The sequence below is a fragment of the Hamadaea tsunoensis DSM 44101 genome (genome assembly GCF_000428945.1).
Lineage (GTDB): Bacteria > Actinomycetota > Actinomycetes > Mycobacteriales > Micromonosporaceae > Hamadaea > Hamadaea tsunoensis.
Genome location: NZ_AUAX01000004.1, coordinates 57,672 through 114,469, shown reverse-complemented (window position 1 = coordinate 114,469; position 56,798 = coordinate 57,672). Strand labels below are relative to the sequence as shown.

Genomic DNA, 56,798 nt, shown 5'->3' with positions numbered 1-56,798 from the left:
GTCTACTACTCGCTCGTCTCGCCGCAGGTGGCCGAGCTGCTCGCGGTCGCCCGGCGGATCCTCACCGAGGTCCTCGCCACGCAGGTCGGCCTGCTGGACGACCTGCGCGCCGACGCCCCCGCCGCCCGCCGCTGACCTACAGCTGGCCGGAGTAGAACCCGAACCGCGCGAGCGGCTCCGTGATCTCCCTTTCCTCGTACGCGAGATGCGACAGCAACGCGTCCGTCAGCGTATCCAGGGCGTCCTGGACGGGACCGAAGTCGTCCGGATGCCCGACGAGGTTCACCAGAGCGCGGTCGACCTCGCCGACGATGCTGTGGATGACGTGGTGCTCCTGTTCGAGCCGGTCGACCACGGGCGCCAGGCCCGGGTCGGCCCGGCGCAGGTGCGGGAAGATCGAGGCGTCCTCGATGCCGTGGTGCTGCGTCAGCATGCCGCAGTACGCCGCGCAGTACGCCCCGAGCGTCCAGTTGTTCTGCCGGATCGCCATCTCGTTGACGGCCTGCCGGGCGCGGCCGACGTCGACGGCGCCGTCGCGTACCTGCTGGAGGAGGTCGCGCAGCTGGGCAAGCTCGGCTCGCAGGTGATCATGCACCTCCACGAGGTGGGCACCGGCGGCCTTGGCCCGGTCCGAGTAGACCTGGCCCTCGGGAGCGGCCGGTGCTGTCGGGCGGTCCGACTCGTCCCACGGTTGCCGGGAGCTCAGCCGCTCGGTCGGCGGCGCCGTCACCGCCACGATCTCCGGTCGCGACTCGGGTTCCGAGGTGGGCGGCGCGGGCTTCTGCTCGGCGGCGACCAGTTCACGGACGGCCGGGGCGACCTCTTCGGCGTACCGCTGGATGGTGGTGGGGTCGTCGCCCATCATGATGAAGCCGCTGATGCCGTAGTCCAGCGCGATGCCGGCGAGGTCCTCGGCCCAGCTGTCGGGCGGCCCGGCGAGCAGGCCGGTGGCCCGCTGGGTGAACTGGCCGCCGATGTTGAGCAGCCGCCGGATGTTCGCCGGGTCGCGGCCGGCCGTCTGCGCGGCGTCGTCGATGTGCTTGTTCATCTCGGCGAGGTCGGCCGGGCCGCCGGACAGGTAGGGCAGGCTGGGCAGCCAGCCGTCGGCCGCGGCCCCGATCAGGCGCAGCATCCGCGGCTTGTACGCGCCGACCCAGATGCCCATGTCGTGGGCGGGCGCCGGACCGCGCTTGGCTCCGGTCGCACGATGGTACCGGCCGTCGACGCGTACGCCGCCGCGCTGGTCGGCCGCCCAGATCTCGCGGATGATCGTGATCGCCTCGGCGAGCGCGTCGACGGACTGGCCCGGGGTGAGCCGCCGGCCGCCGGCGGCCTCGATCGCGTCCCAGAAGCCGCCCGCGCCGATCCCCAGCTCGACCCGGCCGCCGCTGAGCAGGTCGAGGCTGGCGGCGCTGCGCGCGATGACGACGGGCTGGCGCAGCGGCAGGTTGAGCACGTTGGCGGACAGGGTGATCCGCTCGGTGACGGCCGCCACGTAGGACATCAGGGTCCAGGTGTCGAGGAACGCCGGCTGGTAGGGATGATCCTGGAAGGTGACGAGGTCCAGGCCGGCCTGTTCGGCCAGCTGCGCGAGCCGGACCACGGTACGCGGCTGCTGCGCGGACGGCGTGACGAAGCTTCCGAAGATCAGGTCCATGCGGTCGAGCATAGCTCAAAGTTGAACGTTCAACTTCACCGGGGCGCCACGAGCGGGATGGCGATCGTGGTGATCCACGCCGGCGGCGTCGGCCCCGCCCCCAGCAGCCCCGCCACCACCCGCGTACGCCCCGGCGCCCGGTCCGGCCACGGCGTGTAGCCGTCGGTCAGCACGACGACGATGTCGGGTACGGCCGGGACCTCGATCGCCGCCGCGATCCCGACCCGCATGTCGGTGCCGCCGCCACCGGCGAGGACGACTTCGCCGAGGGTGGCGACCCGGCGTACCACGTGCACGGCCGCGTCGCAGGACAGGACGGTGACGCGGTTGCCGCCGATGCCGACCGCGCGCAGCACGCCGCCGATCTCCGCGAGGGCGACGCCGAGTTCGTCCTCGCCCATCGAGCCGGACGTGTCGACGACGACGGCGACCCGCGGGATGGGCTGGCGCAGCCGGGGCAGGACGGTGCCGGGCAGCGCCACCGAGCGGCGCGAGGGACGCTGGTAGGTGTAGTCGACCGCGCCGCTGGCCCACGCGACCGCCTCGCGGATCGCACCGGTGAACGCGCGCCGCCAGTCCACCACCGGCTCCAGCACCGTCTGCGCCCACCGCTCCCAGCCGGCCGGCAGGTCGCCACGGCTCTTCGCGGCCTGGCGGATCGCTGCGGCGGTGGCGCGCCGGATGCTGGCGGCCTCCGGGTCGCTGACGGCGGGCGCGTCGGCGTTGCCCGCGTGGAGATCCCACGGCCGGGGCAGGCCGTGCGCGCCCGAGCCGCAGTCGTAGTGGTGCTCGGTGGGCGGCACCATCGGCAGGTACGCCTCGAACAGCAGTCCGGTCGGCAGCCCGAGGCCGGCCGGGTCGACCCGGTCGGCGGGCAGCGGCAGGCCGTCCGCCAGCAGGTCGTCGTTGATCTCCAGGTCCTGGGCGACGTTGAGCCGGCGGCGGTCGTGCCGGTCCACCTCGGGCAGCCGGTCGGCCCGGCCGTGGTGGTCGCGCAGCAGGTGCGCCGCCTCGTGGATCCACACCGCGGCCAGCTCGTCGACGGGCGTGCGGTCGACGAACGCCGGCGACACGTAGCAGCGCCAGTGCCGGTCGACGCCCATCGTCGGGATCCGGTGGTCCTCGACGACGGTCAGGCTGTAGAGGGCCGTGGCGAAATACGGCCGGTCGCCGGCCGCCCGGAACCGCGCCGCGAGCAGCTTGGTCCGGTCGAGCGCCGGCAGCCGCACGGGCTCCTCGTCCGGCGAAGGCGGCTCGGGAGATTCGGTCACCGCAGCCGGCCGGACAGGCGCAGCACGTCGACGAAAGCGTCCACTGTGGGCGGAACCGTCCAGTCGGGCTGGCGCATGGCGGCGAGGTCCATCGCCGCCCGCGCCGCCACGTCCGGTACGCCGGCCTTGGCGGCTTGCGCCAGCACCACCCACGCGGCCTCCCAGCGCTGCCGGGTGGTGCGGCTCTGCACGGCCGACACGATGGCGGTCAGGCAGGCCAGCTGGCGGTCGCCGCGCTTGGGCAGCTGGAAGTCGTCCGGCCGGGCGAGGACGCGTTCCGGGTCGGGCAGGTCCAGCTGGTCGATGTACGTGAGGAACTCCAGTCCCGCGCCGTCGCCGACCGCGCCGACGACCGTCAGCGCGAGCGCCTCCTGGGACGCGCCGGCGGCGTACTGGACGGCGACCAGGCGCAGCACCATCTCCCAGGTACGCGGCGACGGCCACGCCCCGCCCCGGCCCTCGGCGTCGGTGGGCAGGTGGTGCGCCAGACCCGGCCGGGCGGTGAGGAAACCGGCGATGATGCCGCGCGCCCGGGCCGTCGCGTTCGCCACCCGGCCCGGATCGACCACGGGCACCTGTACGCCGGGCCACGTCCCCGCGAGCCCGCGCGCCACCACGGCCGGGTCGTGCGTCCACTGCAGATGGACGAAACGGTTGGCCAGCGGCGGGCTCAGGTGCCAGCCGTCGGCGGCACTCGCGGGCGGGTTCGCGGCGGCCACGATGCGTACCGTGTCGGGCAGCTGGAGACTGCCGACGTGCCGTTCGAGGACCACCCGCAGCAGGGCGGCCTGCACGGCCGGCGGCGCCGAGGACAGCTCGTCGAAGAACACCAGCCCGGTGCCGCGCTTCGCGAGGCGTACGGCCCAGTCGGGCGGGGCCATCGGGATGCCGTTCGCGGCCGGGTCCTCGCCGACGATCGGCAGCCCGGCGAAGTCGCTCGGCTCGTGCACACTGGCGATGACGGTCTCCAGCGGTTCGCCGAGACCGTCCGCGAGCTGCCGCAGCGTCGCCGACTTGCCGATGCCGGGCTCGCCCCACAGCAGCACCGGCAGGTTCGCGCCGACCGCCAGCGCGAGTGCCTCGACCTTCGGATCGGGCACCGGCTCGGTACGCCACGCGCGTACCGCCGCCAGCAGGGTGTCGGCCGCCGCCAGCGGAGAGGTCATCGGTACACGCTCGCAATCGCCTGGATGTCGCCGGGAACTTCGAGGGCGGGCCGGGTACGCGTCCCGGCGTAGATCACGCGGCGCATCCGGCGCGGCACTCCCCCACGCAGGCCCAGGTACGCCAGGGTCGGGTGGTCCTCGGCGGCTTCCATGAGCAGCCGCGTACCCCAGCCCCGGATGCCGGTCGTGCGCAGGTCCAGTTTGCGCAGCCGGGAGCCGGGCAGGGCGGCCGCGAGGTGGCCCGCGCCCTCGTCGCCGACGACGTTGCCGGTCGCGCCGAGCGCCCGCTCCGACGGCGGCCGGGCCAGGTCCAGGGCCGTCCACGCGCCCAGGTGCCGGGCGAGCGCGGCCACGCCGGCGGGGCCGATCCCGTTGCCGCCCAACCCGAACGTCATCGGTACGCCGTCCGCCGCCGCCGCGAGCGCGGCCACGCCCTCGTCGCCGAGATGGTTGCAGGCCAGGTACAGCTCCCGGATTCCCGCGTCGTGCACCAGCCTCGCGAGCGCGGGCACCGCGCCGGGCCCGAAGCCGTTGCCGCCGAGGAACAGCCGCTGCAGGCGTACCGGCCGGGCGGCGAGGGTGTCGGCCAGCCGGTTCAGCCCCGCGGTGCTGAGGCCGACGTTGACCAGATCCAGCGTACGCAGGGTGGTGTTGGCCAGCAGGGCGACGCAGAGCCGCGCCACGCCCTCGTCGCCGACCGGATTGCGCTTGAGCCACAGTGCCCGGACGGTGCCGTCGGTCGCGAGCCGCTCGGCCAGCGAGCGGACGCCGTCGGCGTCGATCCGGTTGCAGCCCAGGTAGAGCGTCTCCAGATGGTGTCCGGGGGTGAGCGCGTCGGCGACCGCCTGGGCCCCGGTCGCGCCGAGGTTGTTGGTGCCCAGCAGCAGATGCCGGACGAGCGGAGAAGCGGCGGCGGTGCTCGCCAGCCGGGCCGCCATCACCGGGCCGACGCCCTGCTTGCACAGGTCGAGGCGGCCGTCGGGCTGGATCGTCCCGCGCGGGAACTCCTCCGGCCCGACCGCTCCGTCCGCTGTGGACGGAGCTGCGCCGCCGGTGGCGGTCAGCCGGTCGAGCAGCGCGTCGAAGTCCGCGGGGTCGGCCAGGGCACGCTCCGGATCGGTGATGACCGGGCAGCGTACGGGGGTCGGAATGGGGTTCTCGGTCACAGCCTCAGCATCTCCAGCATCGCCTGGGGCAGGCGCTCGTCGGTCTTGCCGGCCCAGCGCTCGCCCGGCCGTCGCCCGGACAGGTCGCGTACCAGTGGATCCGCGCCCGCGGCGAGGAGCGCGGCGACCGCGGGCAGGGACACGGCCAGCGCGGCGCGGTGCAGCGGCGCCTCGCCCTGCTTGTTGCGCCGGTGGACGCCGAGGCCGGCGGCGAGCAGCCGGGGCAGCACGGCGTCGACGTCCAGCGTGCCCAGGTAGTGCAGCAGGGTGCTGCCGCCCGGCCCGGCGGCCGCGACGTCGAAGCCCGCGTCGAGCTGCCGCAGCACCTCGCCGGTCCGGCCCTCGTCGGCCAGCCGGAAGAACGCGTTGCGTTGCAGCTTCAGGTGCTTGGGCAGCCGCCCGTCGGCGGTACGCCACCGCCAGACGGTCTCCGCGCACCCTGGGAGCAGGGGCCCGCCCAGTCCGCGCAGCACGTGCTCCCGCTCGATCTCGGCGTCGGAGTGCCGGGGCGTCAGCAGCCGTCCGTCGCCGATGCGGACCTCGTGCCAGGCCGCGCCGAGGCAGCGTACGCGTATCCACGGCCACTGCTCCACGGCGCGCACCCTCCTTCGTCGGCGAGAGCGGGGCCGGCCGGATTCGCACCGGCGTCCTCACGGTTGTATGCCGGGCGCGACGACTTCTGCGCTACGGCCCCGCTCGAACCGGCATTCTATGGGTGCGGCCCGACATTCGCGGGGGTGGGACCGCGGGGGGTGGGGTCGGCCGGATTCGCACCGGCGTCCTCGAGGATTATGAGTCCCCGCGCGACGACTTCTGCGCTACGACCCCACCGGACGAAAGCCTAGGCCCTTTGCACGACGGCAACGGCCAACCGCCCGGCTGGTCGGTCGAAATGGCAGCCGTATGACATCGCCATCCACGTCGTCAGGCACACGCTGACGTCCCACGAACTAGGGAGTGACCGTGCACTCCCTGCGACAGTACGACCTACTGATCAGGCCCGGAGTCACCCGTCTCGTCCGAGGGCGGCGATGCCTCCGCTGCCGAAGGCTGCCAACGCCGAGCATCTTCTGTACGCCCTTGGGACACGAGCAGCCTGATCAGTTCACGTTGTGCTATCGGTTCTCCACCTTGTGTCGCCTTCGTCAGCCACGCTTCCGCCTCGGCTGCGTTTCCGGCGCGGAGGAGAAGCAGCCCGAGGTTGGTCGTCGCCGCTAGGTGTTCCTGCTCAGCCGCCTGGCGGTACAGCCTTTCCGCCGCTTCGTGGTCGCCGGTGGCGTTGAGCAAGACGCCCAGCTTGTTCATGGCCCCGGGCTGCCCCTGATCCGCTGCTCGGCGCAGCCATTGCCCGGCTTCTCCTTCGCGCCCTCCCTTTTCGAGGGCCTGAGCCAAGGCGAACATCGCGTCGGCATCCCCACCGATGGCATCGCGGAGCAGGCTGCTCAACTCCGCCTGGGACGGGAGGCCAACCTTGTCGCCGGTCGGAGGCGGACCGTAGTAGGCGTTGTCGGGCGGCAATGACAGCACGACCGGCACATTCCACGAGCGCTCGTCGGCGTAGCACATGATGGTCAGCCGAACCCGGACGACCGGTTCGCGACCCGGCATGAGATGCCGCTGCGCGTTCACTTGGAACTGATACGTCCGGCCGGCAATGGTGACGAGCCGGTCCTGATGGCGCTTCCAGCCATCCTGAAAAGTGAGGATGTGAGTACGCCGTTCCGGGTTCAGCGGCTGTCCGTCGTTGTCGGTGTAGGAGAATTGGTCGTCGTCGAGGCGGACAGCTACCAGCGACAGCTCCTGCTGCGGACCTTTGAAGACGATTCGTCCCTCGAACAGGCCCATCAGGCTGCCCCAGTTCGCTTCCTTTGTCGGCCTGACTCGATACCAGTCCTGGAACTCGAAGACCGGCTCGGCTTCGGTCTCGCGGCGGTCCAGCTCGATCTGCAACGCGCGTTTGTTGAGCCTAGTCTGGGACACGGAGATCACAGTGCTGGCCAACGCCATGATCAATGCTACGAGGGCGATCCAGTCAGAAGGAGCCACGAGACATTATGTGCTCCTGCCGACTTCGCGTATCAATGTTCCTGAGTGCCAGCGACGAATGTCGAGTATGGATCAAGTTGGTGGAGCCGGCCGGATTCGCACCGGCGTTCTCCCGCTGTGCAGGCGGGCGCGTCGACTGCTGCGCTACAGCTCCGTGGACGGCATACTATCGCCGTTCCTCCGCCGGCGCGTACCCGATAAAGCCGCTCTATCCCCGTTCCTTGGCCAGTGTGCGGATGAGTTGCTCCGCCCACGGCTCGCCCCGGTAGGCGGCCGTGTAGACCGACGCCTCGTGGACCGTCTCCTTCTCCGGATCCGCTCCCCAGGCCATCAGCTGCCGGATCACCGACTCGGGCGCGCCTGCCATCAGCGCCTGGTAGAGCGGCGTACGCCCGATCCGGTCGGGGGTGTCCACGTCGAGCCCGGCCGCCAGCAGCGCCGGGGCGAGCCAGTCGAAGTCGCCGCACATCGCGCCGTGCAGCAGGCTGCCGCCGGTCGAGTCGCGCATCAGGGGATCGATGACGCCGGACGCCAGCCCCGCGAGAATCCAGTCCGTGTCGCCCGCCATCAGCCGGTCGCGGATCTCCCGGCACCGCACGGCGAGCGCGCGCGGCAGCCGCCCCTTGCCCGTGTACCACGTCTCGCGGACGGCGAAGCAGCCGGAAGGCTTGCCGCCCAACGACTTCAGCACGTCCTCGCGGCCGATCTCCGTCGCGTCGTGCGCCGTCAGCTGGAGCGCGTTGTCCGCCACGCGCACCTCGTGCCACTGGCCGCGGCAGCGCACGCGTACCGGTTCGGCGACCGGTGGCTGCGGTGGCGGCGGCGGGGCGGTCGCGACGCCGGGATAGAGGGCTTCGCGTACGAGGGGGTGCAGGTCCGCCCGCTTCATCAGGCCCGCCTCCAGCAGGGCCAGGTCCACGGGCACCGGCTGGGCCAGGATCCGCGGCGTCACCTCGTACCAGTCCGACCGGTCGCTCTGCTCGACCGTGAGCGTCTCCCCCACCCCGATTTCGAGGTACGCGTTGTGCATCGTCGCGACCGAGTCGGCCCCGAACGCCCTGGCCGCCTCGCGGGCGAATTCGCGCAGCCCGTACGGGAACGTCGGCTGCGACGGTCGCAGGTCGAGCGAGACGGCGTCCCCGGCGGGCAGCTCGAAACCGCACACCCGCCACGCGTCCGCCGATCGTCCGTCCGCCAGCAGTCGGCACGCCTCCCTCGCGTATGGACTGTCGAAGCCCCACGCCCGGGCCACCTTGCCCGCCTCGCGCACGTCCCACGCGTACCGGGGCAGGGCGAACCAGCGCTCCTCCTCCATCCGCGACACCGGCTCGGCGGTGATCCGCAGCCGCTGCGGGCTGAACGGCGCGATCGGCAGGCGTACGCGGATCACCGGCTCGGTCGCGGCGTTCTCGCGCGGGAAGAGCACGGCCGAGACCCGGGGCAGCACGGTGTTCATGCCCGCGAGGTTGCGCGGCAGGTGCCACCAGAGCAGGTCGACGGAGAGGTGCCGCAGATCATCCTCGATCCGCTCGGCGCTCGCGGCACCGTACGTGCGCGCGATGGCGTCGAGGTCGATCGCGATGTCGGTGTGCTGTTCCCGCGCCGCGCGGCGCCAGTCCCCCGCCCGCCGGTACGCGTCGGCCTCGGCGATCGCCCGGTGGTCGGTGGTCAGCCGCCGGATGCGGGCCCATTGCGTCAGATCGTCGCGGAGCGCGGCGTACACGAAAGGCACCTCCAGGCGGGACGGCTCCGGGCGGGACACCTGCGGAGGGGTGAGCGACAGACCGGCCGGATTCGAACCGGCGTCCTCCATTTCCGCAAAGTGGCGCGACGACCTCTGCGCTACGGTCTGCCGCGCGGCACTCTACCGCATCCCATCGGTTCGCCGGTTCACGGCCGTGACATGGGCGGAAAGGTTTTGGTAAGGCGGGCGCCCTAGCGTGCGTTCCGCAAGCCGATGCACCTCACGGGGAATCGCACTTCACGGGGAAAGGGAATCACATGAACGTCAAGCGCACGCTCGTCCGCAGCGCCGCGGCTCTGGCGGCCGTCGGGCTGGGCGCGGTCGCCGCGGCCCAGCCCGCCGCCGCGGCCGGGTATGCCAGCTGCACCAAGGGCAAGTCCTGCTACTACACCTCGCAGGGTGGCGGCGGGTCGAAGTGGGAGGCGCCCTCGCCCGGCAACTGGGTCTTCGCCAACACGGTCTGGTACGAGAACATCTCCTCCTTCGACAACATGACCGCCGGCGGCGACGTGTACTTCTACGACCGCAACAACTACCAGATCTTCCACATCAGCACCGGCGTCTACGGCGGGATGCCGTACAACGCCGACAACAAGACCTCGTGGATCCACATCAACTGGTAGCCACGAGCTCGCCGCGGGGGGTCCACATGAGAATCATCCAACGCCTCGGGATGGCCGGCGTACTGCTGCTGGCCGCCTGCGCGGGACCCCCCGCGGGGCCGCACGGCGACGACGCGGCGGCCCGCGCCGCCCTCGCCGACGTCGTCGACCTCTACGCCCGCGTCGACGCAGTCGACGGCCGGCTCATCGACCAGTGTATGGAGCGCAAGGGATTCCACGTGCATCCCCCGCATCCTGCCGTCGTCCTGTTCACCCCGCTGCAGGACCCGCTGGGCCGCTCGCCGCGGCTGGACGCCGCGCGTACACAGGGCTACGCCTTCACCGCCGCGGAGTCCGCCGAGGCACCGCGCAACGCCGCGTTCGACGCGCTGTCCACGGCAGACAAAGACCGCTACTTCGGCGCGCAGTACGGCTACCGGCCCGGCGCGGCGACACCCGACGCGCCCGGCACGTGCACGCGTACGGCCATGGACGCGCTCTACGGACCGGGCATCGCCCCGCCCGCGGCGCCGCTGGCCGAACTGTTCCACGCCGCCGCCGACCGCTACCAACAGGACAACGGCGTACGCGCGGCCGTCGCCGCCTGGTCGAGCTGCCTGTCCGACCGGGGCTTTCCGCGATTCGCCACGCCGGCCGACGCTCGCCGGCATGCGTTGCCCCAGGGCGGTCCGGGCGGAACCGGTCCGACCCCACGGGAGATCGACCAGGCTGTCGCCGACGCCACGTGCGCCGACTCGACCGGCGTACGCGCGCGCCAGGAAGAAGTCTGGGCACCGTCAGCGACCGAGGCCCTGCTCGCTTACGCGCAACGCATCGAGACCTACCGTCAGCAGCTACGCGATCAGCTCGAACGGGGCCTGCGGGCGCTGACGCCGCCGGACCGGACCGGCTGACGCGCACCTCGATGCTCCCTCGGCTGAACGCTCAGTCCGGCACGGCCTCCCGCATCAGTTCGGCGCCCTCGCGCCGCCGCCGGAGGAACGCCAGCAGCAGCATGACCGCTCCGGCCGCGAACGCGTACACCATGATCTCCCGCAACGCGACCTCCACCGAGACCGCACAGCACGCGTCGTTGCCGTTGGGCGGGCCGAGCATGGCGGCACTGAGCGGGCCCGGCACAATCTCGTTGACCACCGCGATGGCGATGAGCGCCCATCCGGCGGCCGCCGGACCCTGCCAGGGAACGCGCGGCAGGAGCAGGCAGGCCAACGCCAGTGCGGCCAGCGCGAGCGCCACCGCGATCAGCACCGTCAGCGCGGTATCGAACGGCCCGTCGATCCACAGGTATATCGGGCCGAGCCCGGCGACACCGCAGACCGTGGCGAACAGTGCCGCGACGAGACCGGCCAGCGGGCTCCACAAACGACCAACCATGCCGCAGGCTATCGCGTACCCAACATGATCATGTGCCCGACCGCATTGCGACCCCGCACCGTACGGTGCCATCCTGGGCCATATGCACGTTGTATCGATCTACACCTATCCCGTGAAGGGCTGCCATCGGATGGATCGCGACACCGCCCGGGTCGAGCCGTGGGGCCTGGACGGCGACCGGCGCTGGCTGATCGTGGACGAGGACGGCATCGGCCTGACCCAGCGCCGGCACAGCGAGCTGGTGACGATGCGAGCGACCTCCCGCCCCGGCGGCCTCACCCTGAGCGCGCCCGGCCTGCCCGCACTCGACCTCACCGAACCCAGCCACGGCCAACTGCTTCAGGTCCGCGTGTTCCGCGACCGACCGCTTTCCCGCGTACGCGCGGCCGGCCCCGAAGCCGACGCGTGGCTGCACCGGCTCCTGGGGCGGGCCGCGCGGCTGGTCTGGCTCGGCGATCCCGCGGCCAACCACGTTCCCTGGCAGGTGCCCGTCGGCAGCGGTGCCGAGGTGAGTTTCGCCGACGGTACGCCGCTGCTGCTGACCAACACGGCGTCGCTGGACGAGTTCAACCGGTGGCTACGCGAGGCGGACAGCGCCGAAGGACCGCTCCCGATGACGCAGTTCCGCCCCAACGTGGTCGTCGACGGCGCCGCGCCCTGGGCCGAGGCGGGGTGGGTCGGCCGCCACATCCGCATCGGCGGGTCCGTGTTCCACGGTGTCGGCGAATGCGGTCGCTGCCAGGTCGCTCTGATCGACCAGGACACCGGCCGGCGCGGGCGGGAGCCGCTCCGGATGCTCGCCGCCCATCGCAACATCGACCGGAAACTGCGCTTCGGCCTGCAGATGACCGTGCGGTCCGGCGACCGTACGCTCAGCGTCGGCGACACCGTGGCCGTGCTGGACTGACCGCCTCACAGCGGCGCGAACAGGAACCCGCTGAACTCCCCCGTCGAAGAATCAGACCTCGATGTGCGAGCCCATGATGACGGTGCGGTCGCGGGGCAGCCCGAACTGCTCCGCCGCGTCCGCGGTGATGTAGGACGTGGCGATGAACAGCCGCTTGCGCCACCCCGCCATCGTCTTCTCGTCCCCGCGGATCAGCTCGATCTTGGACAGGAAGTACGACGCGTCGGCCAGGCTGAGCTCGCCCTCGGTCGCCTCGGCCGGGATCGCGGCGAGCGCGGCCGGCACGTCCGGCGTCTCCATGTAGCCGTAGCGGGCGACGACGTGGAAGATGCCGTCGTCATGACCGAGGTCGTCGACCGTGATGCGCTGGTCCGCCGGTACGCGCGGCACCGGCTCGGTCTCGATCGCCAGGATGACGATGTGCGCGTGCCGGATGTGGTTGTGCTCGACGTTCGCCCGCAAAGCGAGCGGGGCGGTCTGCTTGCCGCGGTTGAGGAAGACCGCGGTGCCCGGGACCTCCAGCGGCGGCGGCTGGTTGTCGTGCAGTTCGTCGACGAACTCGTACAGTGAGCCCTCGGCACCTTCGCGCCGGGCGGTGACGACCTGCCGGCCCTTCTGCCACGTCGTCATGATCGTGAACGCGGTCAGCGCGATGGCCAGCGGCAGCCACGCGCCGTGGATCAGCTTCGTCAGGTTCGCCGCGACGAACAGCAGGTCCACCGAGAGCAGCACGGTCGCGCCGCCGATGATCAGCCACAGCGGTTTGCCCCAGCGCATGCGGGCCACGTAGAAGTAGAGCAGCGTCATGATCGTGATCGTGCCGGTGACCGTCATGCCGTACGCGTACGCGAGCGCCGCGGAGCTGCGGAACGCGAGGACGAGGGTCAGCACCGAGACCATGAGCAGCCAGTTGATCCACGGAACGTAGATCTGGCCCATCTCCGACTCGGACGTGTGGGCGATCCGCAGCCGGGGCAGGTACCCGAGCCGGGCGGCCTGCGCCGTGACCGAGTACGCGCCGGTGATGACGGCCTGCGCCGCGATGACGGTGGCGGCGGTGGCCAGCAGCACCATGGCGAACTGGCCCCAGCTGGGCACGAGCAGGAAGAACGGGCTGGAGATGTGCTCGGGGTTCTCCAGGATCAGCGCGCCCTGCCCGAGATAGCTCAGTACGCAGGCCGGGAACACGAGCAGGATCCAGGCCCAGGTGATCGCCCGGCGGCCGAAGTGGCCCATGTCGGCGTAGAGCGCCTCGGCGCCGGTGATGGCCAGCACGACGGCCGCGAGCGCGAAGAACGCGATGCCGAAGTGGTGGAAGAGGAACCCGAGCGCGTACGTGGGCAGCAGTGCCTTGAGGATCTCGGGGCGATGGGTGATGCCGACGATGCCCGTGATCGAGATCGACGTGAACCACAGGATCATGACCGGCCCGAACAGCTTGCCGACGGCCGCCGTGCCGCGCCGCTGGACCAGGAAGAGGATCACGATGATCACAGCGGTGATCGGGACGACCGCCGGTTCCAGGGAGGGCGTCGAGACCTTCAGGCCCTCGACGGCCGAGAGCACGGAGATCGCGGGGGTGATCATGCCGTCGCCGAAGAACAGCGCGGCGCCGAAGATCCCGACCACGGCCAGGGTCCCGGCGGCCTTGCGGCCCGGCGTGTGCCACCGGCGCAGCTGGGTGATGAGGGCCATGATGCCGCCCTCGCCGTCGTTGTCGGCGCGCAGGGCGAGCAGCACGTAGGTGACCATCACGACGATCACGACCGACCAGAAGATCAGCGAGATCACGCCGAACAGGTTCTCGGTGCTGACCGGGACCGGGTGCGGGTCGTCGGGGTTGAAGACAGTCTGCAGGGTGTAGATCGGGCTGGTGCCGATGTCGCCGAACACCACGCCCAGCGCGCCCAGCACCAAAGCAGGGCGTAGCGCCTTCGCATCGTGTCCTGTCACGTGATCCTCCCCGTCCCCCGCGTACGCGTGTCTGCCGGAAAGATACCGGCCGCGCGGGTGCAGTAGATCACGGCCCGCCGCGCGGCGCTCAGCCGCGCGTGTACCGCAGCTCGAACACGTGGGCCTCGTCGATGTACGAGTCCCCGAGCGTGCTCATGCGCGGGTGCCGGTACGCCGCCAGGTGGTCGAGCCCGTGTTCGGGGAGGTGGCCGCGGCCGGGGTCGCCGATGAGGACCCGCCCGCCCGCCGCCAGTACGCGGTCCAGATAGGGCAGGACGTGCTCGGCGATCTCGTCGTTGTAGAAGGCGTCGCCGACCAGGACGACCTGCGCCTCGCGGCCGGTCCCGCCGAGCAGGTCGCCCAGGTGGGTCTCGACCACGGCGTGGTTCACCTCGGCGTTCAGGGCGATCGCGGCGGTGGCCAGCGGATCGATGTCGTTGGCCACGGCATGGCCGCCGGCGCGGGCGGCGGCGATGGCGGCGAGCCCCGAGCCGGAGCCGATGTCGAGGACCGACCGGCCGCGCACGAGCTGCGGATGATCCAGGATGTGCCGGGCGACGGCCTGCCCGCCGGCCCAGGCCGAGGCCCAGAAGGGCGCCGCGAGCGGCGCTTTGGCGTCCGCTTCGAGCCGCGCCCACAGCAGGATGGCGTCGGTCGCGAGGTGGAGCCGGATCTCGGGTACCAGCGGCACCGCCGTCAGCAGCAGCTGGTCGCCGGCACGGGCGTCCGCCGCGCCGTCGGCGACCAGGCCGCTGAGGTACTGCACGGCGGTCGCCGGGCTCGCCGGACCCGCGGGTACGAATATGTCGGTCACAAGGCTTCTCTCGGGTCAGTCTAGTACTACGGTGGGTTTGTGCGGATTCGTCAGAGTGATGTGGCCTTCGTTTTTTCTCGCAGGTCTCCATTCCGCACCCGAACGGGAGACGGCACATGGCAACAGGAACCGTGAAGTGGTTCAACGCCGAAAAGGGATTCGGCTTCATCGAGCAGGACGGCGGCGGCCCTGACGTGTTCGTCCACTACTCCGCCATCGCCAGCGGTGGCTTCCGCCAGCTGGACGAGGGCCAGAAGGTCCAGTTCGAGGTCAAGCAGGGCCAGAAGGGCCCGCAGGCGGACAACGTCACCGTCGTCTAATCCGTTTGTCCTTCCGGGGCCGGCCGGACGCCGGCTCCGGAAGCGTAGCTCATCAACGACCCGACACTCGGATGACTGGCCACGGCGCACCGGCGTGATCCGCCCACGAGGTGCGCCGAAAACAGCTGGACGCCTGTTCGCGGCCGGCCCGATACTGTGCGGCTGGCCTGCCGTGGCCGGCCTCGGGCGGCCACCACCGCCGCACCGGGCGGGACGGGTGGAGGCGGGTAAGACCACATGCCGCACGAGGGCTCGGACGAACAGATCCTGCGCCGGCTGCACCGCGGGCTGCGGGAGCGGCGCCCACCGCAGGACGTGGTGATCGACCTGGTGGCGCTGCGGGCGGACCGCTGGCTCAGCGCCGTCGGTACGCGTGACCTGTACGCGATGTTCCGCCACGAACGCTCCCGGCGGGACACCGCCGCGGTGCAGGTGTACGCGACCGGTTCGTCGATGCCGAAGGTGTGGCGGCACCATCCCGGCCTGGCGCGCGCGTACGCGGCCGCCGAGAGCGCGGTGGCCGTGGTGACCTGCGCGGCCGGGCGGACCGCGCCGGTGGCCGCCGACCCGGCCGACCCGGAGTCGCTGGGCGCCTGGCTGGCTGCGGCCCTCGCCCTGCTGGGACTGTCCACGCAGGAACCCTGGCCGGCCCGGTCGACGATGCCCCGCAAGACCGTCCTGGTGACGTGGCGCACGTGGTCCTACCACCGGCTGCCGAAGCCGAAGGGCGCCCGGGGCGAGCACGGCGGGCACGCCGACGCGCGGGACCGGATGGACGCCGCGACCCGCCGTGAACTCCTGCCCGGCGTCTCCGTACGCGCGTACCGGCGGGCGGTCCGGTCGGTGCTCCACCTTCAGCAGCGCACCGCCGTCCTGGCCGCGGAGCGCGACCGCGAGGCGTCGGTGGCGTTCGGCAAGTCCCGGCTGGCGTACCTGATCGAGGAGGACGAGTTCCTCGCGTGCCCGGCGACCGCCGCGTTCACGGCGTACTACGTCGCGCGGCTGAACATGCGTACCGTGTTCACGTCGGGCAGCCAGTCCCGGCCGATGGACGCCCTGGCCGGGGAGTTGCTGACGGTCGCGCTGGCCGCGCCGACCTGCCGGCCCTGGGTGCTGGCGTCGGTGCTGACCCAGTGGCGTATCCTTGACCAGCTCGACGACGCACAGTGCGGCGTGCTCATGGGTCGCTACTACGAGCACCTGGCCGCGTCGGCTCGGGCGCTGCGCCGCGGTTTCGACCCGCTCCGCGACCGGACCCAGATGATCACCCGGATGGGCGACGACTCGTCCACGTGGAACACCGCGTCGCGGGCGTTCAACCAGGCGCGTACCGGATGGTTGAACCTGCTGCGCGGGCTCGGCTACGACGACGTGCTGGAGGCGAGCTGCCCGGGCAAGGTGCCCGCGCTGGTGGCGGCGGACGTGGCGGCGTGGCACCGGCTGGAGGGCCGCGAGCAGCACGTCGACGTACGCGTCTGGGCCGACCTCCCGCTGCCCTGGGACGTGGTGCTCGGTGGCGACGACTGCCCCGCCGACCTCGTACGCCGAACCTGCGCGCGCCGCGGCGTCGACCCGGAGGCCGACGGCTGGACGCAGCCCTACCGGCAGGGATTCCTGGAGCTGCCGGCGCCGGCGCCGGACCTGGTGCACGGCGTCGCCGTGGCGTCGCCGCTGCTGGCCGGGGTCCTTCGCCGCCACGGTGTCTTCTCCGGACAGTCGTAGCGGATATTCGGTTGCCGCCGCAGGGGTTCGGCGGGCATGCTCGGCCGGCACGGCGGTAGCTCAGAGAGCCGGAGGAGGCTCCGGCCCGGCAGAGCGGGCGGCTCACGACCTTCCGCCCCGTCCCCGTTTCGACCACGGGACGCCGTGCGCCTCTGGCCGGGAGTCCGGATTCGCTCCGGACCCCGGCCGGCACAGCTGCTACCGCGCATTCCCTCGGGCCACGCCGACCGCGAACACACCGAGGCAGGTGGCCCCGCCCGCGAGCGCCACCGCCCAGCCCGCCCCGGTGCCCAGCGCGATCCCGCCGAAGACCGCCGGCCCCAGGCCCTGCGCCGTCATGAGGCCCGCCGTCAGCAAGCCGAACGCCTGCCCTCGCAGCTCCTGCGGGACGGCCGCGAGGAACTCCCGCTGCAGCCCGAGCTTGTAGGAGAAGCCGGCGCCCGAGCACAGCAGGGCGGCGGCCGCCACCACCGGCGATCCCGTCAGCCCCACCCCGATCAGCGGTACGCCGAGCAGCGCCACCAGCGGCGCGGACAGCCGTTCCCGGCGGGCGGGCGCGACGAACCGGCCGACCAGGAAGTCGCCGAGGAACATACCGACCGGCAGGCACCCGAGCAGGTAACCGGCCGTGGCCGTCCCCCATCCGCGCTGGGCGGCGTACGCGACCAGCAGCCCTTCGGCTCCGACCGCGAAACCGGGCGGCAGCCACTGCGCGACAAGCAGCCGGCGTACGGCCCGGTCGGCGAGCAGTGCCCGGTTGCCGTGCCAGCTGTGCCGCACGACTGAGCCGGCGGCGGTCGGGGCCGGGTCGAGGTCGGGCAGCCGGGTACGCACGGCCACCGCGGCGATCGCGTGCAGGGCCGCGCTGACGAGCAGGGCGTGCTGCGGCCGGCCGAGTGCCGCGAGGACGGCTCCGCCGCCGGCCAGCCCGGCGAGTTGCGCGGCCGACGAGGACATCGTGGACAGCGACCGCCCCAGCACGTACGCGTCCCCGCGCAGGCGTTCGGCGGTCACCCGGGCGGCGGCGCCACCGAAGACGGGCACGAGGCAGGCGACGGCCGCCACGACCGCGAGGTTCGCCGCCGCGGGCAGCCCGGCCGTCGCGAGGAGCACGGCGGTGAGGGCTTCCAGCGCGTACCCGAGGGTGATCACGCGGCGCGGCCGGACGCGGTCGGCGACGGCCCCGAGCAGCGTGGTGCCGAGCAGTTGGGGCAGGAAGCCCGCGCCGAAGGCGAGCGCGCCGAGCAGCGCGGAGGAGGTGGCCGCGTAGATCAGGGTCGACAGGGCGAGGATGCGCAGCGAGTCGGCGGCGATCGCGAGCGCGCGCGTGCCGAACAGCAGGCGGTAGACCGGGTCGGCGAGCACCTCGCGGTAGGTCGCCGGGCGGTCGGCGGTGATGGTCATGCGGGCAGCCTGGCCGCCGCGGCGGCGGGCGGCGAATGATACGTCCCCCGGCGTAAGGTCAGGTGGTGATCCGCTTCGAGGTGGGCGCCGACGACCTGCTGCACAGCCGGTTCGCGGTGTCCCCGGCCATGGAGCTGAACAACATCCTGCGCCGGCTGTCCGGTCGCGACCGGCACCGCCCGCCCTCCCCCTGGCTCGACCGGCTGCGGCCCGCCTTCGCCCGCCTGCGCCGCGAGACCGAGCTCGACGCCGCCCTCGCGCTGCAACGCCCGCACGGCGGCGCCGACTTCATCGCCCGGCCGCCCGCCGGCATGGCCCAGACCTGGGCCGACGACCTCGCCGCCCTGCGCTCCACGCCGCTGCGCGAGGCCCGCGCGGAGATCGCCTCCTATCTGGACGTACGCCCACCGCCCAGCCCGCGGACGGTGGCCGTCCTGCGCGACCGGCAGGTCGTGCGGCGGATCGGCGACGCGATGGACATCGCGTGGCGGGAACTGGTCGCGCCGGACTGGCCGCAGCTGCGGGCGATCTGCGAGCGGGACGTCGTGCACCGGGCGGGACTGCTCGGCCGGGGCGGCTGGGCGGCGGCCCTGGACGGCCTGCACCCGTCGGTCGCCTGGCACGCCGGCGGCATCGAGGTACGCGGCCTGTCCGCCCGCCGCACGGTCGACCTGAACGGCGAGGGGCTGCTGCTCGTCCCGGGCGGGACGATCTGGCCGGGCGTGGCCGTGCACCACGACGACAGCTGGCCGCGGGCGCTGATCTACCCGGCCCGCGGCAGCGCCGCCCTGTGGGAGCCCGACCGGGCCGACGACTCCGCGGCGCTCGCGGACCTGCTCGGCCGCTCGCGCGCCCGGCTCCTGCTCAGCCTGGCCGACCCGGCCAGCACGACGCAGCTCGCCCGCAGCCTGACGATGGCACCCGGCGCGGTCGGCGACCACCTCGCGGTGCTGCGCCGGGCCGGTCTCGTCCGCGGCGCCCGGGACGGCCGGTCGGTGCTCTACGAGCGGACCGCGCTCGGCGACGCCGTGGCCGGCGGATCATCCGCCATGGACTGAGCCGGCGAATATCCGATTGCCGGGAAATCGCGGATCCGCCAGCATCTGCGACCATGCAAGGATCCTCATGGGAGCTGTTCGATCGCGTCGCGGCCGACTATGACGAAGTCGTTCCCTTCTTCGCCTCCTTCGGCACGGCGATCATCGCCGCCATCGATCCGCCGCCCGGCTGCGCCTTCCTGGACCTCGGCGCCGGACGGGGCGCGCTGACGGCCCCCGCGCTCGCCCGCGGCTGCCGCGTCACCGCCGTCGACGCCGCCCCCGGCATGGTGCGGGAGCTTTCCGCCGCGTTCCCGGCCGCCGAGGCGTACACCATGGACGCGCAGGCGCTCACGTTCGCGGACGGCACCTTCGACGTGGTCGCGTCCTCCTTCGCCATCCACATCCTCGACGATCCCGCGGCCGGGGTGGCCGAGGCGTACCGGGTCCTCAGACCTGGCGGGCGGTTCGCGTTCACCGGCGGCAGCTCCCGCAGCCGGGGCGGTCCGGCGGTGTCGGGCGAAGACGAACTGGGCGTACGCCTCAACGAGCTGTTCGGGGAGTTCACCGCCTACCTGCCGCCCAACGGCAGCATGGGTACGCCGGTCGACGCGGCGGACCTGCTGGACGAGGCGGGCTTCGTCGACCTGCGCGAGGACTTCGCCGAGGTCGCCATCCCGTTTCCGGACACCGGGGCGCTGTGGCGGTGGTCGCTGACGCACGGGTACCGGGCCTTCATCGAAGACCTGCCGGACGACCGGCGCGCCGAATTCCACGAGCGGGTGCTGGCGCTGGCGGCGAGGGATCTCGTCCTGCGCCGGGTCAGCGGCGTCTGGTCAGGCCGCAAACCGTCGCCGGCCCAGATCCTGTCCTGTCAATCTTGAATCGCGGCGTCGTTCACCGTGGATGTGATGAGCCGGGGAGAGTCGACCGGCAGTCTTCATCGCAACTCTGACGCGGCTCACGATCGAGAAGACAGGCCCCAGGCGGGATGTTCGTTGATCGCCATCATCGCCTCCGTCAGATCGACCTACTCTACGGGCGCCCCGCGGCAGATTGAGCTGACAAGCAGCTAAAGATGTTCGGAGGATGGCCGCTCAGCTCCTTGACAACTAGCCTGAGGCTCCTTAATGGAGCAAGGCCAAGGCGCTGGCTGCAAGCAGCTAGTTCGGGCGAGAGGACGGAGACGTATGGCTGTCGCCATGACTGCCGGTACGACGGTCTCAGTGGCAGTGCTGGGTTTTCTCTTTACATATTTCCATACTCGCCGTCTTCAGGGCAGGTCGGACCGCCTGTCGCGAGTCAACCGCCAGTTGACCGAGCTCTATGGCCCCGCGTTTTCCCTGTCAGACTCAACCAGGATCTCATTCGAGTCGTTTTGCGCGAAATACGACGACGTGCGGCAGTTGAAAGATGATCAGGAACAGCTCACCGTCGAACAAAGGTCGGCTTGGCAGGCGTGGATGACCATCGTGTTCCAGCCATCCAACAAGCGGATATACGAGATCCTCATGACAAAAGCGGATCTGCTGGTTGACGAGACGATGCCTGCATGCATTTCGGAGTTCTGTTCTCATGTCACCAGCTACGACGTTGTCATGGCCGGCTGGGAGAACGGATCTCAAGAGCTATTTGCCGCAATCGACTATCCACCCGACTTCACGACGTACGTTCGCAATACCTATACGAGCTTAAAGCGTCGTCAGGCAGCGCTTCTCGACGAGTAGTAGACACGGCTGCGGAAGAGGCGGCGTGCCTTTGCGTACGTACGGATCGAGGGACAGGACAGCTTCGGTGACTCACCTGCGTCGGGGCGACGGCTCTACGATGGCAGTCGCCCGAGCTGCCAAGATCCAGGTGGACACGATGACCGCGCAGGACCCCGCAGGCACGACGTTCAGCATCCTGGGGTCGGTCGAGGTCCGTCACCTCGACGGCACGACGGTGGCCATCAGCGGCCCGAAACGCCAGGCCATCCTCGCGCTGCTGCTGCTGGAGCCCGGGCGGACCGTCAGCACCGACCGGCTGATCGAGGCCCTGTACGCCGACGGCCCGCTGGCCGACGCCGCGAACGCGCTGCACGGGCAGGTGTCCCGGCTGCGCCGCCTGGTGGCCGGCACCGGCGCCGCGATCGAGTCCGGTCCGGCCGGGTACCGCCTGGCCGTCGAACCCGACGCCGTCGACGCGCACCTGTTCGCCCGGCTGGCCGCCGACGGACGGCGGATCGTGGCCGCCGACCCCGTGACGGCCGAGCGGCTGCTGGCCCAGGCGCTGGCGCTGTGGCAGGGACGGGACCGGCCCGACCTGCCCGACGTGCCGTTCCTCCACGCGTACGCGGCCCGTCTCGGCCAGCTGCGGACGGCCGCGGTCGAGGACCATGCCGAGGCGGCGCTCGCCTGCGGTGAACCGGTGGCCGCCGTGGCCGGACTGTCCGATCTGCTGGCCGCGCAGCCGCTGCGTGAACGGGCCTGCGCACTGCTGATGCGGGCGCTCTACGATTGCGGGCAGCAGGCCGAGGCCCTCGAACTCTACGAACGGACCCGCCGCGCGCTGGCCGCCGAACTCGGCGCCGATCCGTCGCCGGAGCTGGCCGCCGCCCATCTGGCCATCCTCCGGGACCGCCCGGCGCCCGGACCCCGCCGCACGCCCGCGCAGCTGACCAGCTTCGTCGGCCGCGACGACGACCTCGCCCGGCTGGCCGGGCTGCTCGCCGGCGAGCGGCTGGTGACCCTCACCGGGCCGGGCGGCACCGGCAAGACCCGACTGGCCATCGAGGCCGCCGCCGCGATCGACGGCGAGCTCGCGTTCATCGAGCTGGCGCCGCTGACCGACGCCCGGCTGCTCGCGCAGACCATCGCCGCGGCGCTCGGCCTCACCGAACCGCGCCCGCAGCCGGCCGCCGAGGGGCACCTGCTGACCGCGCTCGCCGACCGCCGGCTGCTGCTCATCCTGGACAACTGCGAGCACGTCGTCGACGCCACGGCGAGGCTCGCCCACCGGTTGCTCGCCGCGTGTCCCGAGGTGCGCATCCTCGCCACCAGCCGCGAGTCGCTCGGGCTGACCGGGGAGGCCCTGTTCCCGGTCGGCCAGCTCGCCGTCGCCGCGGCGGGCTGCGCGCTGGAGGATCGCCTGGCCAGCCCGGCGGTACGCCTGTTCGCCGACCGGGCGCGTACGGTCCGGCCGGATTTCCGGCTCGACGAGGACGTCATCGACGACGTGGTACGCATCTGCGCCGGACTCGACGGCCTCCCGCTCGCGATCGAGCTGGCCGCGGCGCGGCTGCGGTCGCTCACGCCGGCCGAGGTCGCGGCGGGACTGTCCGACCGGTTCCGGCTGCTGTCGCGGGGCAGCCGGACCGCCGAACCCCGGCATCAGACGCTGCGGGCGGTGACCGGGTGGAGCTGGGAGCTGCTCGACCCGGCGGAGCGTACGCTCGCCCGGCGGTTGACCGTGTTCGCCGGCGGCGCGACCGTCGCCTCGGCCACGGCGGTGTGCGGCCTGCCGGAAGCGGACGTGCCCGATCTGCTCGCCGGCCTCACCGAGAAGTCCTTTGTAGACTATTCCGGCGGCCGGTACCGGATGCTGGAGACGATCCGGGCCTTCTGTGCCGAGCAGCTGGCCGAAGCCGGTGAGGAACTCGCCGTCCGAACCGCGCACGCCGAGTACTTCGGGCAGTTCACCGCTGCCGCCGACCCGCAGCTGCGAGGTCGCCGGCAGCTCGACTGGCTGGACCGGCTGGCCGCCGAGAACGACAACCTGCGGGCCGCGCTGCGCTGGACGGCGTCCCGCGACGCGCGGTCGGCACTGCGGATGGCCGCGGCGATGTCCTGGTACTGGTACCTGGGCGGGCGGCGCCACGAAGGCGCGGTGCTCTGCGTCGAGCTGCTGGCCCAGGTCGGCGACCCGCCGCCCGCCGACCTGGCCGAGGAGTACCTGCTGTGCGCCGGCAACGCCATGGCAGCGCCCGATCCCGGCCCGACGGCGGCCCGCCGGCTCACGCGGGCGATGGTCCCGGTGGCCCACCAGGCGCCCCGCTGGCCGTCGACGGCCGTGCTCTGCCGCGATCCGGACCGTCCGGCGGCGGCGGACGCCTGGTCCCAGGCCGTCGCCCAGCTGCATCGAGGCACCCGCGAGGTGGCGCACGGCGGGACCGACGCGGCCGAGGCGGCCCTCACCCTCGCCCTCGAAGGCTTCCACGCGACCGGCGACCGGTGGGGAACCACGAACGCCCTGGACCTGCTGGCCGAACTGGCCGCCTGGCGCGGCGACTGGCCCGGGACCCTCGCGCTCATGAGCCAGGCCGTCGACACCGCCGCCGAGCTGGTCACCGCCAGCGCGACGCTGACCGACCTGCTCTGCCGCCGGGCCAAGGTCCGCGTGCTCACCGGGGACCTGGCCGCGGCCCGCGCCGATCTCGACCGCGCCGCCGCGACCGCCGCCCGCGCGGGCCGCCGCGACGTGCCCGAACTGCACCAGGGGCTCGGGGACGTCGCCCGCCAGCAGGGCGACCTGGCCGAAGCCGCCGACCAGTACGCGAAGGCGCTCGCCGGGGCCACCGTCGGCGCCGACGCCCGCTTCCTGCGCCTCAAGACCCTGCGCGGTCTCGGTTGGATCGCCGCCGCCACGGACCGCCCGGTCGAAGCCGCCCGGCTGCACCGGACCCTCCTCGACGAAGCCGCCGGCCACCGCAATTACCTGCTCGCCGCCGACGCCGTCATCGGCCTGGCCGGTGTCGCCCTGCTGCACGGCGACGGCGCTCGGGCGGCGCTGCTGCTCGGCGCGGCCCGGGCCGTGCACGGGGCCCGGCTGGCGACCGACACCGACACCGCGCTGGTGATGCGGGCCGCCGAGGAACTGATCGGACCGGCGCGGTACGCGGCCGCACTCGCCGAAGGGGAGGCGTGGAGCCGAGACGAGGCACTGGCGGCCGTCCGCGACAGTCCGCTGCTCCCCGGCTGAACGTGGCCGATTCAGCCGAGCATGCCGAGGACGGCCAGCGCGGCGATGGTCGCCACGATCGACAGCGGTGTGATGCCCTTGAGCACGCCGAGCGGCAGCTGGTCATCGCGGCGTACGAGAGCGGTCTGGTCTCGGCCCGCCGGGCTGCTTGACCGCTTCGTTGCGCATCATCTGCCACAGGGTCGGCGTACCCTCCACCGTGGTCACGGCGACCGCCTTGCGGAGGTAGCGGTCGTCGGCGAGCTGTTCGAGCAGGCTCGCCGCGAGATCGGCCCGGCTGGTGAAGATGCCGGGCGCCTCGTTCTCGTGGAGCCGGTACCGGCTCACCTCCGGGGTGTCGAAGAGCCCGGACGGCCGCACGATCGTCCAGCGCAGCCCGCTCCCCCGCAGGTGCTCCTCCATGATCCGCATGTCCGCGTACGTGCTGCGCCCGATCGTCGCGACCACGATCGGCTGCAGTACGCGGTTCATCAGGAAGCCGCCGTCGGCGTGGTGGTGCGGATACGTGGCGCTGGAGCTGACGGCGACGATCCGCGACACGCCGTGCCGGGCCATGGCCGCCGTGATGTTGCGGATCCCCTCGCTGTAGACGCTGACCGGCTTGCGGGTGAACGGTACGCCGAGCGTGGACAGCACCGCCTCCGCACCGGCCGTCGCGGCGTCCACGGCGTTCCCGTCGTACACGTCCGCACCGACGACGCGCAGCCGCGCATGCTCGACGGGGAATTCGGCGGGCCGGCGGGTGATCGCGGTGACCTCGTGCCCGGCCGCCAGCGCCTGGCCGGTGAGCGTACGCCCGGTCAGCCCGTGGGCGCCGAAGATGACGATCCTCATGCGCCGATCCTATGTCATATGGTTCTCATACGATATGTGATCTGAAGCATCTCCCGGGAGTCCGGCGCACGCTGGACAGCATTACTTCGGTTCCGTATAATTCGGAACCGTGAAGAACGAACCCGTACTACTCGCCCTGCAACGGGCCACCCATGCGACGCTGCACCTGGTCACGACGACGCTCGTCGACCTCGACCTGACCGCGTCGGAGATCAACGTGCTGGGCAACCTCGGCGACGGCGAACCGCGTACCGTCTCGCAGCTCGGCGCGGCCGTCGGCAGCAAGCCCGCGACCCTCACCGGCATCCTCGACCGGCTGGAACGGCGCGGCCTCATCACCCGCGGCACCCGCCCCGGCGACCGCCGGGCGGTGCTCATCGAGCTGACCGCCGACGGCCGCGAGACCGCGACACTGATCCGCCAGACGTTCGCCGACCTGGAGCACGGCGCGCTCGCCGGGCTCAGCCGGGAGCAGATCGACGGCGCCCGCGCGGTCCTCGACGCCCTGACGGCGGCCCGGCCATGACCGCGTTCGACGAGCTCATGGCCGAGGTGATGGCCCACTCGGTACGCTTCGGCCACCGCCAGCACATCGAACTGACCTGGCACGCGGTCCGCCGCTACGGCGAAGCCGCCGCGAGCGACCTGGTCCGCGAGGGAATCCAGACCACCGCCCGGTACGCTGGCGCGCCGCAGAAGTACCACGAGACGGTCAGCCGGGCCTGGGTACGCCTCGTCGGCCACCACACCGCCGATCCCGCCGCCGACTTCGACACCTTCGCCGAGCGCTACCCGGAACTGCTCGACAAACGCCTGCTGAGTACGCATTACAGCTCGGCCCTGCTCGCGTCGGCCACGGCCCGGACCGCCTGGGTCGAGCCCGATCTGGCTCCGCTGCCGGTGAGCTGACGCCGCGCCTCACCGGACGGGCCGGCGACCCCGGTGGCGGAGGACGATGTCGATGCTGCGCAGCCCGTACGCGCGATCCTCGTCATCGAGGACGTCCCACAGGTCGGCGAGCCAGTACAGCGAGATCGACAGCGGCCAGGCCCAGCCGCGTACCCAGGTGGGTTCGTCGAAACCGAGGGCCTCCACATAGGCGGCACCGGCCCGGTCGTCGAACAGCCGCCAGCACGGCAGCAGCTCGATCGCCGGGTCGCCCCGGCCGAGGCCGCCGAAGTCGATCACCGCGCTGAGCCGGCCGCCGTCGACCAACAGGTTGCCGGCCATCAGGTCGGCGTGCAGCCAGGCCGGCGGCCCCGGCCACGCGGCCGCCTCCATCGCCTCGTCCCAGGCCGCGGTCACCGCCCGGCCGTCGATCCGGTCGCCCAGCTCCTCGATCGACCGCCGGGTCAGTTCGTCGCGGCACTCCAGCGGTACGCCGCGGGCGATCCCCTGCTTCAGCGGCCCGTCGAGCGGCTCGATCGCGATCATCGCGCGGACGAACCCGGCGAGGTCCTCCGCGACGCCGACGAGGTCCTCCTCGGGGTCGGGATTGCGGCCGGGCAGCCACGGGACGACCGTCCACGGCCACGGATAGCCCGCGTCCGGCTCCCCCACCGCGACCGGCAGCGGGACCGGGACCGGCAGGTGCGGCGCGAGCAGCGGCAGCCAGGTCGTATCCGTCGACACCTGGTCGACCGCCCACGGCGCGCGGGGCAGCCGGGCGACGAGGTCGTCGCCGAGCCGGAACAGCGCGTTGTCGGTGCCGGTCAACGGCTGCGCGACGACCGGCAGTCCGGACCACTGCGGAAACTGGTCCGCGACCAGGCGGTGGACGTGCTCGACACCGATGACGAGTTCTCCTGGCCGGACCACGGCGCGAATCTAACCGCCCCCACCCGCACGGTCCAACCCGTTTCCGGGCGTACCGGGGCCGGTTCCGTTGATCACGCCCGTCGACGCGCGCGCCCGCGTGTGTCTACTGTGGTCGGTATGGTGATCATCGGACCACTCCCCCGGAGGTAGTCATGCGCCGAACCCGTATCGCCGCCGCCTGCACGTTCCTGCTCCTGTCGGCGACCCTGCTCCCACCCTCCCCCGCCCAGGCGGCCGCCGCCTTCGCCTCCATCGACGCGACCTCGTTCGTGCTCGATCCGGGCAAGAGCTTCGACACGAACCGCAAGATCATTGATCGTCTGGAAGCCGCGGGCACCGTGACCAGGCCGGCGTCGCTCGGCGCGGCGATCGACGGACCTCAGGACTTTCATCCCACCTGGGGCCTGTGCCATCCGACGGGCATCGTCACGACGCTGGCGCCGACCGGGTTCTGCTGGGACCCGGCCGACGACGACTGGGACACCGCGAACTGGCGGCCGCAGGGCCTGAGCGGTTCCTGGGACGCCCAGCCGAACCTGGTCTGGGAGGGCCGCCGCATCGCCGTCGCGAGCTGGCACGGCATCCAGGACTCCGACGCCTTCGCGCGGCTGACCTTCGTCGACTACACCGACACCGCTCACCTGAAGTTCCGCGACGTGCTGCTGGTCGTGCCGGTCACCGTCAACGGCGTCGACACGTTCGCGCCCTTCAACTTCAACCACGCCGACGGCGTCGTCTGGTACGGCGACTCGCTCCTGGTCGCCAACGGCGGCCGGCTGCACGCGTTCAGCCTCAGCCACCTGTGGACCATGACGCGGTCGGCCGAGGACATCGGTCTCGGTACCGACGGCACCGCCGCCCCCAGCGCCCGCTGGCACCGCTACGCGCTGCCGATGATGGGCGAGTACTACCCGGACTACGTTCCCACCGACGGCAAGTACATCGGCTGCACACCCGTCACGGGTACGCGTCCCTGCCTCAACTCGATCAGCCTCGACCGCCGCGGCGCCAACCGCGACACGATGGTGTCGACCGAGTTCGTGGCCGCCGACTCCGCGGGCGGGCGCGCCATCCGCTGGCCGATGAACTTCCTGACGGCACTGCCGCTCCTCGGGACCGACGGACTCGTGCACGCGGACGAGGCGTACACGTCGCCGATCTGGCACATGCAGGGCGCGGCCAGCGACGGAACCAACTGGTACCTGTCGGGAACCTGCGCCGGCGGCAGCGGCACGTGCATCCACAAGGCCGTTCCCGGCCAGGCGCCGCATCAGCAGACCACGGTCAACGGGGGCCTGGAGAACCTGTCGTTCCAGCCTGCGTACAACGGATCGGCAGCGCGGCTGTGGGGGATCAACGAGGGCAACAACCGCTTCGTCTTCTCCGCGAAGGTTCCCTGACCCTGCTCCTCCTCGCGCCGGGGCCGACGGCTGGGGTCGAGGCACCATCCGATGCTCCGACCCCAGCCGGTCATGCAATCCGTCAGCCGGCGACCAGTTCCCGCTCGGCGTCCACCGGGGCCTCCACGGTGCGGGCCGGCGCGACCGCCGTACGCAGCGGGACCTGCTTGATGAACAGCGCGATCACGATGCCGGCCGCGGCCACGACGGCGCCGGCCATGAACAGCGCGGTGACACCGTCGGTGACAGCGTGCTGGAACAGCTCGCGAGCGGCCTGCGGCAGGCTGCGCAGCGTCTGCGGGGTCAGCGTGGCCGTCGAGGTGCCGCCGGCGGCCCCGGCGCCGGCCAGAGTGCTGGTCAGGTGGTTGGTGTAGATCGCCCCGAGGAGCGCTACACCGAGCGAGCTGCCCATGTTGCGCAGGAAGGTGGAGGCTCCGGTACCGGCGCCCATGTCGCGCAGTTCGATGCTGTTCTGGGCGATGAGGGTGCTCGTCTGCATCATGGCGCCCATGCCCGCACCGATGACCACCATGTACAGGCCGGTCATGGTGGTGGACGTCGTGGTCGTCAGGGTGGCGAACAGGCCCAGCCCGACCGTGACCAGGGTGGTGCCGACGACGGGCAGCCACTTGTAGTTGCCGGTCTTGCTGATCAGGACGCCGCCGGCGAGGCTGACGACCATGGCCGCGATCATCATCGGCATCAGCAGCAGGCCGCTGTTGGTGGCCGAGGCCCCCTGAACGAACTGCTGGTACTGGGGCAGGAAGGCGATGGTGCCGAACATCGCGAAGCCGGAGATGAACGCGACGGCACCGGCGAGGTTGAAGTTGCGGCTGCGGAACACCCGCAGCGGCATGATCGGTTCAGCGACCCGGCGCTGCACGAAGATGAACGCCACGAAACCGACGACGGTCAGCGCCAGCAGGCCGAGAATCTGCGGCGAGCCCCAGGCGTACTGGGTGCCGCCCCAGCTCGCGATGAGGACCAGCGCGGTGATCCAGATGGTGAGCAGGCCGGTGCCGAGCCAGTCGATACGGGCCCTGCCCGTGCCCTTGGGCAGCTTGCGCAGGGTGAACCAGCAAACCGTCAGGGCGATCGCGCCGAGGGGCAGGTTGACGTAGAACGCCCACCGCCAGGACAGGTTGTCGGTGATGAACCCGCCGATGAGCGGGCCGCCGATCATCGCGACCGGCATGACGGCCATCATCAGGCCCTGGTACTTGCTGCGGTCACGGGGCGGGATCATCTGGCCGATGATCGACAGGACGCCGACCATCAGGCCGCCGCCGGCCAGGCCCTGCAGTGCCCGGAAGCCCACGAGTTCGGCCATGTTCTGGGCCATGCCGCACAGCGCCGAGCCGAGCAGGAACAGGGCCACCGACGCCAGGAAGGTGGAGCGGCGCCCGTAGAGGTCGCCGAGCTTGCCCCAGATCGGGGTGGACACGGTGGAGGCGAGGATGTAGCCGGTCGTGACCCAGGCCAGGTGGTTGAGACCGCCGAGTTCGCCGACGATGGTCGGCAGCGCGGGAGCGACGATCATGTTGTCGAGCATCGCCAGGAGCATGGCGATGACCAGGCCGCTCATGGTGGCCAGGATCTGGCGGTGACTGAAGCCCAGCCCGCCGCCGAGCGGCGGGGTCGCAACCTCGCCTGATGTGGTGCTTGGTGCCGTCACGGCGCGGACCTCTTCCTGTGCACAACTTACCGGTCGGCTAGCAAGTTACTTGCTGACCGACCGGTAAGCAAGGAGGGCGGGCACCGGTATGATCGACAAAACCCAGGTAGCCGCCCTATTCACGGGGGAAATGTGGCAATGCACACAGTCGGCGAAGCCGGGAACCCCGAGTCCGGTAACGCCCGCAGGCGAGGCGGCACCCGGGCCGAGATCCAACATGTCGCGCTGGCCCTGTTCACCGAACGCGGCTATGACGCCACCTCGATGCGCGAGATCGCCGAGCACCTCGGGATCACCAAGGCAGCCCTGTACTACCACTTCTCCGGCAAGGAAGCGATCATCGCGAGCCTGCTCGAAGAGAACCTCCGGGCGCTCGACGACCTGCTCGCCGAAGCCGCCCGCAGGCCGCCGTCACCTCGGCGTTCCACGGATCTGCTCGCCGACTGGGTCACCGAAACCGTGGGACGGGCGCTGCCCGTGGTTCGCTTCGCAGCAGCCAACCCCACCGCCCTGCCCGTCGACCGTTCCGCCCTCACCCAGCGGCTGCAACAAGCGGTGGAACTGCTGCTCGGTCCGGATGCGCCGCTGGCCGATCAGTTGCGGGCACGGATGGCGCTGCTGGCCGGACAGGTCACCGTTCTCGCGGCCCAGAACACCGGCGCCCAGGAGGCCGACATCCTCACTGCCGCGCTGAAGGCGGCGGAACTGTTGACGGCGGGACTGTTCCCCAAGCCCGCGGTCCACAATGGCACCCGAATTACGGACGCGGATGGGTGACCACCCCGGCTGGGGCGTCCGCGCACGATGGTGATCCTTCATGCTCGGGCCGCTCGACCCGGACCCGAGGCGCCATCACGGGCCACCGGTTGCGGAGATCGACGAAGGGGCCGGCATCGGCAACGTCGCTGCAGACCCCGTCGACACCAACCGCTGCTATCTGACCGACGACCATCACAGAAAAGTGTTTCTCCCGAGGAACAGGCAATAGCCGCAGAGGGTATATCAGCTACGGCGGCCGATCCGGGTTCCGCCAGACGGCCCGCCGGGTGTCGCGGTCACGCCGGACGGGCTGGTCTATGTCGCCTGCAATCAGGGAACTCTGGATGTTCGCGACTTCGCCCGATGAACCGCCGCGGTTCCCTGGGCAGGCCCGGCCGGTCGTCAGCCTCGGCGATCGGAATGGCGGCCAGGCTATGTCGGTCCGGCTCGCTCCGATGCCCTTCCAGGCACACGTGACCGCTGCCCAGTTCCGCGGAGGGTAACGGCTAAATACATTGTGGGCATGAGACGGGCACGGCCCTGGACGGTCTGCGGGACGTTCTTGTTCGTCACCCTCGGCTTCGCGCTTTTGGTCAATACTCCGCGGTTTCAGTTGCTGCTGCAGCGCCAGATGCAACCCTCGTCGTTCACGGACGGGCCATTGGCGGGAATGATCAACAGCTACGTACTGGGTGTTGCGTTCCTGGGCCGAGACATCACCGCGACCTGGTTGTACCTACTGATCGGGTCCGTCTTTCTGTACGCCGTGGCGCGGTACCTGCGGCCGGCACAGCGCCCCGGCGATCATCTCGTGTTCTTCCTAACAGCATGGTCGGCGTTGACGGCCGCTGTGTGCCTGGCAGCCTTCGTTCACGATTTGTCTGCCGGCTTCATCCTCGCCCAGGCACCATCTGGTGAGCTGTATGCATTCTTCGCCGGATGGCTTCCAGCCCTTGGGCTGACCGTCGTCAACATGGCCATGTCAAGTGCCCAGGAGCACACCACGACCCCCCGCCGTGTCCCTTGGGCTCTTGCCGCGACACCGGCAGGAGTGATGCTTCTGGCGGCAGCCGCCTGGCCGATGCTTCCCCCGCACGACCCCACCGGCGGTCCCGGATCGGTGGGGTGGTTCATCGTCATGTGGAACCCACAACTCCACGTATTGTCCGTGGTGCCCGCGCCCGGACAGCAGGTCGACCAGTGGCTGTTCGACGCCCTCCCCTGGGTGGTCGCGGGAATCGCCGTAACTGTGCTGACTCGTCAGATCGTCCAACGGCTCGATGCGATCCCATTGATGGTGGCTGCACTGGTGGGCTGGTGGATGGCCATGCTTACCGCAATGATCATCGGCGGGTTGCGGACCATCTTGCCACCAGGCTCGCCCTCCAACCTCGATCACCTGCTGTTGCACGCGATGCTCGATCTCGTTGAGGCACTACGCGCGGCGTTGATCGTCGGGCTGCTGTGCGGCCTGGCGTTCGCTTGGGCATACCACAGGCACACCGCCCGTGCCGAGGAGAAGGGGAACGACCATGTCAGGTAGACGCAAGAAGAAGTCGCCCTCTGCGATGCACGTAGTGAAGGCAACGCCCGCAATGCAGCCGTCGGCAACGGGAGCTCAGCCTTCCGTCGCGCCCTTCATCGCGCGGCTCAGTCGATATGCCCGCAAGCCGATTGCGTGGCTCATCGCCCTTGTCGTCGCGGTTGCCGCCACCCAGGTCTCCCAATTCCTAACCCATTTGGCGGAAAGCCATCTGCTACCAGCGGAACTAGCAGACAAGTTCGCGGCCGGCGAGCCGATAAGCGTCGCGGTGTCGCTGGACCCAGGCAGTTCCTATGATCCGACATACTGGGTCTCAAACGGTACCGATCAGGCTGACCTGGAAAAGACGTTCATGGAACTGAGCTTCGTCAGCCGTCGCCAGCGTGAGATCGACATAGTGAACATCGCGGTGATCAGCGTGAGGTGCCAGATGCCCCTTTCCGGCACGCTGAACCTTTTCCAACATCAAGGAGGTGTCGAGGCAAAGTTGCGCCTCGACCTTGACCTGGACGATCCCCACCCGGTCCTACGCTATCCGGCCGGCTCGGAACATGCCGGGGAGGACTTCTTCAACGGGCCTCATGCGATGAGGCTTGTCTTGAACCCACGCACCTCGGACATCGGGTATCTACAGGAAGTCGACATCGCTGCCGTTGCCAAGCGGCAGTACTGCCGGTGGCAGTTGCGGGTCGACTATGCCTACGCTACGAAGCCCGGGTCCCTACAACTACCGCAGGCGTTTGCCACCACAGGCCCTGCCGGACCGTAAGCAGTCCACGACGCGAATCTGGATCAGGTCCCCCTGCCGCTACCGAGCCAACTGAGCTACGCCGCTTAGGGGCGCGGATGGGTGACGACACCGGCCGGAGCGTCCGCGCACGGTGGTGATCCCTCGTGCTCGGGCCGCTCGACCCGGACCCGGGGCGGTGGCGCCGGGCGGCGGTTGCGGAGCAGGTCTACGGCGGCGAGCAGCAGGGCGATCAGCATGATCCCGGCGGCGGTCAGGATCGTGTCGCGGATCGACGACGCGTAGTCGTTGCCGCTCGCGTTCAGCAGGCGGTAGAAGATCGTGGCGAGCACGGCGGTGCCGATCGCCGAGCCGATGCGCTGGGCGGTCTGCAGCGCGCCGCCCGCCGCGCCGGCCATCGCGACAGGGACGTTCTGCAGCGACAGCGTGATGTTGGGCGAGGTGACCATGCCGCCGCCGAGGCCGGCGACCGCGAGCGGGATCGAGGGCCGCCAGGCGGTCGCGGCGGTGGCGTCCTTGAGGACGAAGGCGGTCACGGCCAGGCCGCCGATGGTGGCGACCAGGCCGCACACGGTCAGCCAGCGGCCGGCCCGGTTGACCAGGCGGCCGGCGAGCGCCGCGGAGGTCGCCACGCCCAGCGCGAACGGGCTCACCGCCAGGCCCGAGCGCAGCGGCGTGAAGCCGAGGCCGTGCTGGAAGTACATCGCCAGCACGAGCCAGATCCCGGTGAAGCCGACGAAATAGGCGAGCCCGATCACGGCACCGGGCAGGAAGCCGGAGATCTTGAGCAGGTTCGGGTGCAGCAGGGGCTGGCGGTCGACGCGTACCGTGCGGGCTTCCCAGCGGGCGAAGGCCACGAACAGCAGGATCGAGGCCACCCAGAGCCAGGCGATCGGGCCGAGGCCGCCGGAGCCGGCGTCGATGAGCGGCAGCAGCAGGGTCAGGACCGCCGCGCCCAGCAGGAGCGAGCCGGCCACGTCGAGATCCGCGCGCGTACGCCCGCGGATCCGGGGCGTCGGGATGAACCTGCGCGCCAGCAACAGCGTGACCAGGCCGATCGGGACGTTGATGAAGAACACCCAGCGCCACGCGTCCGGGCCGGTGACGGCGGTCAGGATCAGCCCGCCGACGACCGGGCCGGTGGCGGTCGCGAGGCCGATGGTCGCGCCGAGGATCCCGAAGGCCCGGCCGCGTTCGGCCCCGGTGAACAGCTCCTGGATGAGGCCGGAGTTCTGCGGGACCAGGGTGCCGCCGGCCAGCCCCTGCAGCAGCCGGGCGGCGACGAGCAGGCCGGTCGTCGGCGCCAGCCCGGTCAGGGCGCTGGTGACCACGAACGCGGCCACGCCGATCATGAACATCCGGCGCCGGCCCAGGCTGTCGCCCAGGCGGCCGGCCGGGACGAGGGCGAGGCCGAAGGTCAGCGCGTACCCGGAGACGACCCATTGGACGCTGCCGGGCGAGGCCGACATGTCGTTCTCGATCGACGGCAGCGCCACGTTGACGATGCTGACGTCGAGCAGCGCCATGAACGCGGCGGCCTGGGTCACGCCGAGCGCGCGCCACCGCAGCGGCTGGGCCTGTGTCACGGCCGCTCGGCAGGGTCTGCGCACATCACCTCATCGTCGCAGCGACCGGGGCCGCGGCGGGGCGTATCGGCGTACGCGGCTCAGACGTCGTCCCAGGCCAGGGAGCTGATCTTCCAGCCGTCCGGCGTACGCACGAACTGGGTGGTCTTCGCGCCCCGGCCCTCGAACCACGTCCCGTGGTGGTAGCCGCATTTGCTGTAGGTGCTGAACCGGTGCGCGACGGACTGGAAGATCTGCGTCGACTCCCCCGTCTCCCATTCACGGAAGTCGGTCAGCGTGCCGTCGGTGAGCATCGCCCGGCGGGGTTCGACGAACGCGCGCAGGTCGTAGACGACCGGCGTACCGGTGACCATGCTGATGATCATGCCGTCGGGCAGGAAGAGGTCGTAGATCACGTCGACGTCCGGGGCGCCCCCGCCCGGGTTGGCGAAGGCGCCGAGGAAGGCCGTCATCAGGTGGTCGATGGCGGCCTTCGCGTCGGGTGTCTCGGTCATCGGGTCAGCGTAGCGGTGGCGACGGATGTCAGGACCAGCGGAAGAAGCGGACCGCACCCGCCCAGGCCGCGGCCGCGTACACGCAGAGGACCGCGATGTTCATGGCGTGCGGCCAGTGGCCGGCCACGGCGTCCTGCATGACCTGCTCGCCCGCCCCCAGCGGGGTGTACGCGCTGATCTGCTGGAGCGTGCGGGGCATGACCTCGCGCGGGACCCAGAGGCCGGCGAAGAACATGAGCGGGAAGAAGGTCAGCGAACCGAGCCCCTGGACCATCTTGGCGCTGCCGGCCGTGGCGAGCAGCAGCCCGATGCCGAAGAGGGTGACCGCGACCAGCAGGAAGCCCAGCACGAACGCGACCGGGTTGGCCGGCAGCTCGACCCCGTACGCCAGCCAGCCGACGCCGAGCACCAGCAGTACGCCGATCCCGAGCACGGTCAGCTGGACCAGTGCCTGTGCGGTGAGCAGGTCCCGGGGCCGGGCCGGTGTGGCGGCCAGCCGCCGCAGGATGCCGCGTTCCCGGTACGCGGACAGCTGTGCGGGCAGCATGCTCAGGGCGACCATCGCGACCGCCATGGTGAGCATGATCGGCACGTAGATCGAGACGGTGGTACGCCCGCCGAGCGCGGGGTCGGCCGCCCGGAACGCCGGTACGCTGCCCAGGATCGCCAGGATGGCCGGGGCGAGCAGGATGCCGAAGACGACGGCGGCGATGTCGCGGAAGTACAGCCGCAGTTCGGTGCGGAACATGGTCGAGTTCATCGGGCTTCTCCCTGCTGGACGGTCTGGGCGAGCGATGGAGCCGGGCTACCGCCGGTGATCTGGACGAACGCGTCGTCGAGTGTGGACTGCTCGACCCGCAGGCCGATCGGGGCGAGTCCCTGGCGGGCCAGTTCGGCGACGACGGCCGGCAGCGCCTCGTCCGTGCCGCGTACCGTGACCTGCTCGCCGTCGAGGGTGACCGAGTCGACGCCGGGCAGGCCGTCGAGCGCGACCGGCCGGGTCACGTGGAAGGTGAGCACCTGGCCCGAGGCCGCGCGGGCGGTGAGCGCCGCCGGGGTGTCGAGGGCCGCCACCCGCCCCTCGTGGATCACCGCGACCCGGTCGCAGAGCCGTTCGGCCTCGTCCATGAAGTGCGTGACGAGCAGGATCGTCACGCCCCGGTCGCGGATGCCGGAGATGAGATGCCAGGTGTCCCGGCGGGCCTGCGGGTCCAGGCCGGTCGTGAGCTCGTCGAGGATCGCCAGCTTCGGGTTGCCGACCAGGGCCAGCGCGATCGACAGCCGCTGCTTCTGGCCGCCGGACAGCTTCGCGTACGCGGTGCGGGCCGAGCCGGCCAGGCCGAGGTCGTCGAGCAGCTGCTCCGGCCGGGCCGGGTCCGGGTAGAAGGACGCGAACAGCCGCAGCGCCTCCAGGGCCGTGATGCGATCCTGCAAGGTGGACTCCTGCAACTGCATGCCGAGGACCGCGCGCAGCCGTTCCCGGTCGCGCCGCGGATCCAGGCCGAGCACGCGGATCTCGCCCCGGTCGGGCGTACGCAGGCCGCCGATGCATTCGACTGTGGTGGTCTTCCCGGCGCCGTTGCGGCCGAGGATGCCGAAGATCTCGCCGCGCTCGACGGTGAACGAGACGTCGTCGACCGCGATCCGGTCGGCGTACCGCTTGTGGAGGTTCGTGACTTCGAGGACTGCCATGCCGCAAACGCTAGGAATCGGCGGCGCCGCCCGGTATCCGGTTGGCTCTCCGCCGGGGGTGGACCTAGCCCCACCCTCATGTGGTCCTGGGCCCCGTGCCGTCGCGGGCCCGACCGGCCACACTAGGGTCCATGACGGCACGGTTGCGCGCGTTCGCCGCGGGTCTGGAGCTGTACGCCCTGGCCCTGACCGGCGTGCTGGCCCTGGTCCCGATCCTGCTCGTGATGCCGTTCGGGCTGCTGCTCGGGCTGGTCTTCCTCCTACCCGCCCCGATGCTGGCGGCTCGGCGGCTGACCGGCCGGGTGCGGACGCGTACGCGGGAACTGGCGGGTTTCGACGTGCGCGTGCCCTACGCGGCCGAGCCGCCGCCGCCGGTGCGCCAGCCGGACGGCTGGTACCAGCGCGACCGGCAGCTGTTCAAGCACGCCTGGTGGCCGCGGACGGAGGCCCGCATCGAGTGGGTGCTGGGCGACAACGCGACCTGGCGCGACTTCGCGTGGCTGGTCCTGGCGCCGGTCGGCGGCCTGCCGGGGGTGCTGCCCGTGGCGCTGCCGGTAGCCGCCGCGCTGCTCCTCGCGACGACGACGATGACGGCGACGCTGCCGGCGGTCGCGCTGGTCGTGGCGTGCGCCGCCGCCGGTTTCGCGCTCGCCCCCGCCGGCCTGCGGCTCACCGCCCGCTTCCACCGGCGCCTGCTCGGCGGCCCGCTGCTGCGCGCCGACGTCCGCGACGTCCGCCCCCGCCATCCCGTACGCGCCTGGGCGGCCCGGTCGCTGCGGCCGGTGCTGCAGCTGGCGGTGCTGCTGCTCACCAGCGTGACCGCGGCGGTGGTGTTCGCCGCGACGGTGGCCGGCCTGATCCTCGCCTACGGCCTGGGCCTGATCTTCGTCATCCCGTGGGCCCAGGCCGACCTGCGCTTCGCCGCGAACTGGCGGCGGTCACTGGCGCCGTGGTCGGGCGTGAGCATCCCGTCGCCCTACCGGCCGCTGCCGCCGCTCGTCCGCCGGCCCGACGGTATGTACCGGGTCGGCAAGAGCCTGTTCAAGACGCCTCGATGGGCACTGTGGTCGCAGCGGATGCACTGGGTGCAGACCGACCCCGCCACCTGGCGGGAGCTGCTGTGGCGCGGCACCGACCCGGTCGTCGGCGGACTCATCGCCGGAGTGCCGGTCTTCCTTGTGGTGTACGGGATCTGGGGTCTGGTCCTGCCGCGGATCGTGCACTTCCTCGCCGGCGGATCCCCCGTGTCGTTCTGGTACGGCCGGTTCCTCGGCGAACCGGCGGCCGCGATCCCGGTCGGCCTGGCGCTGGCGGCGCTGGGCATCGTGATCGCCCCGGCGGCATTGCGGCTGCACGGCCGCTGGAGCCGGCTGCTGCTCGCGCCGACCGGGGACGCCGTCCTCGCCCAGCGGGTCGAGCAGCTGACCCTCTCGCGCGCCGACGCCAGCGACGCCGCGGCCCGGGAGCTGCGCCGCATCGAACGCGACCTGCACGACGGTACGCAGGCCCGGCTGGTCGCGCTCGGCCTCAGCCTGGGCGCGATCGAGGCGCTCATCGACGACGATCCGGGCGCCGCCAAGGCCCTCGCCGTGAAGGCTCAGGATTCGGCCGCTCAGGCCCTGCGCGAGCTGCGTGAGATCGTGCGCGGCATCCACCCGCCGGTGCTGGCCGAGCGCGGCCTGGCCGACGCGGTACGCGCGCTCGCCCTGGACTGCCCGCTACCGGTCACCGTCGAGGTCGACCTGCCGGTACGCCTGCCGGAGCCGATCGAGGCCGCGGCGTACTTCTGTCTCGCCGAGGCGCTCGGCAACGCCGTCCGGCACGCCCGGGCGCGTACCGTGGCGGTCCGCCTCGACGTGTTCGGCGACGTGCTGCGCATGTCCGTACGCGACGACGGCCGCGGCGGCGCCGACCCCAGCGGTGGCAGTGGCCTGCGCGGGCTGGCCCGGCGGCTGGGTATCTTCGACGGGACCGTGTCGCTGTCGAGCCCGTCCGGCGGCCCCACCGAGCTGATCATGGAGATCCCATGCGCGTCGTCCTCGCCGAGGACCTCTACCTCCTCCGCGAAGGCCTGATCCAGCTGCTGACCGCGCACGGTTTCACGGTGGTCGCGGCAGCCGAGACCGGACCGGAGCTGGCGGCGGCACTGGCCGAGCACGAGCCCGACGTGGCGATCGTCGACGTACGCCTGCCGCCGACCAACACCGACGAGGGCCTGCGGATCGCCCTGGAGGCCCGGCGCCGCCGCCCCGGCCTGCCGATCCTGGTCCTGTCGCAGCACGTCGAGCAGCTGTACGCACGCGAACTGCTGGAGGACGGCTCCGGCGGGATCGGCTACCTGCTCAAGGACCGGGTGCTGAACGCGGCCTCGTTCGTCGACGCGATCCGGCGGGTCGCCGCGGGCGGCACCGCGATGGACCCCGACGTGATCGCGAAACTGCTCAGCCGGGCCCGGCCGGACAGCGCCGTCGACCAGCTCACCCCGCGCGAGCGGGAGGTCCTCGACCTCATGGCCCAGGGCCGGTCCAACGCCGCGATCGCCCAGCGGCTGTTCATGAGCGAAGGCGCGGTCGGCAAGCACACCGCGAACATCTTCGGCAAGCTCGGCCTCGGACTGTCCGATGACGACAATCGCCGGGTCCTGGCGGTACTGGCGTACCTGGACAGCGAACGCTAAGCGCCTGGCCTGAAGTCTTGTCCGTAACCGTCGGGAAGCCAGGGTGAGGTCCATGGCGCGGCGGTGGTGAGATTCTGGTCGCTGCTGCGGTTGCGGAAGAAGGCGTGGGCCTGTCGGACTCGGTCGGCGATGGTCGCTTTCGCCGTGTTGGCGATGTGCTGCTTCAGTACGGCCCAGACCCGCTCGACCGGGTTGTCTTGCGGGCTGTATTTGGCTCCCCCGATCAGCAGGAGACGGGGGTGGTCGGTCGGCCAGCCACCTCTGCGTGATCTTGCTGTGGTGGGTGGTGCCGTTATCGCAGATCACCGCCACGACCGGGGCGTCGGGATAGGCGGCCAGCAGCATGTCGAGGAAGTAGCAGAACACCACGGAGACGTTGCGGACCGACACGTGATGGTGCCAGGCGCCGGTGGTCAGATTGATCGCGCCGTGGATGGTGCGGCGGATGTTGGAACCTGGGGTCAGGATCCGATGACGGATGCCGGTGGGCATCCAGCAGGCGCGTACCCGGGCGAGTAGATCCAGGTGGGTTTCGTCCTCCCCCTGGGGCAGGGCGGCGACCTGGGCACTGATGCTCGCGCAGATGGTGTCGTAGTCGGGGTCGCTCTTGGCGATCAGTCGAGGCCGGCGCCAGCGGGTCTGCTCGCGGACCCGCCGGTATACGGTACGCAGGCTCATGCTGGGGCGTCCCAGCTGCCGCCAGATCCGGGCGATGGTTCATGCCTTCGGGGTGGCCAGTAGGGCGCGGATGCGTTCACCCAGCCGGGGACTGCCCAGCCGGGGTCGTCCGCGGCGTGGCCGGTCGGGTAGCCCGGCCGGGCCCTCACCGTCGTGGCGGGTGATCCACCGCCGCACCGTACGCGGGTCGTAGTGCAGCAGGGCGCCGATCTCGGCTGCGGACATGCCGTTGGCCGACAGCAGGATCATCACGGCCCGGGCGGGGACCCGCCATTGCCGATGCAGAGCGTCCACGACCTCGTGGTACTGCTGGTCGGTCGGCTTGGCGTACACGTGTGCGGGGCGCATACTGGCGGGGACCGAGTCAGGTTGATCGTTGTGTGGAAACTCGATCAAACCCTGACAAGGTCTTCCTATGTGGACCTCACCTGACTCGGGCGAGTCACGGACAAAACTTCGGTCAACCCGCTTAGCACTGGACCTTCACCCTCGTCTGAGCTGAGGGGCGAGCGATGGCTCCGCGCGTCGCTCACCCGCCGAGGTCAATCACGGTGCGTCACCGGGCACTTGTCCTGGAGTGCCGGGACCAGTGCGTCTATCATGGGCGTGGTGGATGGTTCGATGGCTGTGGGGGAACGGTCACCGGCGGTGACGGTGATCCGGTCCAGCGATGTCGATCCGGGCGAGCGTCGGGAGTACTGGCGACACACGATCTGCGACACGCTAGGCCCGCTGGACCTCCGCATCGGCGGCGGCGCACCCCTGGTCGGTGAGATCGCCACGGCCCGGCTCGGGCCGATCGGGGTGGCCCGGATCGTAACCACGACCCCGCACGCCGTGCGGCGCACCACGGGCCTCATCCGCCGGGACGCCAGCGAGACGGTGCGGCTTGTCCTCCCGATCGCAGGAACCGCCCGCCTCGCCCAGGACGGCCGCTCCACCACGATCACACCGGCGTCCTTCACGATGTACGACTTCAGCCGCCCGTACGTGCTGGACTACACCGGCGCGGTCGAGCTGGCTGTCTACTCCATCCCGCGGAGCCGCCTGCCGGTGCCGGCGGACGCGGTCCGCGACCTCACCGCCGCCCCGATCTCCGCTGTGGACGGGGCCGGGGCCCTGACCGCGCCGCTCTTTGCCCGTCTCGTCCGCGACATCGACCGGTACGACACCGCGACGGCCGCCCGACTGTCCACGGTCGTCCTGGAGCTGGTGACGGTGCTGCTGGGCGAGCGGCTCGAAGGCGCGGCGCCGCCGACGACGGCGCTGATGCCGCGCCTGTGCGCGTTCATCGACAGCCACCTGCCGGACCCGGACCTCACCCCGGCCGTCGTCGCCGCCGCGCACCACATCTCTCCGCGCAGCCTGCATCGGCTCTTCGCCGCCGAGGAGACAACCGTGAGCCGCTGGATCCGCCAGCGACGGCTGGAGCGCTGCCGGCTCGATCTCGCTGATCCCCGTCTGCGCCGGCTGTCGGTCAGCACGATCGCGGCGCGCTGGGGGATGCCGAACTCCGCCCACTTCAGCCGGCTCTTCCGTGCCGTGCACGGGATGCCGCCGAGCGTCTACCGCGAGATGGTCGACGCGGCGCGGTAACGCAAGCCCGCGGCGCTGATTCGCAAGACAGACCCCGCCCCCGGGGGCCAACCTTGGGGTGAGCGATAAGGGGTAGACATGCGAAGAATCATCGTCTCGCAGTTTGTGACGGTAGACGGCGTTATGGAGGGTCCCGGGAACGACCCGGCCTTCGACCGCGCCGGTTGGGCGTTCAAGTTCGACCGCGGCAGCGAAGGCAACGCCTTCAAGCTCAACGAGGTGATGGAGGCTGGCGCGCTCCTGCTCGGGCGCGTCACCTACGACGGGTTCGCGGCGGCGTGGCCGAACATGACCGACGAGGTCGGGTTCGCCGAGAAGATGAATGGCATGCCGAAGTATGTCGTCTCCACGACGCTGAACGCGCCGTCATGGACCAACACGACCATCCTGAGCGGCGACGTCGTCGCGACGATCAGTCGGCTCAAGAAGGAGCAGGGCGGGGATCTGCTCGTCAACGGCAGCGGCCAGCTGGTGCGCGCCCTCGCCGCCAACGACCTGGTCGACGAGTACCGGCTGATGGTCTTCCCGATCATCGTCGGCACAGGCAAGCCGATGTTCGGCTCCGACTTCCAGCCCTCCGCCCTCACCCTGGTCGAGTCCCGCCCGGTCGGCCCCGACGGCGTCCTCGTGCTGACCTACAGACCGAACACGACAGAGCAGCTACAGCGGCCGACAGCCGCAAAGGAGACTCCCTGATGTACCACGTCACATCCGCCGACGGCACCGAGATCGCGTACGGACGCGAAGGCAGCGGACCGGCCGTCGTCCTGGTCGTCGGCGCGTTCGGCGACCGGAACGAACCGGTCACCGCCGGGCTCGCCGCCCAGCTCGCGGCCGACTTCACCGTCTACCGCTACGACCGGCGGGGTCGGGGCGACAGCGGTGACACCGCCCCGTACGCGGTGGAGCGCGAGATCGAGGATCTACGCGCGGTCGTGTCCGCCGCCGGTGGCGAGGCCATGGTCTTCGGCGGCTCCTCCGGTGCGATCCTGGCCCTGCGAGCCGACGCGGCCGGTGTGCCGATCACCCGCCTCGCCGCGTTCGAACCGCCCTTCGTGACTGACCCGGAGCGCCCGCCGCTGCCGACGGAGAAGGAGCTGACAGACCTTGTCAACTCGGGCCGGCGCGATCTCGCGATAGAGGCTTTCCTGACCCGGGGCGCCGACATGCCGGCCGACATGGTCGCCGGGATGCGGACGCAGCCGTTCTGGCCGGTCATGGAGGCGGTGGCGCACACCCTGGCTTACGACGCCGCCATCGTGGGTGAGGAGTCGGTTCCGGTCGAGCTGTTGGCGTCGGTGACCGCGCCGACGCTCGTGCTGGTGGGCACCGCCAGCCCTGTGCGCATGCAGACCGCGGCCGTGGCGGTTACCGAGGCGGTGCCCGGTGCCCGGTCGCAGACGCTGGAAGGGCAGGCGCACGGCCAGCTCGACCCCGCCGTCCTCGGCGAAGCGGTGGTGGCGTTCTTCCGCGCCGGGTAGCTCACGTCACGCAGGCGAAAGTGGCCGGCCGCTCACCGCTATCGGGGACCGGCCGGCCACCAGGGTCCCGGCAAAGTCCTGATTGGTCTGCCCGCTGCCCGGGCCGCGGTACCCGATCCCCGCGCACGTCGTGGCATCCGCCATGGTCTGGTAGTGGTGCTCACCGCGGCGGTCTGTGCGGTGGCGGCCGGCTACCCACCTACACCGCGATCGCCGAATGGGTCGCGGATCTGCCCGCCGACACCGCAGTGCTGCTGGGTATCGACCCAGACCGGCGATCGCCCGAGGCGATGATCCGCAGGCTGCTGCAAGCCCTCGACCCCGATCTGCTCGCCGCGGCGATCGGGGCCTGGCTCGCCGCCCGGATTGCCCCACCAGTACCCGGCGCCCGGCAGGCGATCGCCACCTCGCCGGTGCCCGCACGATGCTGCACACCCGGGCTCAGGTGGCGCTGCGGCGAGGGCACGACGCGGCCGCCGAAGCGTTGCGGGAACTCTTCCAGGAACTGGTCGCCGACGAGGAGCCGTTGCGCCGGATGGGTGCGCGACGTCGACGAACTCCATCCGCAGCTCGGGCTGTCGTCACGACCTTCGATGACGGGCTCGCTCGTGAGGATGACATCAGAAAATCGGGATGCACGCCAAGCGGAAGCCGGCCTTGTAGGGTCGATCGCGCCGACGCAAGGACGTCGATTATCACGAGAGGGCGCATGACAAGCAGACTGCTGCAGGTGACGGTTGACTGCCGGAACCCGCACCGGCTGGCCCGGTTCTGGGCGGCCGTTTTGGACTACCGGGTAATCGAGGATAAGAGCGACCAGGTCGAGATCGCCTCGTGGGAGCCGACCGTGGAGGCGGTGCGCCGGGAGCCGATGCCCCCGACTGTCCTGTTCATCAGGGTCCCGGAGGGGAAACATGATGAACCAAGAACCGATTTCGGGTACGGAACGGTTCGTTGGCGTGGCCTGACGGGTGTAGATGATTCCTCAGGCGTGAGCGGCTGCGAGCGGAGTTGGAACTGATGGGCCGTCATATCCAGGTCACTTTCGACGCCCATGACCCGGGCGCGCTGTCGTCGTTCTGGCGTGATGCGCTGGGCTACGTGCATCCCGGGCCGCCCGGTGTCGAGTTGCCCGAAGGTGCCGACCCTCTAGCTGCGTGGAGCGAGTTCCTTGAACGGGCCGGCGTACCGAAGGACCAGCGCAACTCGAGATCGGCGATCGAGGACCCACACGGCAACGGTCCGCGGATCTTCTTTCTGCAAGTTCCAGAAGACAAGATCGCTAAAAATCGTGTGCACCTTGACGTACGTGCGGCTCCGGGGTTGCACGGTGACGAACGGATGGCGGCCCTCGAAGCCGAGTGCGAGCGGCTTGTGGCGCTGGGAGCGACCCGAATCCGCCGCTTTGAGCCCGAGCCTCCGATGAGCGCCGGTCACATCGTCATGACCGACCCTGAGGGCAACGAGTTCTGCCTCGACTAGCGGCGCTGTCTGGAATCGTCGCCATCTGAGAGTCCTCAGATGGTAGTAGCCTCGGACAAACCCGGCGCAGCCCTAATCTACTCGTGCCGAGGAGTGGACGGGGGCAACCAATCCCGGGTGACGGCTATTTGCGCATTTCGAGAGCCCGAACCTCCAAGCCGCCCTCACCATCATGCCGGCGGCCGACGAGGTGCTCGCCCGGCAGGCACGTAAACTGTGCGCGAGGCGGGGGGTTGCCCGCTTGATATGCTTCTAGCTCTCGACGGTTGACCAGGCAGACCTTTCCGCCATATATGCTTGTCCGGCCGACGTCGACGTGTTGGCCTACCACCTCGAACGACTGTTCTGGGCGTATGGCATAGATCGCCAGTTTGTCGTCGATCATCCGCGTCGAGATCTCGGCGAGAAAATCGGCTACGTGGTCAGGCTTAACACCGACCCAGTAGGTGCGCTCCACCAGCACCGCCTCGCCGACTTCCAGCAGTTGAGCCACGGCGCTCGCCATCCGAATGTCTGCATGCGTAAGTTCGGCGGGGACTGCAAAATGCACGTTGGTGTGCTTCTGGATGATGTTGAGCGCCACGATGAGCTGCGCGACTTCCCGCATGTCGTCGAAGGTTTCCCCGACAGGCGCAGAAGCGTACGCAGTCGGACCGAAGTTGACGGTGAGCGTGTCCTCGGGTGTCGACTGCACGATGAACTCCGCGACGGCCTCCGCCGTATAGGACCACTTGCCAGCCAGCGCGTTGAGTTCAAGGCGCAGCACGCCTGACCGGGTCGGGGTTGCCAAGTCGCGCCGCATCTCCAAATGAAGGACTTCCATAAGATCGCTTCCCATGACGATGCCTCCGCGCAGCCCCTGGACACGGTGGGTCAGCCTCATGTCCAGCCGCGCCTTCGGAATCTGATCTGGACCCTTCAAGATCAATTGGACTGGGAGCGGCATCTTAGTGCTGTCGGGAACAGACCGTAGTTCCAGCGCGTCGGACCCAGTCCCGATCTGGCCCCAGAACCGCTCGTAGTCGACCCAACGAGGATTTTCGCGGTTGACGTAACGGTCGGGGACGATGACCTGACCCCCGTAGTCACGGAACTCTTTAAACTGGAGTTTGACGGACTGCGCGTCGGCGTCATCATCGGGGAAGTAGAAACTCGTGTCGAGATCGAGCGCTTGCTCGGAGGCCAGTCCGACCTCATTATTCGAGGCAGTGATTGTCAGCCCGTCCGGCCCAGAGGTGAAGCTCACTTGATGCCCCGGAAAACGCTCGGCGGCGATTCTGGTCAAGTCGGCCAGCCGGCCACCGAGGTCGGGAAGCCCGCCTGCAAGGACCTCCTTCTCCAGCTTCATTGTCCGCGCACGTGCGAGCAGGCGGGAGTCCACGCCTTCGAGATACTCGCGAAGATCGGGATGCATCGCCATCTGGGAGTCGAACCAGTCACGGCCGTTCCACACCAGTTTAATGCCCGGATGAGCCTTTTTAAGACCGGTGAACCACGTCTCCTCGGTCGGGCAGGGGTCCAGCGGAATGACAAGTTCCCACCGGATCGGATCATGCTGGAGCGCCTTGAGCAGCGACTTTTCGATGTTGCGTTTCTGCTTGGTGCTCAGCCTGGCAGTGAAAGACTTGATCTCGAAGATGACCAGGCCGTCTGGCGAATCCCATACGCAGTCACGACCCCCATCGCCACCCGAGCCATCGATCCCGCGGGCAGCAGGATGCTGACGCTTCAGCGCAGCCTTCGCAACACGCTCCACGAAGGTGGGATTCTGGATGTCCTGCCAGTTGATCATGGTGACCTCAAGCTCTGTCGTGCGGAGCTGCGAAGTTGCGGGACGGGCGTCTGGCCCGAGTACGAAACCGGACCGAGTTGGGTTGGCCAGGCGGTTGGCGGTTTACGTCACCTTGATCCCATCCATATAATTCGCGACCAGTCTGTTCGAGGTCATCAGCGGTGCAAACGCGTCTCGAACGTCAGGATACGCGTCCAGCAACTCAAAGATTCTGGCCTCATCCCATATTTCCCAACCTCTTAGTGTGCCGCCAGACGTTTCGCATATGAGGCGGTCGATGTGACTCCATCCTTCGGACCGAAAGACCGCCGGTATCGATAGGTTAGTGACCAAAAGCAAGTAATCAGCTGGTGGTCCGGCAGTCACTGGTCGACACCCAGGTGCCCACCTACTGACCGCATGACGAATCCACTGGCGGAGCTGAACGACCCCAGCAGGCTTGTTCGCTGTGGCCCGAATTTGCATCGCCTGCATGACGACAAAACCGTCCCACGGTTCAACCTTGCTCGGATATAAGGCCCGCCCAAGGAATGAGGCATCCAACCCACCGTCGGGACCATAACCGCCGTGAAGCCTGGTGCCAACACCGAAAACTCGCACCATCAACGCCTGGGACAGGCTTTCAAAGCCCATAGGTTCTAGACTGTTCAGGTCATAGTGCTGAACGACAGCAGCTATCTGCGGCTCCGTCAATGGCATTGAAGTTGCCGAGACCTGACGGCGTTTCCATTCCAGTAGCTCTTCTACGGGGTAGATAGACGCGTGCTCATCGACAGGCTTATGGTGTAACCCGCAGAGCAGTATTAGGTTTTCCTCTTGGTCAACAAGGTTTTGCGGGTAGGTGGCATCGAAGCGCGGTCCGTTCGCTACCTCGGAGCGAATATGTGCAATCTGTGCGCCGACCGTCAATCGTCCGCGATCCTCGAAAATAAGAGGTTGTGAGCAGTCGGGATAAGCACAACTCGTAGCCCGCCCGAACAGCAACTTGATCGTCCGATCTGAATAATTACGCTTCATCCTCGACCTTCAGCATCAGGACATCCGGAACTGCGACAACTGGCGCGTTCGGTCGAGCCACTCGATAGCCAGTTGGCGGGCGTCTGCGCGCGGCATGCGCCGATCTCGGCGGATGACCTGCGCCAAGCGACGTACGACGATCTCCTCCCAGCGATCTCTGAATCTGTCATCTGGAACCTCGATTAAGATCTTGGCGCGATGCGGGTTGTGGATGACCCGGTCACCAGGGCGACCAGGTTGTAAGTAGATCCCTCGCCCACTGAGAGCGGCATCGACGAGGATGCCCTGGCGCTCGATGCTGAAAATGAGGTCGACGGCCGCTTCGATCGGGCGGACGAATCTCAGAGCCAGTGCAACCTGATCGTCGCTACGATCTATCTGACCCCAGCGGTACGTGACGTCGCCCGGCTGAAGGTGGCCATGCAGGCGGACAAGCTCCTCGAGTTCTGGACGCTCGGTCGTATCGATGATCACCAGAGGAAGCATTCTGCCGTCTGCGATCGGCCCCGCTATAGCGCCGTCTGCGACGATGGACACTGCATCAGCCGAGTCCATCGCTGATCTTGTGAGCCTACGGCCCGTCCGCGGCCTGATCATGGTTCACCTCTCGAAGAATGGATGCGCTAACTGTTGCGCTGATTCCCCGGCTGTCCTGAAGGACGGCATCATAGCGGTCGATGCCAGCCCCCGCAGGGAACAGGTCGGCTGGTAGCGGGAACGTCAACCAGCCAGCGACAGCGCCATTGGCCTGAAGCCGCACGGGGAGATCGATTGCCACGACGCCGTCTGGGAACGCCTCGCCCGTTGTCTCATGACGAAGTTTGAGGGTCATCGTGCGACCGCTCCGCAGTGTGTAAGTGACATGAAGGTCAGCGCCTACCAGGGCCGCATCGCGGTCGGTGGGGTTGACTGCGAGGATCTTGATGCCGACCCATCGTGAGGCTTCCTGACGACGCCACGACACTGCTTCATCTAAGGTGACCGTCAGCCTCGCCACCCGTCGTTCTTCCTGCTGGCTAGCCAGGGCAAGGGCCTGGCGAGCGGTGTTTCTGTTCGATACGGCGACCAAGAGCGCCAAGATCGCAATCACCGCTGACCCTAGGGGGATCAGCTGAGCCCATTCGAGGGTTGAGGGCTGAGTAGACGCGATCAGCGCAAGATGCATAGCGACAGGATGCCCGACCGGCACAAACCATCCGCTCCTGGCATCCGATAGGAAGCCATGCCGTGCGGCAACCACAGCAAAGTCGTGATGACCTGGCTCCGCCATGCCGAGTATCCGTTCGCCTTCGGCGCTGGTGGATCGATACCCTGTGTTGCTGTGACCACTCGCGACCTCGTCCCGGTGCCCGTGCGCCGGCATTTCCGGGATCTCGCCTCCCAGACCTCCGTGCTGCGGCTGATTCAGGGAATGTGGGAGGACCAAGGATTCATACCGTCCGGCGACCCGAACAACGAGACCGGCGAGCGGCGCTCCTTGTGGCGCGAGTACGAGGACAACGTCGACTGGACCGATCCCGTCCACGTGCGCCGAGTGCTGCACGTCTACGAAGCCGTGCTCGATGGCCTAGTAGAAGGGGCAGTTGACGAGAGCCGCAAGATCCTGCGTCGCCACGGCTTCGACCTCACCGCGGATGGGCAGATTCGGCCGCAAGCTGAGTTCGCCACCAGCGCCGCGAAGATTCCTACGTCGCTGAGGACCCTGCGCGACCCGAGCGTGATCTTAGATTCGTTCGAGAGAATTGATCGGGCACTTCAAAACGATCCGGCACAAGCGATCGGCTCGGCGAAGGAGTTGGTGGAAGCAACCGCCAAGACAATTCTGACCGAACTCGGTGAACCGTTCGACGACAAGACTGCCAAACTGCCAGCGTTGATCGATCAGGCTCAGCGCGCGTTGCAGGTGCATCCGCAATCGTCCTCATCGGGTCCAGACGGCAGCAACGCGATCAAGCGCATTCTCGGCGGCTTGACCAGCATCGCCATCGGACTCGGTGAGCTCCGCAACGAGGGCTGGGGCACGGGCCACGCGTCGTCCAGACCGCGCATCGGACTGCGGCCTCGACATGCCCACCTAGCAGTAGGTGCGGCTCAGACCTGGTGCCAGCTCATGCTTGACACTCTCGCTGACCCAACAGCGCCATGGCGGTCAGCGGCCAGCGTCAACATGGTGCCGCCGCCACGGCAGGCAAGTCATGTGCAGGTCAAATCATGACGGTTCTTGGTTGGCCGAGGTTGCCCCTAGCTAGCCGGGGCAAGATGTCCGATTCTTTCGGTATGAGGCGGAGGGGAAAACCGCTGAACTAGGAACCGGTCGCCGCATGCATCTCGACGTCACGTCATGCCCACCGATCGGTCGCGTGACGAGGAGGTCGAGCGGCTGAAGGGTCTCGGTGCGGCCGAGCACGAGGATCACCGAAAGCCCGAGGGCACGGGCTGGGTGACGATGGCCGATCCGGAGGGTAACCTGTTCTGCGTCGAGCGCAGCGCCGCCGAGCGCGTCTGACGCGACTCTCCGCATGCCGTAGCCCTGTCTGCGCAGCTGGTCGCCGTGGAATACGGCCCAGTGACGGCCGTCCGGCGAGCCAGTGACGGGATCGGGCGCGGGTCCGCCAGACTCTGAGACCCCTCGGCGCGGCAACTCCCTCCGGATGATGCTCAATTGCGCCGACCCGTCCTAGGTGGCTTCACCCGCCGTGGGGGTTTTGTGCGGAGCAGCTTAGCTGCTACAAAGCCTTCGACTTCGCTAATGGGCAGCACCGGCACGGCAGAAGAAATAAAGGTCGGCGTCACAAGATTGCGGCTAGGTGCAATCAAGGGCAGCACTGTCCAGCCGCTGTCCCCTACCTCAATATGGAAGTGCCTTAGGACGGTGGCGAGATGGCGTTTCACCCAAAGCATCCGGGCACTCAACTTCTGCAACGCGCTCTTGTCCCCTTGTAGAAGGCTTTCCGCCTCGTGGGCCAACTCCCGCGGAATGCGCGCCAGCTCAAAGTCCTTTGCCTCCGCAACGAAAATCACCCGGCGTGTTGGGTCAATACCTATTGCATCTATGTCGCCAAGGTCGCCGCCCTCAGGCGACTGCAGCTTTTTGCCGCAAACCTTTGCCAAGCGGGCGGCATGGATGGCACAGCCCCCAGCAGCCAGCGCATCGGCCACGGCCTGCTCAAATGCGACGTTCTCGTCCTGACGAATTGTGCTAACAAGATCCTTCATCGGTTTCGACTTCGCCCGCATTCGGCCAGAGTAAACGAGATGCGTCCAGTACGAAGTGGCTGACCATGATCGACGCGGACCCCAGATTAGATCAACGCTTTCGCTGTCGATCGCGAAAGCCTGTATCAGGGGTCGGCGCAAATACGACCATTCTCGGTTGTATCGCCACGGGTAGGCGTCCGCGCCGACAGAAAGGAACTCAACAAGGTGTGGGCGTTCGGCGGCCGCCGGGATGTCCTGCTGGTCAACACCGGGGGCGCGCCGCTGCAGCTCACCGGGTCTCGGGGACTTTCGCTACAGCCACACCTTCGGTTCGGTGGTCGGCTCCGGTGCCTTCTGCCGCATCTCCGTCGTCTTTTAGCCCACCGCGGTGGGGACCCGCGCCGTTCCGCAACCGTCGAGCAGACATCGAGCGTTCGGATCGAGAACCGCGGCCGATCATGCGACATGCAGGTAGCGGGCAAGGCATGGCAGGCTATGCCTAATACCACGGATTTAAAATCCTCTGGTCGTTGCTGTCGGCGCCGGGTGAAAAATGGATCTGGATCTGGATCTGGATCTGACCCAAATTAATTCATCGAAGCTGACCCGTGCGTCGTGGTCAGCGCGTGAGCAGGACGCGCTTGCGGAGCAGGTCGAAGTTGGCTCGGCCGTACATTTGGCGTTTGATTATCTTGATCCTGTTCACGCCGCCTACGACGGCGCCGGAGCTGTAGGGCAGGGTGAGTCCGTTGAGCACGGCGGCGTGATCGCGTTTGAGGCCGTTGCCGAACGAATGCAGGTGGGGCAGGTCGTCGGCTTCGACCGTGGTGATCCAGTCGTTGAGGCGGTTGCCGTGCAGGCCGGTGATCATTTCGGCGAACGCGGACACGTGCACGGCGGTGGCCGTGAAGTGCGGGCAGCGGGCCAACAGTGTTTGGAGTTGTTCGCGGTCGGCCGGGTCGAGACGGTCGGGGCGGGTGAGCATCCAGCCAGTGATTCGGCGGACCTTCGGCAGCGCCGGTATCGCAGCGGTTTAAGGTAGCTGCGCAGCGTGTTGACGGTGCCGCGGTAGCCGCGTTGGCGGATCTCGGCGAACAAGGCAGTTGCGTTGGTGGCACCATCGCCCAGGCGCTGGTGCAGGTAGGACTTGAACTCGTCCAGCACGCTCGGCCGTCCGGCGTGAGCCTTCGTGAGTAGTTCCTCGACCCGGTCCGCTCGGATGAAACGCCGCACGGTGCCGCGGGCCAGACCGAGCCGCCGCGCGATCGCTCTGACCGCCAAACCTTGGGCCTGCAGTTGCTGGATCTGCTCGTAGCGGGTCGCGTGTGCGTGGTGCGAGCCGGCCGTTCTCCGCGTGGGCCACAGCGTTTTCGTGCGCGGCTTGCTGCAGTCGGGCGTCCGGTGCGTCCGGTGTCGGCTGCGTCGGGTCGGCCTTGAGGCAGCGGTGGTGGCCGGCGACGGTCTGAGGTTCCCCCGATAACGACCTTGCTGGCGAATTTACGTTGATGTTGGTTGAAGTCTTGCCAGTTGGGAGGTCCAGGCGCCTTGTATGGGGACTCCGGCTAGCCAGGCGTCGATGCGGATCAGGTTGATTGCGATCGCGGTCAGGATGTGTTGGAGGAAGGCCTTGGCCTTGCCGCGGTAACGGGCGTGGTGCAACAGTGCGGGCGTGACGGCTCTCAGCCTGCTCGACCTCGCCGCGTACCGGGCGCAGCGGGCGCTGGACAGCGTGGTGCTCGCCCAGATCACCTGGATCTCGGCCGCCGATCCGGATCCGCTGCGACTGCGGCAGACCGCCGCGCGGCTCGCCGCGACCCGCCAGCTCGGCCGGGTCGTCGTGCCGGCGCGCGTACCGGGCGGGCGCGATCACTGGGGTCCCCTCGCCGCCGTGCCCGAGGTCGTCGTCGAGGACTCGCCGCTGGACCGGGCCGCACTGCTCGACTGGGCCGAGGCGCGGGCAGGCGTTCCGATCGATGCCGGGCACCGGCCGTGGCACCTGGCCGCGCGGCCGCTCACGGGCGGCGGGCACGTCGCCACGCTCGTCGTCTCCCATGCGCTCACCGACGGCATCGGGCTGCTCAACGCGCTCGCCGCCGAACCTCCGGCGCGGCAGGTCCCGCGCCACCTCCCGCATCGCGGCGTGCTGCCGGGTCTGCGCGAAGCGCTGTCCGGCCTACCCTCCGGCGTCCGCGCCGCGTTGCTCGCCGCGCGCCGGTCCGGCTCCCCCGTCGCTGCGCCGCGATGCACGCGTACGCGAGCCCGCGCCGCTCTGGCCACAGTGGACGCCTCCGCGTGGCGGGCAGCGTCGGGCGGTTCCTCGAACGCCTTGTTCCTGTCGATCGCGGGACGGGTCGCCGTGGCCCTCGGGCGGGTCGCCGCCGACGGCCGCGTACTGCTCGGCATGCCGGTCAACGACCGCGCCGCCGGGGACGACGTCACCGCCAACGCGCTCACCACCGTCACCGTCGAGCTGCCCGCCGACCGGGTGGACGATCTCGCGTACATCAGAAGGGAAGTGAAGAAGGTCCTCACCACGCGGAGTGAGCCGGTGACGGCGCTGCTGCCGATCGTGCCGTACCTGCCGCGGCGGGCCCTGCGGCCGGTCGCGCTGGCCGCGCTCGGCGGCGCCGGCCCGGTGACCTCGGCGTCGCACGTCGGCCGGCTGCCCGCGGCGGTGGCCGGGGCGGACCTGGTGTTCCTCAACCTGGGCATGCAGCATCCCGAAGGGGTGGCGGTGCCGGAACGGGTGAACGCGGTGTGCGCGGAGAGTCCACAAGGAACAGTGGCGCTGCACGTGGCCGCGGCGATCGAGAACCCGGCCCCGGTACGCGACGCCCTCCACGCCGCAGTGACGTCGGCGGGGCTTGCCGTCCGCGAGCTGTGGTGAACGTGGCCTAAATTCAGGCTCTCCGGTCCGATGTCTGTTGCGCAGGCCGAGACAAATTGTCGCGACTGTCCGCTATGCGCGACGGGCGGGCCGCCGGCGATAGTCGTTCGCCTAGCGGAAGACCGTTCCCTGCATCGCCGAGCACGGGCGGCAGTGGACGGCTCGGACTCGATCCATGCTTGATCATGTCGCTCATATATGTCGAAATACGGCCACAGCAACATATACGGGTTACATGATCAAGGCTTGGCCATCCACTTCGACATATGCCAGCGACATGATCAAGGCCAGGACAGTCCCGCCGCCGGAATAGCGTCACATGATCAAGCCGCCGGACGCACCCCGGCCCCATATCGGACAGTCGGGACAAAGGCCGGAGTGACACGGGACGGGCACGGGATGGGCGCGGGTCGGGGTGAAACAGTGACCGTTCCGCGGCGGACGATGCTTCGCCCCACTCACCTGGCAGTGGAGGCCTCGGAGCGAAGCGGAGAGGCCGGAACGGTCTCCCGCGCGAGGAGCGGAAGTGAGATCGACGAACCCGGGACAAGAAATTGATCATGATTTTGATCTGCCCCCCGATCAGCCCCGAAGAACCATCGGCGGTACACGAACCCCCACCGTCATCGACCCACACATGCAGGGGAAGAGCCTAAACTCGGCGGATGCCCCGACTCGCCTGGCCGGATCTGTGCAACGCGCGCGACCTCGGCGGAACCCCGACCGTCGACGGTGGACGGATCCGCGAACGCGCCCTGATCCGCACCGACAACCACGACCGGCTCGACGCCGCCGGTCTGGCCGCGATCCGGTCCTACGGCGTGAGCCGCATCGTCGATCTGCGGTGGGAGTGGGAGGCGGCGGAGTACCCGAGCCCGCTCGCCGGCGACGACTCCTACCGGCTCGTGCCGGCGTGCTTCGATCCGACCGGGGACGAGGACATCCCGCCCGACAGCTACCGGCTCATGGTCGACGCGAGCCGCGACCGGCTGGCCGCCGCGGTCACCGCGATCGCGCAGGCTCCGCCGGGTGGTGTCGTGGTGCACTGCCACGCCGGCCGCGACCGCACCGGCGTGGTGGTGGCGCTGGCCCTGCACGCGGCGGGAGCCTCGGTCGAAGCGATCGCGGCCGACTACGCGCTCACCGAGAACTCGGCGCCGGAAGTCATGGTGAACACGTTCGCCCATCTGGATGCGCGCTACGGCGGCGCCACCGGCTACCTTCTGGGCTCGGGTGTGACGGCCGCCGACCTGGCCGCCGTCCGGACCCGGCTCAGCTGACCGCCGCCGCGGCGGCCACGGCATGTGGTCGATGTCTTGACAGATAGGCAAGGAACCTTAACAGTCTACGAGAGAGCGCTCTCTGAAGAAGGTGGCGCTGGTAGCAGCATCTTCAGGGACGCGCTGCACACCCGCCCGAAGCGGTGCCCGCCCGGCACCCTCTGGCGCGTCCTCACGTAGGGAGAACGCATGTCGTTCCAACCGCCCGCCGTGAACGAGCCACGACGCCGCTCGTTCCAGATCGCAGCGAGTCTCCTGGCCCTCGTCGTCCTGATCGCGACGGCCTGGCAGATCGTCCCCTCGTTGGTCCCGTACGCCAACGCGACGACCGGCACCACCGCCCAGGTGCCGGCCCCGCCGCCCGGATTCACCCTCACCTGGGCCGACGACTTCAACGATGCGGCCAACACCGGACTCAACACCGACAACTGGCGCTATGACGCCGGTGCGGGAGCGAACTTCGGTACCGGCGAGATCGAGGAGACGACGACCAGTACCCAGAACGTCTACCACGACGGCGCCGGCAACGTGGTGCTGCGCGCGCTGCACACCGGCACGGACCCGAACACCGGCTGGACCTCCGGCCGGTTCGAGACCCAAGGCGACGGCTGGGGAGCACCGGCCGGCGGCGTGGTCCGGTTCGAGTCGCGCATCCGCCAGCCCAACATCACCACCGCCAACGGCGCCGGCTACTGGCCGGCGTTCTGGATGGTCGGATCTCCGCTGCGGATCGCCGTTCCCTGGCCGGGATCCGGCGAGATCGACGTGCTCGAGGACATCAACGGCCGTACATCGCACTTCTCCACCCTGCACTGCGGCGTCCTGCCCACCGGCCCGTGCAACGAGTACACCGGCATCGGCAGCGGTGAGCAGCCGTGCTCGGGCTGCGCCAACGCCTTCCGCGTCTACGCCGTCGAGATCGACCGCTCGGTGCAGCCCGAACAGATCCGCTTCTACCTCGACAACGTCAACTTCTACACCATCAACTCCAGCCAGGTCGACGCCACCACCTGGAACAACGCCATCCACCACAACTTCACGCCGATCTACGACCTCGCCATCGGCGGCCAGTTCCCCGCCGCGTACGGGGGCGGACCCAACGCCGCCACGGTTTCCGGCGCGCACCTGGACGTCGACTACCTCGCCATCTACAACAAGGCGCCGGCCGGCCAGGCCGGCTGGGGCACCGACGTCGCCCGGGGCAAGGTCGCCACGGCTTCGTCCGCGGAGTCGGCCCTCTTCGGCGCGGGCAACGTCGTGGACGGTAATCCGACCACGCGCTGGGGCAGCGCGTTCTCGGACCCGCAGTGGGTGCAGGTCGATCTGGGACAGGCGTACAACATCAACCATGTGAGCCTCAACTGGGAGGCGGCCTGCGCGGCGGCGTACCAGATCCAGACCTCCACCAACGGCACCACGTGGACCACGGTCTACAACCGCACCGGCGGTACGAGCGAACAGATCGACGTCCCCGTGACCGCGTCCGCCCGGTACGTCCGCGTCAACGGGACGGCACGGGCGTCGCAGTGGGGCTACTCGCTGTACGACCTGAAGGTCTACTCCACGAGCGGCACCACTCCGTCGCCCTCCGCGTCGCCGTCCCAGACCGGTGGCACCCTGCTGTCCCAAGGTCAGCCCGCGACCGCCTCCTCGGTCGAGAACGCCAGCTTCACCGCGCCGATGGCGGTCGACGGCAACGTCAACACCCGATGGTCGAGCGCGTTCTCCGATCCACAGTGGCTGCAGGTGGATCTCGGCGCGAGCCACACGCTCAACCATGTCGTGCTGAACTGGGAGGCCGCGTACGCGACCGCGTACCAGATCCAGATCTCGACCAACGGCACCACCTGGACCACCGCCTACTCCACCACGACGAGCACCGGCGGGATCCAGACCGTCCCCGTCTCGGGGACCGCACGATACGTACGCATGAACGGAACCGCCCGCGCCACGCAGTGGGGCTACTCGCTCCTGGAATTCCAGGTCTACGGCAGCTGA

At 69.8% G+C, this 56,798-nt stretch carries 51 protein-coding genes, 4 tRNA genes and 2 pseudogenes (1 of these 57 only partly in view); 28 read left to right on the top strand and 29 right to left on the bottom strand.

Features of this window, described 5'->3' with window-relative positions; translation table 11 throughout:
• Positions 1-135, top strand: the end of a protein-coding gene (locus tag G401_RS0108035; RefSeq protein ID WP_027342090.1) for an ArsR/SmtB family transcription factor. The gene continues 210 nt to the left of window position 1, outside the view; the window shows 135 of its 345 coding nt (coding positions 211-345); the start codon falls outside the window, past its left edge; the stop codon is at positions 133-135.
• A 1-nt stretch (position 136) separates the two neighbouring features.
• Here G401_RS0108035 and G401_RS0108030 read toward each other — a convergent pair whose 3' ends face one another.
• The 11 genes from G401_RS0108030 to G401_RS0107980 all read right to left on the bottom strand — a co-directional run bounded on the left by G401_RS0108030 (position 137) and on the right by G401_RS0107980 (position 9,158).
• Entirely contained in the window at positions 137-1,657 is a 1,521-nt protein-coding gene (locus G401_RS0108030) for an LLM class flavin-dependent oxidoreductase (protein WP_245601655.1), read from the bottom strand.
• Between the two features lie 35 nt (positions 1,658-1,692).
• Positions 1,693-2,928 carry a vWA domain-containing protein gene (locus G401_RS0108025; protein ID WP_245601654.1) on the bottom strand — a complete coding sequence of 412 codons (1,236 nt, stop codon included), beginning with the start codon at positions 2,926-2,928 and terminating at the stop codon, positions 1,693-1,695.
• The gene (locus G401_RS0108020) at positions 2,925-4,094 is read right to left on the bottom strand and encodes an AAA family ATPase (RefSeq protein WP_027342087.1); all 1,170 of its coding nucleotides are present in this window, start codon (positions 4,092-4,094) and stop codon (positions 2,925-2,927) included. The genes G401_RS0108025 and G401_RS0108020 overlap by 4 nt, the downstream gene beginning before the upstream one ends.
• Positions 4,091-5,260, bottom strand: a complete 1,170-nt coding sequence (locus G401_RS0108015; protein WP_027342086.1) for a leucine-rich repeat domain-containing protein — start codon at positions 5,258-5,260, stop codon at positions 4,091-4,093. Before G401_RS0108015 ends, G401_RS0108020 begins: the two co-directional genes overlap by 4 nt.
• Positions 5,257-5,853, bottom strand: a complete 597-nt coding sequence (locus G401_RS0108010) for a hypothetical protein (RefSeq protein WP_027342085.1) — start codon at positions 5,851-5,853, stop codon at positions 5,257-5,259. The genes G401_RS0108015 and G401_RS0108010 overlap by 4 nt, the downstream gene beginning before the upstream one ends.
• Positions 5,854-5,881: 28 nt before the next feature.
• Positions 5,882-5,954 (bottom strand) — tRNA-Val (locus tag G401_RS0108005).
• 59 nt (positions 5,955-6,013) lie between these two features.
• Positions 6,014-6,088: transfer RNA gene (locus G401_RS0108000), tRNA-Met, on the bottom strand.
• Between the two features lie 159 nt (positions 6,089-6,247).
• A complete protein-coding gene (locus G401_RS0107995) occupies positions 6,248-7,267 on the bottom strand; it encodes a tetratricopeptide repeat protein (RefSeq protein ID WP_157545448.1) in 1,020 nt (339 codons plus the stop codon).
• A 117-nt stretch (positions 7,268-7,384) separates the two neighbouring features.
• A tRNA-Cys gene (locus G401_RS0107990) sits at positions 7,385-7,460 on the bottom strand.
• A 54-nt stretch (positions 7,461-7,514) separates the two neighbouring features.
• Positions 7,515-9,119, bottom strand: coding sequence for a hypothetical protein (locus G401_RS0107985; protein WP_084556943.1), 1,605 nt, complete (start codon positions 9,117-9,119; stop codon positions 7,515-7,517).
• Positions 9,086-9,158 (bottom strand) — tRNA-Arg (locus G401_RS0107980). Before G401_RS0107980 ends, G401_RS0107985 begins: the two co-directional genes overlap by 34 nt.
• A 149-nt stretch (positions 9,159-9,307) precedes the next feature.
• On the opposite strand from G401_RS0107980, the gene G401_RS0107975 reads away from it, so the two are divergent.
• Both G401_RS0107975 and G401_RS0107970 read left to right on the top strand, forming a co-directional pair.
• The gene (locus G401_RS0107975; protein ID WP_027342082.1) at positions 9,308-9,673 is read left to right on the top strand and encodes a peptidase inhibitor family I36 protein; all 366 of its coding nucleotides are present in this window, start codon (positions 9,308-9,310) and stop codon (positions 9,671-9,673) included.
• 26 nt (positions 9,674-9,699) lie between these two features.
• On the top strand, positions 9,700-10,566 hold the full coding sequence (locus G401_RS0107970) for a hypothetical protein (RefSeq protein ID WP_157545446.1): 867 nt from the start codon (positions 9,700-9,702) through the stop codon (positions 10,564-10,566).
• Between the two features lie 31 nt (positions 10,567-10,597).
• Here the strand turns inward: G401_RS0107970 and G401_RS0107965 are convergent, their stop codons facing one another.
• The gene (locus G401_RS0107965; RefSeq protein ID WP_157545444.1) at positions 10,598-11,047 is read right to left on the bottom strand and encodes a hypothetical protein; all 450 of its coding nucleotides are present in this window, start codon (positions 11,045-11,047) and stop codon (positions 10,598-10,600) included.
• A gap of 82 nt (positions 11,048-11,129) precedes the next feature.
• On the opposite strand from G401_RS0107965, the gene G401_RS0107960 reads away from it, so the two are divergent.
• Complete coding sequence (locus G401_RS0107960) at positions 11,130-11,954, top strand: MOSC domain-containing protein (RefSeq protein ID WP_027342079.1); 825 nt, start codon at positions 11,130-11,132, stop codon at positions 11,952-11,954.
• A gap of 51 nt (positions 11,955-12,005) precedes the next feature.
• On the opposite strand, the gene G401_RS0107955 is transcribed toward G401_RS0107960, so the two are convergent.
• Positions 12,006-13,907, bottom strand: coding sequence for a potassium transporter Kup (locus G401_RS0107955; RefSeq protein ID WP_027342078.1), 1,902 nt, complete (start codon positions 13,905-13,907; stop codon positions 12,006-12,008).
• 88 nt (positions 13,908-13,995) lie between these two features.
• Positions 13,996-14,721 carry a class I SAM-dependent methyltransferase gene (locus G401_RS44250; protein WP_157545442.1) on the bottom strand — a complete coding sequence of 242 codons (726 nt, stop codon included), beginning with the start codon at positions 14,719-14,721 and terminating at the stop codon, positions 13,996-13,998.
• A 116-nt stretch (positions 14,722-14,837) separates the two neighbouring features.
• Between G401_RS44250 and G401_RS0107945 the strand changes: the two genes are divergently transcribed.
• Together G401_RS0107945 and G401_RS52455 are read left to right on the top strand one after the other, a co-directional pair.
• Positions 14,838-15,041 carry a cold-shock protein gene (locus tag G401_RS0107945; RefSeq protein WP_027342077.1) on the top strand — a complete coding sequence of 68 codons (204 nt, stop codon included), beginning with the start codon at positions 14,838-14,840 and terminating at the stop codon, positions 15,039-15,041.
• Between the two features lie 237 nt (positions 15,042-15,278).
• A complete protein-coding gene (locus G401_RS52455; RefSeq protein ID WP_051366354.1) occupies positions 15,279-16,763 on the top strand; it encodes a hypothetical protein in 1,485 nt (494 codons plus the stop codon).
• 198 nt (positions 16,764-16,961) lie between these two features.
• On the opposite strand, the gene G401_RS44240 is transcribed toward G401_RS52455, so the two are convergent.
• Positions 16,962-18,167, bottom strand: coding sequence for an MFS transporter (locus tag G401_RS44240; RefSeq protein ID WP_034591015.1), 1,206 nt, complete (start codon positions 18,165-18,167; stop codon positions 16,962-16,964).
• A 65-nt stretch (positions 18,168-18,232) separates the two neighbouring features.
• On the opposite strand from G401_RS44240, the gene G401_RS0107930 reads away from it, so the two are divergent.
• The 4 genes from G401_RS0107930 to G401_RS44235 all read left to right on the top strand — a co-directional run bounded on the left by G401_RS0107930 (position 18,233) and on the right by G401_RS44235 (position 24,163).
• Positions 18,233-19,225: an ArsR/SmtB family transcription factor gene (locus G401_RS0107930; protein ID WP_027342076.1), complete on the top strand. Its 993-nt coding sequence runs from the start codon at positions 18,233-18,235 to the stop codon at positions 19,223-19,225.
• A gap of 53 nt (positions 19,226-19,278) precedes the next feature.
• Positions 19,279-20,088 carry a class I SAM-dependent methyltransferase gene (locus G401_RS0107925; RefSeq protein WP_027342075.1) on the top strand — a complete coding sequence of 270 codons (810 nt, stop codon included), beginning with the start codon at positions 19,279-19,281 and terminating at the stop codon, positions 20,086-20,088.
• Positions 20,089-20,394: 306 nt separating this feature from the next.
• Complete coding sequence (locus tag G401_RS0107920; RefSeq protein ID WP_027342074.1) at positions 20,395-20,931, top strand: hypothetical protein; 537 nt, start codon at positions 20,395-20,397, stop codon at positions 20,929-20,931.
• A gap of 139 nt (positions 20,932-21,070) precedes the next feature.
• Positions 21,071-24,163 carry a BTAD domain-containing putative transcriptional regulator gene (locus tag G401_RS44235; protein WP_051366427.1) on the top strand — a complete coding sequence of 1,031 codons (3,093 nt, stop codon included), beginning with the start codon at positions 21,071-21,073 and terminating at the stop codon, positions 24,161-24,163.
• A 102-nt stretch (positions 24,164-24,265) separates the two neighbouring features.
• On the opposite strand, the gene G401_RS44230 is transcribed toward G401_RS44235, so the two are convergent.
• Positions 24,266-24,997 carry an NAD(P)-dependent oxidoreductase gene (locus tag G401_RS44230; RefSeq protein WP_051366353.1) on the bottom strand — a complete coding sequence of 244 codons (732 nt, stop codon included), beginning with the start codon at positions 24,995-24,997 and terminating at the stop codon, positions 24,266-24,268.
• Positions 24,998-25,106: 109 nt separating this feature from the next.
• Between G401_RS44230 and G401_RS0107905 the strand changes: the two genes are divergently transcribed.
• Both G401_RS0107905 and G401_RS0107900 read left to right on the top strand, forming a co-directional pair.
• Positions 25,107-25,523 (top strand): MarR family winged helix-turn-helix transcriptional regulator, encoded by a 417-nt coding sequence (locus G401_RS0107905; protein ID WP_027342073.1) that lies wholly within the window; start codon positions 25,107-25,109, stop codon positions 25,521-25,523.
• Positions 25,520-25,906, top strand: coding sequence for a hypothetical protein (locus G401_RS0107900; protein ID WP_245601653.1), 387 nt, complete (start codon positions 25,520-25,522; stop codon positions 25,904-25,906). Before G401_RS0107905 ends, G401_RS0107900 begins: the two co-directional genes overlap by 4 nt.
• 9 nt (positions 25,907-25,915) lie before the next feature.
• On the opposite strand, the gene G401_RS44225 is transcribed toward G401_RS0107900, so the two are convergent.
• Positions 25,916-26,815, bottom strand: coding sequence for an aminoglycoside phosphotransferase family protein (locus tag G401_RS44225; RefSeq protein WP_051366352.1), 900 nt, complete (start codon positions 26,813-26,815; stop codon positions 25,916-25,918).
• A gap of 152 nt (positions 26,816-26,967) precedes the next feature.
• Between G401_RS44225 and G401_RS0107890 the strand changes: the two genes are divergently transcribed.
• Positions 26,968-28,215: a hypothetical protein gene (locus G401_RS0107890; protein ID WP_051366351.1), complete on the top strand. Its 1,248-nt coding sequence runs from the start codon at positions 26,968-26,970 to the stop codon at positions 28,213-28,215.
• A gap of 82 nt (positions 28,216-28,297) precedes the next feature.
• Here the strand turns inward: G401_RS0107890 and G401_RS44220 are convergent, their stop codons facing one another.
• Entirely contained in the window at positions 28,298-29,833 is a 1,536-nt protein-coding gene (locus G401_RS44220; RefSeq protein WP_407636843.1) for an MDR family MFS transporter, read from the bottom strand.
• A 195-nt stretch (positions 29,834-30,028) separates the two neighbouring features.
• Between G401_RS44220 and G401_RS44215 the strand changes: the two genes are divergently transcribed.
• The 3 genes from G401_RS44215 to G401_RS0107865 all read left to right on the top strand — a co-directional run bounded on the left by G401_RS44215 (position 30,029) and on the right by G401_RS0107865 (position 32,961).
• Positions 30,029-30,667 (top strand): TetR/AcrR family transcriptional regulator, encoded by a 639-nt coding sequence (locus G401_RS44215; protein WP_051366350.1) that lies wholly within the window; start codon positions 30,029-30,031, stop codon positions 30,665-30,667.
• 544 nt (positions 30,668-31,211) lie between these two features.
• Positions 31,212-32,192, top strand: coding sequence for a hypothetical protein (locus G401_RS0107870; RefSeq protein WP_027342070.1), 981 nt, complete (start codon positions 31,212-31,214; stop codon positions 32,190-32,192).
• 25 nt (positions 32,193-32,217) lie between these two features.
• A complete protein-coding gene (locus tag G401_RS0107865; protein WP_157545440.1) occupies positions 32,218-32,961 on the top strand; it encodes a hypothetical protein in 744 nt (247 codons plus the stop codon).
• Positions 32,962-33,026: 65 nt separating this feature from the next.
• On the opposite strand, the gene G401_RS44210 is transcribed toward G401_RS0107865, so the two are convergent.
• The 4 genes from G401_RS44210 to G401_RS0107845 all read right to left on the bottom strand — a co-directional run bounded on the left by G401_RS44210 (position 33,027) and on the right by G401_RS0107845 (position 36,712).
• On the bottom strand, positions 33,027-34,526 hold the full coding sequence (locus tag G401_RS44210) for an MFS transporter (RefSeq protein ID WP_064741711.1): 1,500 nt from the start codon (positions 34,524-34,526) through the stop codon (positions 33,027-33,029).
• A gap of 80 nt (positions 34,527-34,606) precedes the next feature.
• A complete protein-coding gene (locus G401_RS0107855; RefSeq protein WP_027342068.1) occupies positions 34,607-35,020 on the bottom strand; it encodes a nuclear transport factor 2 family protein in 414 nt (137 codons plus the stop codon).
• A gap of 28 nt (positions 35,021-35,048) precedes the next feature.
• Positions 35,049-35,780, bottom strand: coding sequence for an ABC transporter permease (locus G401_RS0107850; protein ID WP_027342067.1), 732 nt, complete (start codon positions 35,778-35,780; stop codon positions 35,049-35,051).
• Positions 35,777-36,712 carry an ABC transporter ATP-binding protein gene (locus tag G401_RS0107845; RefSeq protein WP_027342066.1) on the bottom strand — a complete coding sequence of 312 codons (936 nt, stop codon included), beginning with the start codon at positions 36,710-36,712 and terminating at the stop codon, positions 35,777-35,779. Before G401_RS0107845 ends, G401_RS0107850 begins: the two co-directional genes overlap by 4 nt.
• Before the next feature lie 131 nt (positions 36,713-36,843).
• On the opposite strand from G401_RS0107845, the gene G401_RS44205 reads away from it, so the two are divergent.
• Together G401_RS44205 and G401_RS0107835 are read left to right on the top strand one after the other, a co-directional pair.
• A complete protein-coding gene (locus G401_RS44205) occupies positions 36,844-38,787 on the top strand; it encodes a sensor histidine kinase (protein WP_064741710.1) in 1,944 nt (647 codons plus the stop codon).
• Complete coding sequence (locus G401_RS0107835) at positions 38,739-39,389, top strand: response regulator (protein ID WP_027342065.1); 651 nt, start codon at positions 38,739-38,741, stop codon at positions 39,387-39,389. Before G401_RS44205 ends, G401_RS0107835 begins: the two co-directional genes overlap by 49 nt.
• Here G401_RS0107835 and G401_RS58490 read toward each other — a convergent pair.
• Positions 39,386-40,415: pseudogene (locus tag G401_RS58490) on the bottom strand (IS630 family transposase). The gene G401_RS0107835 and the pseudogene G401_RS58490 overlap by 4 nt on opposite strands.
• Positions 40,416-40,676: 261 nt before the next feature.
• Between G401_RS58490 and G401_RS0107820 the strand changes: the two are divergent.
• The 5 genes from G401_RS0107820 to G401_RS0107800 all read left to right on the top strand — a co-directional run bounded on the left by G401_RS0107820 (position 40,677) and on the right by G401_RS0107800 (position 44,626).
• A complete protein-coding gene (locus G401_RS0107820; RefSeq protein WP_169734159.1) occupies positions 40,677-41,663 on the top strand; it encodes an AraC-like ligand-binding domain-containing protein in 987 nt (328 codons plus the stop codon).
• Between the two features lie 78 nt (positions 41,664-41,741).
• Positions 41,742-42,359, top strand: a complete 618-nt coding sequence (locus tag G401_RS44195) for a dihydrofolate reductase family protein (RefSeq protein ID WP_051366346.1) — start codon at positions 41,742-41,744, stop codon at positions 42,357-42,359.
• A complete protein-coding gene (locus G401_RS0107810; RefSeq protein WP_027342063.1) occupies positions 42,359-43,144 on the top strand; it encodes an alpha/beta fold hydrolase in 786 nt (261 codons plus the stop codon). The genes G401_RS44195 and G401_RS0107810 overlap by 1 nt, the downstream gene beginning before the upstream one ends.
• A 424-nt stretch (positions 43,145-43,568) precedes the next feature.
• Positions 43,569-44,165: a VOC family protein gene (locus G401_RS57550; protein ID WP_245601651.1), complete on the top strand. Its 597-nt coding sequence runs from the start codon at positions 43,569-43,571 to the stop codon at positions 44,163-44,165.
• Positions 44,165-44,626 (top strand): VOC family protein, encoded by a 462-nt coding sequence (locus G401_RS0107800; RefSeq protein WP_034591014.1) that lies wholly within the window; start codon positions 44,165-44,167, stop codon positions 44,624-44,626. Before G401_RS57550 ends, G401_RS0107800 begins: the two co-directional genes overlap by 1 nt.
• Positions 44,627-44,750: 124 nt before the next feature.
• Here G401_RS0107800 and G401_RS0107795 read toward each other — a convergent pair whose 3' ends face one another.
• From G401_RS0107795 to G401_RS55650, 4 genes are all read right to left on the bottom strand, one after another.
• Entirely contained in the window at positions 44,751-46,418 is a 1,668-nt protein-coding gene (locus G401_RS0107795; RefSeq protein ID WP_027342061.1) for a hypothetical protein, read from the bottom strand.
• A gap of 102 nt (positions 46,419-46,520) precedes the next feature.
• On the bottom strand, positions 46,521-47,435 hold the full coding sequence (locus tag G401_RS55655; protein ID WP_157545438.1) for a hypothetical protein: 915 nt from the start codon (positions 47,433-47,435) through the stop codon (positions 46,521-46,523).
• Positions 47,436-47,450: 15 nt separating this feature from the next.
• Positions 47,451-47,909, bottom strand: coding sequence for a hypothetical protein (locus tag G401_RS0107790; RefSeq protein ID WP_157545436.1), 459 nt, complete (start codon positions 47,907-47,909; stop codon positions 47,451-47,453).
• A 97-nt stretch (positions 47,910-48,006) separates the two neighbouring features.
• The gene (locus tag G401_RS55650; protein WP_157545434.1) at positions 48,007-48,600 is read right to left on the bottom strand and encodes a hypothetical protein; all 594 of its coding nucleotides are present in this window, start codon (positions 48,598-48,600) and stop codon (positions 48,007-48,009) included.
• Between the two features lie 156 nt (positions 48,601-48,756).
• Here G401_RS55650 and G401_RS44185 point away from each other — a divergent pair, with 156 nt between their 5' ends.
• Both G401_RS44185 and G401_RS44180 read left to right on the top strand, forming a co-directional pair.
• Complete coding sequence (locus G401_RS44185) at positions 48,757-49,650, top strand: abortive infection family protein (RefSeq protein WP_051366344.1); 894 nt, start codon at positions 48,757-48,759, stop codon at positions 49,648-49,650.
• Positions 49,651-49,761: 111 nt separating this feature from the next.
• Positions 49,762-49,941 (top strand): annotated as a pseudogene (locus G401_RS44180) (VOC family protein); the annotation flags it as partial.
• Positions 49,942-50,093: 152 nt separating this feature from the next.
• Here the strand turns inward: G401_RS44180 and G401_RS55645 are convergent.
• Both G401_RS55645 and G401_RS0107775 read right to left on the bottom strand, forming a co-directional pair.
• Positions 50,094-50,672: a hypothetical protein gene (locus tag G401_RS55645; protein ID WP_157545430.1), complete on the bottom strand. Its 579-nt coding sequence runs from the start codon at positions 50,670-50,672 to the stop codon at positions 50,094-50,096.
• 580 nt (positions 50,673-51,252) lie between these two features.
• The gene (locus G401_RS0107775; protein WP_064741709.1) at positions 51,253-51,618 is read right to left on the bottom strand and encodes an ISL3 family transposase; all 366 of its coding nucleotides are present in this window, start codon (positions 51,616-51,618) and stop codon (positions 51,253-51,255) included.
• Between the two features lie 684 nt (positions 51,619-52,302).
• Here G401_RS0107775 and G401_RS0107765 point away from each other — a divergent pair.
• The 3 genes from G401_RS0107765 (at position 52,303) to G401_RS52450 (ending at position 56,798) form a co-directional block, all read left to right on the top strand.
• Positions 52,303-53,520: a hypothetical protein gene (locus G401_RS0107765; protein ID WP_027342058.1), complete on the top strand. Its 1,218-nt coding sequence runs from the start codon at positions 52,303-52,305 to the stop codon at positions 53,518-53,520.
• Between the two features lie 665 nt (positions 53,521-54,185).
• Positions 54,186-54,800, top strand: a complete 615-nt coding sequence (locus G401_RS0107760; RefSeq protein WP_027342057.1) for a tyrosine-protein phosphatase — start codon at positions 54,186-54,188, stop codon at positions 54,798-54,800.
• Between the two features lie 189 nt (positions 54,801-54,989).
• On the top strand, positions 54,990-56,798 hold the full coding sequence (locus G401_RS52450) for a galactose-binding domain-containing protein (RefSeq protein ID WP_051366343.1): 1,809 nt from the start codon (positions 54,990-54,992) through the stop codon (positions 56,796-56,798).

Excerpts from the sequence above, each read along its gene's own strand:
- G401_RS55655 (WP_157545438.1), bottom strand. The coding sequence starts at position 47,435 with ATGAAGCGTAATTATTCAGATCGGACGATCAAGTTGCTGTTCGGGCGG.
- G401_RS57550 (WP_245601651.1), top strand. The coding sequence starts at position 43,569 with ATGCTGCACACCCGGGCTCAGGTGGCGCTGCGGCGAGGGCACGACGCG.
- G401_RS44230 (WP_051366353.1), bottom strand. The coding sequence starts at position 24,997 with ATGAGGATCGTCATCTTCGGCGCCCACGGGCTGACCGGGCGTACGCTC.
- G401_RS44240 (WP_034591015.1), bottom strand. The coding sequence starts at position 18,167 with ATGACCATCACCGCCGACCGCCCGGCGACCTACCGCGAGGTGCTCGCC.
- G401_RS0107800 (WP_034591014.1), top strand. The coding sequence starts at position 44,165 with ATGGGCCGTCATATCCAGGTCACTTTCGACGCCCATGACCCGGGCGCG.
- G401_RS0107965 (WP_157545444.1), bottom strand. The coding sequence starts at position 11,047 with ATGGTTGGTCGTTTGTGGAGCCCGCTGGCCGGTCTCGTCGCGGCACTG.
- G401_RS0107845 (WP_027342066.1), bottom strand. The coding sequence starts at position 36,712 with ATGGCAGTCCTCGAAGTCACGAACCTCCACAAGCGGTACGCCGACCGG.
- G401_RS0107925 (WP_027342075.1), top strand. The coding sequence starts at position 19,279 with ATGCAAGGATCCTCATGGGAGCTGTTCGATCGCGTCGCGGCCGACTAT.
- G401_RS44195 (WP_051366346.1), top strand. The coding sequence starts at position 41,742 with ATGCGAAGAATCATCGTCTCGCAGTTTGTGACGGTAGACGGCGTTATG.
- G401_RS0107775 (WP_064741709.1), bottom strand. The coding sequence starts at position 51,618 with ATGCTCACCCGCCCCGACCGTCTCGACCCGGCCGACCGCGAACAACTC.
- G401_RS52455 (WP_051366354.1), top strand. The coding sequence starts at position 15,279 with ATGCCGCACGAGGGCTCGGACGAACAGATCCTGCGCCGGCTGCACCGC.
- G401_RS55650 (WP_157545434.1), bottom strand. The coding sequence starts at position 48,600 with ATGCATCTTGCGCTGATCGCGTCTACTCAGCCCTCAACCCTCGAATGG.
- G401_RS0107760 (WP_027342057.1), top strand. The coding sequence starts at position 54,186 with ATGCCCCGACTCGCCTGGCCGGATCTGTGCAACGCGCGCGACCTCGGC.
- G401_RS0107890 (WP_051366351.1), top strand. The coding sequence starts at position 26,968 with ATGCGCCGAACCCGTATCGCCGCCGCCTGCACGTTCCTGCTCCTGTCG.
- G401_RS44205 (WP_064741710.1), top strand. The coding sequence starts at position 36,844 with ATGACGGCACGGTTGCGCGCGTTCGCCGCGGGTCTGGAGCTGTACGCC.
- G401_RS0107960 (WP_027342079.1), top strand. The coding sequence starts at position 11,130 with ATGCACGTTGTATCGATCTACACCTATCCCGTGAAGGGCTGCCATCGG.
- G401_RS0107975 (WP_027342082.1), top strand. The coding sequence starts at position 9,308 with ATGAACGTCAAGCGCACGCTCGTCCGCAGCGCCGCGGCTCTGGCGGCC.
- G401_RS0108030 (WP_245601655.1), bottom strand. The coding sequence starts at position 1,657 with ATGGACCTGATCTTCGGAAGCTTCGTCACGCCGTCCGCGCAGCAGCCG.
- G401_RS0107810 (WP_027342063.1), top strand. The coding sequence starts at position 42,359 with ATGTACCACGTCACATCCGCCGACGGCACCGAGATCGCGTACGGACGC.
- G401_RS0107900 (WP_245601653.1), top strand. The coding sequence starts at position 25,520 with ATGACCGCGTTCGACGAGCTCATGGCCGAGGTGATGGCCCACTCGGTA.
- G401_RS0107920 (WP_027342074.1), top strand. The coding sequence starts at position 20,395 with ATGGCTGTCGCCATGACTGCCGGTACGACGGTCTCAGTGGCAGTGCTG.
- G401_RS0108020 (WP_027342087.1), bottom strand. The coding sequence starts at position 4,094 with ATGACCTCTCCGCTGGCGGCGGCCGACACCCTGCTGGCGGCGGTACGC.
- G401_RS52450 (WP_051366343.1), top strand. The coding sequence starts at position 54,990 with ATGTCGTTCCAACCGCCCGCCGTGAACGAGCCACGACGCCGCTCGTTC.
- G401_RS44235 (WP_051366427.1), top strand. The coding sequence starts at position 21,071 with ATGACCGCGCAGGACCCCGCAGGCACGACGTTCAGCATCCTGGGGTCG.
- G401_RS0107865 (WP_157545440.1), top strand. The coding sequence starts at position 32,218 with ATGCACGTAGTGAAGGCAACGCCCGCAATGCAGCCGTCGGCAACGGGA.
- G401_RS44215 (WP_051366350.1), top strand. The coding sequence starts at position 30,029 with ATGCACACAGTCGGCGAAGCCGGGAACCCCGAGTCCGGTAACGCCCGC.
- G401_RS0107970 (WP_157545446.1), top strand. The coding sequence starts at position 9,700 with ATGAGAATCATCCAACGCCTCGGGATGGCCGGCGTACTGCTGCTGGCC.
- G401_RS0107795 (WP_027342061.1), bottom strand. The coding sequence starts at position 46,418 with ATGATCAACTGGCAGGACATCCAGAATCCCACCTTCGTGGAGCGTGTT.
- G401_RS0107995 (WP_157545448.1), bottom strand. The coding sequence starts at position 7,267 with ATGGCGTTGGCCAGCACTGTGATCTCCGTGTCCCAGACTAGGCTCAAC.
- G401_RS55645 (WP_157545430.1), bottom strand. The coding sequence starts at position 50,672 with ATGCGGGCGAAGTCGAAACCGATGAAGGATCTTGTTAGCACAATTCGT.
- G401_RS0107835 (WP_027342065.1), top strand. The coding sequence starts at position 38,739 with ATGCGCGTCGTCCTCGCCGAGGACCTCTACCTCCTCCGCGAAGGCCTG.
- G401_RS0107945 (WP_027342077.1), top strand. The coding sequence starts at position 14,838 with ATGGCAACAGGAACCGTGAAGTGGTTCAACGCCGAAAAGGGATTCGGC.
- G401_RS0107855 (WP_027342068.1), bottom strand. The coding sequence starts at position 35,020 with ATGACCGAGACACCCGACGCGAAGGCCGCCATCGACCACCTGATGACG.
- G401_RS0107850 (WP_027342067.1), bottom strand. The coding sequence starts at position 35,780 with ATGAACTCGACCATGTTCCGCACCGAACTGCGGCTGTACTTCCGCGAC.
- G401_RS0107985 (WP_084556943.1), bottom strand. The coding sequence starts at position 9,119 with ATGGAGGACGCCGGTTCGAATCCGGCCGGTCTGTCGCTCACCCCTCCG.